Raw genomic sequence first — 56,409 nt, forward strand, 5'->3', positions numbered from 1 at the left:
TTCCTTATTGCCGAAATGATAAAGCAGCATCCGATCGCTTGTTTCCGCCGCCTTTGCCAAAGGGCGAAGGCTCGCCCCGCCAAGCCCATGTTGCAGCACATGAGCGGCCAGCTTGGGGAGGAGCGTTTCCTTGGACATTTGTGTTTTGGTGGAAGGCATAATATTGGTCTTGTAGCGAATGCTACATTAGAATAGAAGGGATTGTAGCAACTGCTACATTATTGGAGTGTGACCGATGGACTATCTGCAAATTCTTTTCTTCCTCGTGTATGCCGCGACCACCTGTGCCGGGGTTTACCTGCTCATCGCCAAACCCACGAAAGGCAGCGCGCTTGCGGCGGCAAGCTTGTCAGGCCTGTTTCTGGGCTACACCCTCATTCAGATCTGGCAAGAAGGCGTGATGATGTTCTTTATCAATCATTCCGCCAATCTTACTGGAATTCAAGTTTGGTGGGATTTGGTCATGGCAACGCTAATAGCGCTATTCTTCATTCTACCGCGCGCACGCAAAGTGGGTATGAATGTCATCCCTTGGGCTTTGCTGGTCGGGAGCACGGCCAGCATTGGTCTTCTCGCGATGTGCGCCCGCCTGTTCTGGCTTGAGAATGCGGCCAGTGCTTCGAATGCAGCCAGCCACGCACAGCCTGCCGCATAATTCGAAAGACCCACTTGCCCAGTGGCGGGAGCTTGGCCTAAGCCTCCCGCCGCGATGGCTGAGCAAATTCCTCACGAAAATCCGGACCTTGAGGGGGCTTGGCCCAGCGAGGCGGCCACACGCCCCCCATTTCATCCTCGCGACCCTTGGGTTTGGCATCTGGCGATTTGCGCCCTTTTTGCGGGGCTCGCCAGCATCCGGCTGACCATGCCGACCATTCCGTTCTTTGATGAAGTCCACTATCTGCCAGCCGCGCGCGATTTGCTGGCGGTTTGGGACGGGGGCGAAGCGATTTATCGCAATAAAGAGCATCCGCTTCTGGGCAAGACGCTGATCGCATTGGGAATGGCATTGTTTGGCGACAACCCGCTTGGCTGGCGGTTTATGTCGCTGGTTGCCGGGGTGGTCGCGGTTGGTGCATCCATGCGGGCCCTGTGGCACGCGAGCGAAGACCGTTTTGCCAGCCTTGCTTTTGGCGCGTTGTTGATCACAGGGTTCCACCTCTTCATCCACGCCCGCATCGCCATGCTCGACATCTTTATGGTGAGCGCGCTCGCAATCGCTGCCTGGCAATTTGCCGCCGCTATTCGCAAACCGGAACAAGGACGCTGGCGACTGGCGCTTACCGGCATTGCGATCGGGCTTGCGATGGGAGCCAAATGGAACGCTCTGCCGCTTGCCCCGGTGTTTGGCCTTGCGTTTTTCGTTTGCCGCCTGTCGGCTGGTCGTCGCCGCCTGTTGTTGAGCCGCAGGGGCGCGCCTGTACCCGGGATCAGCCTTCTCGAAGCGTTCGTGTGGCTCGCCACCCTTCCTTTGGCGATCTATGCACTCACCTTTGCCCCTGGCTATTGGCTGGGGACTGAGGTTGAACCATCGCTTCTTGCACAAGAAGGCATCGTCGCCTTCCACGGCGAAATCCTCTCACTGCAGCGCCAAGTGCTCGAAGCGCACCCTTACCAAAGCACATGGGATCAATGGGCGCTTAATACGCGCGCGATCTGGTATTTGTATGAAGACGTCGACGGGGCGCTGCGCGGCGTTTTGTTGATCGGCAACCCGCTCACCATGCTGCTGGGATTGTCTGCGGTTTTGTGGTGCCTTGGCATGGGGCTTTACCACAAGGACGCAGCCAAGCTAGCGGTGGTGATTGGATATGCGGTGAGCCTGGGCTTCTGGATCATCGCGCCAAAGCCTGTGCAGTTTTACTATCACTACACCATCCCAAGCGTATTCCTTTTGGGGGCCTTGGCCCTCAGCTTGAGCGATGTGAGGAAGGCTGGATGGCCATGGGTGAGCTATGGCGTATTGGCGGCAAGCCTTGCCGTCTTCGCGTGGTTCTTTCCCATTCTCTCGGCTGCACCATTGGAGCCGCCAACGACGTTCGAAGACTGGATGTGGCTCGATAGCTGGGTGTGAGCCAGCCCCTAAGAACGGCCCAAAAGATCGGCCCCTAAAACCTACCCCAGACAAAGCGGCTGGAGAGCGCGTAGTTCCAGACCGAACCCACAAGAATGCCCGCCAAAGCCGAGGCGAGCCAGAACAATCCTTGTGCTTCCAGCAGGCTCGCAACAGCCACATTGGCAAGCGCGCCGACCGAGCAGGTGATGCAAAAGCTCACCCACCCTCGGAGAAAATCGCCCCAGCGCTTTAACCGCCGGTCGCGGTAGGTTAGCCAATTGTTGAGCCAGAAATTGAAGCTCATCGCAGCAAGAACGGCGATTGTCTGGCTGAACGCAAAACCCTCACCCGCAACAATCAAAAGCGCATAAAGCACCGCCAAATGGACCACGACGCCCAATGCGCCAACCGTTCCAAACAGGGCAAAGCGGGTCGGGATCACGCGGCCAAGTGTCTTGTCGTAAAGCCCTGCGAGAAAATCGAACAGCACCGCCCGGTCAAGCTTGCTCTCCCCTTCGCGGCGCCGTGCGAATTGGAGCGGGAATTCCTTCACTGTCATCGGCGCATCAGCGGTCGCCAACAGGTCGAGGAGGATCTTGAACCCGATCCCCGACAATCGCGGTGCAAGCGCGCGTGCGGTTGGCGCCGCAAGCATGAAATAGCCGCTCATCGGATCGCTTAACTGTACCCCGGTGATCCAGCGCGCGGCTTTATTGGCGAGGCTAGAAAGACGTTCGCGCTCTGGCTGGTCCCAATCTGCTGTGCTTGCCCCTTCGATAAAGCGGCTGGCGACACAAATCTGCGCGTCGCCTGCTTTCAACGCCGCGAGCATATCGGCCAGAAGCGCAGGGTCGTGTTGGTGATCGGCATCCATCACCGCGACAAAAGGCGCAGCGGTCGCGCAAAACCCCTCAATCGCAGCGCTCGCAAGGCCGCGTCTGCCGATGCGTTGGATCACTCTGATGCGCGGGTTATTCAACGCAAGCGCGCGCGCCTCATCTGCGGTGCCATCTTCGCTGTCATCGTCAACAATGAGCACTTCCCAACCTGCCGCGCCCAATGCCGCTTCAATCCGCTCCACCAATGGGGTCAGATTGCCGCGCTCGTTCAGCGTCGGAAGGATGATCGCAAGCTCTAGGGACATAGCGTCAGTTGCGCGTCAAAGCCGCTCGCGCACTGCCTCGCCAATGGCCTGTGTGCCATGGGTGCCGCCAAGGTCTCCGCCGTGAATACCGTCCGCCAATGCGCCCGCTACTGCCGCCTCAATCCGCGCAGCCTCCGCCTCAAGGCCAAAGGAATGGCGCAGCATCATGGCAGCGGAAAGAATTGTCGCCATCGGGTTGGCTTTGCCCTGTCCGGCGATATCAGGCGCACTGCCGTGGATGGGTTCGTAAAGGCCAAAGGTGCCATGCGCGCTTTGGCGTTCCCCCATTGAGGCGCTTGCAAGCAGGCCGATAGAGCCGACCGCTGCGCTCGCCAGATCGGACAGGATATCGCCAAACAGATTGCCAGTCAGGATCACACCAAAAGCTCCCGGATTGGTGATGATCTGCATCGCGGCATTATCGACATACATATGGTCAAGCGCGATATCAGGATGCGGGGCTGCCGCCTTGATAACCGTATCGCGCCACACCTGACTGGTTTCCAGAACATTGGCCTTGTCGACGCTGGTCACGCGGTTCTTGTCATCGCCTGCACGCGCAGTGCGAAAGGCGACATGGGCAATGCGCGTCACCTCTTTTTCGGAGTAGGACATCATGTCCCACCCTTCTTGGCTGCCATCCGCGCCAATGCGCGTGCCCTTGTCGCCGAAATAGACATCACCGTTAAGCTCGCGCACAAACATCATGTCGATTTGCGCTGCTTTTTCAGGGCTCAAGGGCGAGAGATGTTCAAGGCCGGGGAACACCTTTGCCGGGCGGAGATTGGCGAAGAGTTCGAGCTCTTTTCTCAGGCCCAGGATCGCCTGTTCGGGGCGCAAATGCCGCGCAAGTCCATCGCAGTCGGGATCGCCCACCGCTCCAAACAACACAGCATCGGATTCGCGCGCCATCGTCAGCGTTTCTTGCGGCAATGGATGGCCGTGACGTTTGTAAGCCATGCCGCCCACATCGGCGTCAAACAGCGTAAGACCCGGCAATGACAGCGCTTCGAGCACCTGAACCGCCTCGCGTGTTACCTCAGGACCAATTCCGTCACCTGGCATAACTGCAATTTTCATCGGGGCACCCTCATTCGATCATCCGTTTAAGCCGCTCTCCCAAAGCGGTTCGAGCGGCCATAACATCGCGGGGGCTGCCTGCAAGCAAGTAGTCCCGGATTGGCCGGTGGAGCTCGCGAAACGCCTCGAATTGTTGATCAAAACCCGCTGACAGGTCCGGTTTCGTCCCGCCATAACCAAGTTCGCGCAGCAACATCGCCTCATAACCAACCATCGCGGCAAGCCATCCGCGCGCGCTTGGCGCTGAACAAATCGCATCTAACAACCCATCCAATGCGCTGTAGAGCGAGGGGTAGGGATTGCGCTCTGGCAGGGTGCTGGCCGATAATGCGCAGGCCCAATTGATTGCGGCGGCTGGCAATGGCTCTGTCATCCAGGGCGCGCGGCTTTTGACAAGCTCAAGCCTTGCAAATGGCAATTGCGCCTCGGACTTGGAGCGAAGGTCCACCTCCACTGCATTGCCCGGGATCATCACTGGCCCCATGCGCTTTCCCCGCCCGCCCGCGACATAGCCTGCGACCATGCCGTGATCTTCCGTCAGCATCCGCGCGATGCTCGCATTTTCGCCATGCGGGCGGCTAGCGATGAGGATAGCGGGAGTGTTGAGGTTCATTGTCTAAAGAGAAGAATACTGCAGATATTTGCGATAGAGCGCATCGTGCCCGCCTCGCTGATATTCAACGTAGGCCGTTCTCTTTGCCAGACCAAAGACAAGTGGAATTCCCACCCAAAAAGATGCGCTTAAGAGAACATCGAGCCAAACTGAGGGTTTCTGAACCAAAACTAAGAGCCAAATAGCTCCCCAGAATATGCACCATCCCAAAGCAATCAAGTGAGTTAAGCGATTGGGCGACCGAGTTTGATACCTTCGCATCATCCACCCCCAGAACCAAGCCTTCAACCGGTTCATATCACTGGCCGCTCAGCCCCAGCTTCTCTTCCAAAAACTCGGCCTGCTTGCGGAAATAGAACAATTGGTTTGAAAGCTTGCGCCAGCCGTGGCCCTCATCCGGAATGCGAATGAAGGGTGCTTCCACACCGTTGGCGCGCAGGGTCTTCACCATCACTTCTGTTTCGTAAATGTCGATGCGCGGGTCCTGGACACCGTGGGAATAAAGCACCGGCACCGTGATCTGGTCCGCTTTGCGAATGGGCGAATTGACCTTGTAAAATTCGCGCCAGCGTTCCTCGGTAATATCGCCATATTCGATTCTATCCGCCGCTTTCAAAGCAGGCGATGCAATCTCGAGCGCGGTGACCCAATCGGCCACCCCGAACAGCGAAACGCCTGCGATAAACTCGCCCGGATATTCGGCCAGCACGGCATTCACCGCATAGCCTCCGTAAGAGCCGCCCATGACAGCCGCCCGGTCGCCATCGATCAGGCCATCGGTGGCAAGCACCTGTTTCAGATCAACCAGATCGCGCACGGAATCGAGCCGCTTTTCGCGGTCATCCAATGTCGAATAGGTCCGGCCAAGCCCGGTTGAGCCGCGCACATTGGGTTCAAACACGGCCACCCCGCGCGCCACATGATATTGCGCAACCGGGTCAAAACTTGCCTGTGATTGGGCAGAAGGGCCGCCATGAACCGAAAACACAACCGCCGGCGCGTTTTCGCCCTTCTGCGCGCCTTTGGGCAGGTACAGCAATCCCTGCAACTCCACCCCGTCGCGCGCGGTGTAGCGCACGACTTGCGGGCGGATCAGGCGGTCTGCATCAAGCCCGGCAAGGTTGGCAGAGAATATCTTCTTCCCCGTACCGGCGATGGGATCGATCATCCAAAGCTCACCCGGCGTTTGCCATCCGTTGACGCGCACCAAAAGCCTGGGATCACTGGTCCCTTCGCAATCGAGGGAATACTTGCCCTCTGGCAAATCAGGCACCAGACGGTCATTGCCATTGACCGCGTTGCGAATGCGAAGGGTATCAAAACCGTCGCGGTTCTCGGTGTAGATGACGAGCTCGCTTTGTCCCTCGCCGCAAACTTCGAGATTTTCAATGTCGGCATCCGGCTCAGCGATCATCTGAAGCCTTTTGGAGTTCAACGAATAGGTAGTCAGCGCGCCAAATTCGCGATCAGCATTGGTGGAAAAACCAACGCTTTGCGAATCCGCCCGCCATTCAAATCCGGCAAGCGTGTGGCTTGCTCGGTCGTCTACTGGCGGCTTGGAAATGGTGGTCATTTCGCGGGTGGTGAGGTCGAGCAGATAAAGGTTGTCGCCATCCTCGCCCACGGTTTCGGTCACAATCGCATATTTTCCATCTGGAGAAATCGATCGCGCCGCAAGGCCAAGCTCGGACTGGATGATCATTTCACTCTCGCCCGACATGGTGCCGCGGTAAATGTCGAACACGCCAGCCCCGCGCGCAGTTGACGCGTAGAGAAAGCTGCCGTCAGCTGCAAAACCGCCAAAGATGCGGAAATCGCCGCGTTTGGCGGGCAGAATTTCGGTCTCGGTCTTTCCATCAGGCGACAGCATGAAATAGCCCGGCTGTTCGTTCCCATCGCGGTCGGCGGAATAAAACAGCCCCTTGCCATCAGGTGTCCACACAGGCGTAGATACACCTGTCTGAAACGTCAGCTGCTGCGGCACTCCGCCGCTTGCAGGCATCACCCAAAGCTCGGATTGGCCGGTCACATCCCATGAAAAAGCAATCGTCTTCCCGTCAGGCGAAAGGTTGGCAGCCCCCGGCCCGCTGGCAAGCAGATAGCGCGCAATGTCGGCTGGATATTCACCCGCCCGGCCAAGCGTCACAGCAGAACCATCAGGCTCCATCGCCTCGATGGAAAGGTCAGCGCCCTTGGCCCCGCCAAAGCTCTCTTCCTTGTCTTGGGCGTGAACAGGGACAGCCACCGCCGCCAAAACAGCAGCATTCGTCAGCAGGAATGTACGGGTCATATCGGGGGCTTTCCTAGATTGCGTGTGTGCGCAACCTAATGAAACCGCTCCTTGGCGCAATGCCGATTCTCCACACCAAAAGGCGTGAAAGACTATTTCTTGGCGAGCTTCGCTTCGAGTTCCGCGACCTTTGCCTCGAGCGCGTCGGCCTGTTCACGCGCTTTTTGCGCCATGGCTTTGACCGTGTCGAATTCTTCGCGGCTCACAAAATCCATCCCGCCAAGCGTCTCACGCATACGTTCACGCGCATTATCACGCGCTTCACGCGACATACCGGCAACCGTGCCAGCAGCGCTGTTAGCGATTTTCACAAGATCGGCGAGCAGTGGGTTTTGACTTTGCATAAGACGCTATTTGGCGATGAGAAAGCAAAAGGGCAAGAGTTTCGCTAGAACTCGACCCGCTCCACCGCGCCTGCTTCGCCTGCATTGGCCCCGCCATCGGGGTTTTCGACCATGAATTGCCAGTTGAGCACGCTCGCGAAACCGACCCATGCAAGGTAGGGGATCAGCAACAAGGCGGCGGACCTGCGCACCCGCGCGAACAAAACGATGACCACCAAAAGTGTAAGCGTCGTGTAAACCAGAACGCCCAGGCCGGCGGTCATGTTCTGCATGCCGAAAAAGACAAAGGTCCATGACAGATTGCCGACGAAATGGATCGCAAAACCGATGATCGCAAGCCCGCGCCCGTGTGCGCCCCAAGCGCTTGCCACAAGAGCGACGGAAAACCCGATCATCACATAAAGAATGGTCCACACGATGCCGAAAGCGGCCGGAGGCGGAAAGATCGACGGCTTTGTCAGGCTTTGAAACCAGAGGGTGTCAGGACCACCCAATTGCCCGGCAAGAAAACCGAGCAAGACGATAAGAGGAACCGTAAAAAGCGACCACCGAGCGAAACTTGCCCGCAATTGCGCTTTGGAAGCCAGAAAGTTCATCGCGTCTCCTGAGGGGCATTATTCCCCGTGTGGCTTTGGATGAGCCGATTCGCCCAGCCCTTCTCCCAGCCCTTCTCTTAGCTGCCTGCGATACACGAGCCAGTTTTTCGTGCAAATCTTCGCGCCGTGATGCGACCCAATGTCGCGACCGACCAATTTACGAAGGCGGGAGAGGGTCGCACCGAGGGCACGCTTGACCGGATTTGGACAAGTTTTTGCCACATTTCGCAAGAAGAGCGTTCGCGCTTTTGCAACATTGTGTTAGCGTCGCCACATTCTTGCCGCGATTCGGGGCGCTGCGGCATGGAATTATCCTCGCGCTCCACGTACCAACTGGGATGGCTCTATCGGGTTTTCGTTCCATTTGAGGGGAATATTTTGATGAAAAAGACCAACTTTGCTTCGCTTCTCGCTGTTTCTGGCGGTCTGGCACTTGCAACTGCTGCATGTTCAGCTCCTGCTGACGACGCTGCAACCTCAGCCGACGAAACTTCGGTTGAAGAAGTTGCATGTGAAGGCGCTGCTTGCGGTGCTGCTTGTGAAGGCGCTGCATGTGAAGCTGCTTGTGAAGGCGCTGCATGTGAAGCTGCTTGTGAAGGCGCTGCATGTGAAGCTGCTTGTGAAGGCGCTGCTTGCGAAGCTGCTTAAGCTAACGCACGCCCAAGTCATTGGGCACAAAGCATTTCAATTCGGCCGGGGGCAACATAAGTTGCCGCCGGTCGTTTTGTATCTGGGCCCATTTAGAGCCCGGAATGATCGCGTCTGAGTTTGAGTCCGCGCAAATTGGCAGGCCGCGCGATAAACTGGCTGTAACTTTCAAGTTGGATCGCTAGAAAGACATTCTATGACGACCGACACCAAGATCAAAAAGCCGATGACCCCCGAACAAGCTGCCCATACGGTGATTGAGACGATCACTCAGATGGCGCAGGAGCAAAAGCCGCTTATGCTGCGCGTGGTGCCAGAGGATGGGGCGACATTCTGGACGCATTATCCAAAGAACGATGCGCGCGACAAATATTGTAAAAGCCGCTGGTATTACCACGTTCACGCAGCAGGCAGCCGCGATGAGGGCGAACACGGTCACTTCCATCTGTTTTTGCACCGCACGCAATTGCCCGAAGGGTTGGAACCAAAAGTCTGGCCTCCGCAAGGCGAAGATGCACGCGCCCACGTCACCCATCTGATTGGGCTATCGATCGACACCAACGGCATCCCGCGTGCCTGGTTCACCGTTAATCGGTTTGTGACCAATGAATTCCTTTATCCCGCCGATGTGATGATTGAGCATTTGCCCGATTTTGACGTTGATCACACCAATCAAGACGATCTCGTCAACCGCTTCGTCACCGCAATGGTCGCCCTTTACCGCGAAGAAATCGCAAAGCTGCTGCGCGAACGTGACACACGCCACGAACAGCTTGTCGCCGAGTTTGGAGATGATGCCTACAACAAGGAGAGCGGCGTTGAGGTTTTGAGCCAGATCCCGATTGATCTTGACGCAAAGCTGAGTTCGCTCGACCTCGAATAATGCGTCAGCTGCGGGTTGCCGAGATCAGAAATTCCACATTGCCTTGAGGGCCGGTGATCGGGCTTTGGACAATGCCTTCAATATGCCAGTCAATCCCTTCCAACCAATCGCGAACTTCTCCGCACACCCGCTCGTGTAGCGCGCTGTCTCGTACCACGCCGCCTTTGCCGACCTCGTGCTTTTCCACCTCAAATTGAGGTTTAATCAGCGCGACCAATCGGCACTCTTGCGCGGCCAGCTCGAGCGGGCGTTCAAGCACTTTGGCAAGCCCGATAAAGCTTGCATCGCACACGACCAGATCGCAGTCGCGGGTGATGTGATCGCGGGTCAAAACGCGCGCGCTGGTCTGTTCAAGCACGGTGACGCGTTCATCCTGGCGCAGTTTCCAGGCAAGCTGATTGGTGCCCGAATCCACCGCAAAGACATGGGCCGCCCCGCCCTGAAGCATCACATCGGTAAAGCCGCCGGTAGAGCTGCCAATGTCCATCGCCACCGCGCCGTTCACATCAATCTCAAAATGCTCGATTGCGTGCGCGAGTTTGATCCCGCCCCGGCTCACCCAAGGGTGATCACGCCCGCGCACCTCTAATTCGGCGTCACTGGCGATTTGTTGGCCAGGCTTTGCAATCTTGGCCTCGCCTGCAAACACAAGGCCCGCCATCACGAGCGCCTGAGCACGCGTGCGACTTGTCGCAAGGCCGCGCTCAACCAATAGGTGATCCACGCGTGCCTTCTTGGGGGAATTGGGTGATTTTGTCGCTTTAGTCATAGACGCGAAAGGCGTTAGCGCGCATTTATGCGGTATGAAAGCTGTCTACTTCCAAACCGCTGGCGCACTCGCGCTAACGCTAGTCATTGCCGCCTGTGTTGGAGGCCCTGACCTGCCTCCGCCGATCATTGCGCCTTCTTCCGCACCTGTGGCCCGGCCCGCACCGCCGCCTGCTCCGATCGTTCGTGAGCCCGTTTTCGAAAACTATCTCGACGCACCGCAGACGCCGGGCACGTGGAGATATGCCAATGACGCAGGTGAAACTCTTGCCCTTTACGGTGTGGGTGATGCGTACCGTTTTATCATCCGCTGCGATAAATCCTCTCGTCAGATCGGCCTTGGCCGCGTCGGCGAAGAGGCATTGTCGCCGCCGCGTGTGATGGAGATCAGCACGGAAACAACAAAGCGCAGCCTTACGCTGGAACAGGTTACTGACACCGGGCGACTGGTTGCTGCATATCTGTCACCCAGCGACCCGCTGCTTGATGCGATGGCGATTACAAAGGGCCGCTTTGCTGTCGGGGTTGAGGGTGAGCGCACGCTCTACCTGCCCGCTTGAGCCGAGGTCAGCCGGGTGGTCGAGGATTGCCGCTGACCGGTTTTCCCGATTCTATACATTAATATCCACAGGCTTGTGCACGCATCGTCCACAGCCACCAGGCCTCACGCCCCAAAGACACAACAAACCACTGAATCAAAAAGCGCCCTTGGTTTCCCTTGGGCGCTTTGAGCTCTGTTCATTGAGTGACGGCGGATGAGTATGACGTGGGAAAAGATATTTTCAAGTCTTGCGAACACGGCCATCGTGATTCACATATAGTGACGAGGCCAGCGGCACACGCGGCTCTCGGCTCCCCCCGGTGATCGGCTGGAGTCTTGGCTTACTAGCGCGAAAGGAGGTGATCCGATGTCTCATGGTTCAGTAGAGAGGTCGGCAAGTTTCCGCACGAGGCATATTCGGTAATTTATTACCTGAGTAAGGCATCGTGAGCGGCGCTTACCGCCGCTGACCATGAAAGGGCCAGACTTCCTACGGGCGAAGTCTGGCCCTTTTCATTTGGAGTTTTGTTTTGTGCACGCCCATCCGGGCCTATCCGCTTTTTTGGCATCCTCGCTAGACGGGCAGGCAAGCTGCCCCCGCTGCGGGCGGACAGTCGCCCTTGCGAGCCTGCGGCTCGTCTTATCATCCTCCCCGCTTCGGGGAGGGGGACCGCGGCGCGAAAGCGGCGCGGTCGAGGGGCACGAAGCTTGCTCTTAAGCGCGCTCACTATTATCGGCTTTTAGCATGGAATTCACGTCACTCCCCCACCCCTCGCCCACTCCCGATGCCGAGCGCAATGCGCGCATCGCTGACCCCGGTTTTGGCAAGGTGCACACCGATCACATGGTGGTGATCGACTATGACGCGGAAAAAGGCGGCTGGCACAAGGCGACCATAGGCCCGCGCGAACCCATCCCCCTCGATCCGGCGGCATCGGTGCTCCACTACGCGCAGGAGATCTTTGAAGGGATGAAGGCCTTCCGCCACGAAGACGGCGGGCTTGCCATGTTCCGGCCAGAGCAGAACGCGCGCCGCTTCAATGCGAGCGCACGGCGCATGGCGATGCCGGAAATTCCGGAAGAGCTGTTTCTCGATGCGGTCAAGCTGCTGGTCCAGAAAGACGCTGCATGGATGCCTCCAGTTGAGGGCGGCTCACTCTACATCCGCCCCTTTATGTTCGCCTCTGAGGCATTTTTGGGCGTGCGTCCTGCAACCCAGTACAAATTTGTCGTGATCCTTGTGTCATCGGGCAACTACTTCAAAGGCGGCGTGAACCCAGTGAAAATCTGGGTGAGCCAGGATTACGTGCGCGCGGCTCCGGGAGGCACGGGCGCTGCCAAGACCGGCGGCAATTATGCGGCTAGCCTCGTCCCTCAAGCCGAAGCGATCAAGCAAGGATGCGATCAGGTCGTTTTCCTTGATGCGGTAGAACACAAATGGGTCGAGGAGCTTGGCGGCATGAACCTGTTCTTCATCCGCCGCGATGGCTCTGTCATCACGCCTCCGCTCACCGGTACGATCCTTCCCGGCATCACCCGCGACAGCCTGATCGCGATGCTTCGCGAAGAGGGCCTTGAGGTGCGCGAAGAGCCCTACTCGATCACCCAGTGGCGCGAGGAAGCGGAGAGTGGAGAGCTCTTGGAGACGCTCGCTTGCGGGACAGCGGCTGTGGTCACCCCGGTTGGCACGGTAGCCTCCCCCTCTGGCGAGTTCACCATCGGAACCGGCGGCATCGGCCAAATGGCCCAGAAAATGCGCGAGCAGCTGGTAGGCGTGCAGAACGGCCGGATCGAGGACCAGCACGGCTGGGTGATGCGGGTGTAATGGTTCGGCCAAGCGGCTACCACACTCCCTTTTGGAGAACTCCGTTCTTTACCCTGTCAGCTGCTTTCTTGATAGCTGGAAGCCTGTACTTCGCCGCCGATGCGTTCTGGCAATCGTGGCTCTCCAAGACGCCCAATCGGATCGAGGCAACAATAATCGGCATTGAGCCTGTTAGCCACACTGCTGCATTGACGACAACAGACCGACAACGCATTTTTCAGGTGCAACTGCCCGACGGCACCAAGAAGCGAGTGCGATCACGCCTTTCAAATGTTTCGAATTGTAGGCTGGGAAGTAAAATTATTCTGTTAGCACGTCTGCCAGTTTACACCCTCCCTCCAGTTGCATGTCCAAACGAGGCCAGCGGTCAGGACCAAACTCAAGACAAAGTCAGATGACATTCGAACAACAATACACCGTCGCAGCCCTTTACTGCTTCACGCCGTTTGAAGACCCGGCGGCCACCATCGAAACTCTCCAATCAAACCATGCCTGATCCCACGTCCCCCAAACGCAATGCTGAAAGCGGCTATTGGGGACGAGGGCTTCAGCGCCGGACCGTGGGCCGCGCGACCTTCCAGCTGCATGAGGCTAGCGCGCCTCCCGAGGCGGTCACACCTCACGGCCACGACCACGCGCATATCGTCTTTGTAACAAGCGGCCCATACGTCACATCTGTGACCGGCGAGAACGGCTTTATCGATAGGCCAGTGGCCGTGCTCAATCCGCCAAGCACCTATCACAGAGACCATTTCCTGACCGGCCAAGGCTCTTTCATGACCGTCGATTTGAAAGTCGATGGGCTGTGCGAAGACTATGTCAGGCACTGCGAGAAGGCCGGGGTCATCCAATTCTGCAATCATTTGGCGAGAACTCTTGCTGACAAGACGGCGATTGAGCTCGAAGACGATTTGTCGACCCTTGCTAATCTGTATTTGTGGCAGCGGCCCCAGGATATTGCAGGCGTTCCACCAGGTATTGAACGCGCGTACGATGCTATTCAGGATTCGCGCGAACCCTGGGCACTTAGCATGGCCGATCTTGCTGCAATCGCAGGCGTCCATGAAAACCATCTGCCCCGCGCCTTTCGCAAGCGATTTGGAAAGACTGCCTCGCATTTTGCCTCGGCGCGACAAATTGAGCTGTGCACCGTGGCCATCGCCACAACCGAAGAGCCCCTTGCAGACATTGCGGCGCAGTTCGGGTTCTATGATCAAGCGCATATGAGCGGAAGACTGCGCCAACGCCTCGGCCTGTCACCGTCGCAATGGCGCGCGCAGGCTCTGCGTCAATAGGGCTGGTTGGCAATAAGCGCCGCCGCCAACAAAACGCACCGCAGGTTAGATTTCTCCAAGACGCATTACTGGCTTCTGGCCTAAGCGTATTGCATGGACAACACACCTCGACTAGCAGCTTTGGCCTGCGCCGCCGTGCTTTTTTCAAGCGCCCCTCAAACCCACGCCCAACAGGAAACTGACTTGCAAAACGAACCTTCTTGGGAAGCGGTCAATCAAGAGATCGCGAGCGGGCAATTCGGGCAGGTGACAAGCCTTGTGGTCAGCCGCGATGGTGAAATTGTCCACGAACACTATTTCGATGATAGCCCCGAGGCTGCTCGTAATACGCGGTCGGTTACAAAAACGATCACGGGAATGTTGGTGGGTAAAGCGATTGAGGAAGGCCATATCGCATCCGCGTCGGCCCCCGTCCTCAACCACATCAACCACACACCGTTGAACCCCGATCCGCGCAAGGATGCTATGTCGTTTGATGCGCTGCTTTCCATGAGCGGGCCACTTGAATGCAATGACTCGATGCCTTGGTCGCGAGGCCATGAAGAACGCATGTATTCGATTGAGGATTGGGTGGGTTTCTTCCTCGACCTGCCTATTCGTGGATTTCCCGCTTGGCAGACAAAACCCGAAGACAGCCCCCATGGCCGCGCGTTTTCCTATTGCACAGCGGGCACAGTTGCATTGGGCGCAGCGGTTGAGAATGCGACCGGAGAAAAGCTCGAAGACTATGCCCGCCGCACGGTGTTTGACCCTCTGCAAATCGAAACTGCCGAGTGGCAATACAGCCCGCTGGGTCTAGCTATGGGTGGCGGGGGACTTGGCCTTTCAAGCCGGAGCCTGGAGAAAATCGGCCGCGTGTACGCGTCGGGCGGTGTTTTTGAGGGTCGGCAAATCCTTTCATCAGAATGGGTTGAGACCTCGATCACGCCAAAAGCCGTGGTGCCTGACCAAGACGGCATGGAATATGGCTATTTGTGGTGGCTGCGTGACTATGCCGCTGGGGATACCGCATACAAAGCGGCACAGATGAGCGGGAATGGAGGGAACAAGGTGATAATCATCCCCAAGCTCAAGCTGGTCACGGTCATCACCAAAACCGACTTTGGCCAACGCAATGCCCATCAACAGGCCGAGGAACTGTTTGAAAGCCGGATCTTGCCATTGATTTTGGCAGATTCGAACTGAGGCAGGAATACACGCAACTCTGCCCGTTGCTCTTGCCACGGACAGCGACTAAATCGACGGCGCTATGGACGACGCTGTATCAAAATCAGGCAACAATCGACATGCGCCTTTCACGGTCGCAGCCTTGTATTGCTTCACTCCGTTTGAAGACCCGGCGGCAATCCGCGAGCCTCTGCTCGCGCTTTGCGAGGAAGCGGGGACCAAGGGTACGCTGTTGCTCGCGCAGGAAGGCATCAACGGCACCATCGCTGGCAGCGACAATGCGATTGGCGCGGTGCTTGACCATATCCGCTCGCTCCCCGGCTGCGCGGGCACCGATGTCAAATTCTCCTACGCTTCCGAGGCGCCCTTCGCCCGCATGAAAGTGCGCTTGAAGCGCGAGATTGTCACCATGGGTGAGCCCGGCGTTGACCCGCGCGAGAGTGTCGGCCGCTATGTTGCGCCAGAGGATTGGAACGACCTCATCTCCGATCCCGACACCATCGTGATCGATACGCGAAATGACTATGAGGTCGCGGTGGGCACGTTTGAAGGCGCGGTCGACCCGGAAACCACCTCTTTCCGCGAATTTCCCAAATGGTTCCGCGACAACCGCGAGGAATTGCTCGAAGGCAAGAAGAAGGTCGCGATGTTCTGCACTGGCGGCATCCGCTGTGAGAAATCGACGAGCTTCCTGCGCGGTGAAGGCGTCGAGGATGTCTACCACCTCAAAGGCGGCATTCTGAAGTATCTCGAAACCGTGCCCGAGGAAGAGAGCAAGTGGCACGGCGACTGCTTCGTCTTTGACGAGCGGGTAACGGTCAAACACGGCCTTGAGGAAGGCGATTATCACCTGTGCCGTGCATGCCGCCGCCCCATCACCGACGAGGACATGGCGCACGATCATTATGCTGAAGGGGTCTCTTGCCCCTATTGCTATGATGAGAAAAGCGAAACACAGCGCGCCCGCTATGCTGAGCGCCAGCGTCAACGCGAGCTTGACAAAGAGCGCGCTGCCAGAGCGAAATGAGCGCCGCGCCCATCCTTTACTCCTTCCGCCGCTGTCCCTATGCGATGCGCGGACGCATGGGACTTTGGATAGCGGGGATCACGGTGGAGCTTCGCGAGGTTAAGCTCGCCAACAAACCGCCTGAATTGGGCGAGGCGTCCCCCAAGGCGACCGTGCCCGTGTTGGTGCTGCAAAACGGTGAAGTGATCGACGAAAGCATCGCAATTGCCCGCTGGGCGCTGTCCCAGAACGACCCTGAAGGTTGGCTCGAAGGCGACGACACAGACCTCATCGCCGAGGCTGACGGCCCCTTCAAGCACCACCTCGACCGCTACAAATACCCCAATCGCTATGAGCACGAAGAGGGCTTTGGAACGGTCGATCATCAGGCAGAGGGTCTTACGATCCTCAAGAAATGGGACGCTCGAATCGCCGAGCAAGGCCAAATGTGCGGTCCGAACCGCACGCTAGCCGACATCGCGCTCTTCCCCTTCATCCGCCAGTTTGCCAACCACAATCGCGCCTGGTTCGACGCGCAGGACCTGCCGCATCTCCACCCCTGGCTAAAAGCGCACCTCGCCTCCGACCTGTTCAAAAGCATCATGCCTAAATTCACTCCATGGCGAAACGGCGATGCACCAATTGCGTTTGGCCCTTATGTTGAAGCGGGCGGCGGTTAACCAGATTTTTCCGCTCTTGCGCTAAGCCAAGGCGCATGACGACGCTTACCCCTACCCACTCGATTTCGGTCAAAGAACCGCATGCAGAATTGCACTTTGCAATCGCTGGGTTCTGGACGTGCGAGGCGATGGAAGCGTTTCTTTACGACCTTGGCGACGCAGCAAAGCTGTACATGCGCAAAGGCATCCGCTTTAGCGTTCTTGGTGATTTGCGGGGGTTTGTCCCACAGGACCGCGCTACTGCCGATGCAATCCGCACAAGCCTGCTGATGGCACAAAAGAATGGGATGCAGCGATTTGCGCTTGTCACGGATATGACCCTCGTAAAGCTGCAATACCGCCGGATCACCGCCGGGATGGAGGCCGATTTCTTCGATACGCCCTCTGCTGCCGAAGTGTGGCTTCGCTCATTTTGAAAGCTGGGCTGATTACCCAACCTTTCTCATCAGCCACACCGTGGCAGACCCCCAAGGGCCCGCCGTTTAAGCTAATTTTACCACATCGGGATAAGCTGCAGTTATGCAAACTCTCGCACCCACCTTTTCGGTTGTCCCCGATCTGAAACGAAACGAGGTGTTCTTCACAGCGTCGGGACTGTGGGACGCCCAAGTGCTCGCCGACTTTTCCCGCGAATTGCTGGCAAGGGCCAAGCCTTTCTACTCGGCAGGGATCAAGATGCGCGTGCTCGGCGATCTTACCGGTTTCGTAACCCAAACACGCGAAATCGCTGAAGGTATCCGCCTTGTCGTCAATGAATCGGCGAGGCTCGGCGTTGTTCGCACAGCCATCGTCTCTGACTCAAAACTTGCCGAAATGCAGTACAAGCGCATCAATGACGGTATCAATCTTGAGGTCTTTGCAAACAGGGCCGAGGCCCTTGCCTGGCTTAGAAGCGCTTAGGCGGAAAGTTTCTCTTTAAACGCGTCGATCAGCCAGCTGGTTGCCGGACCCAGCCGCATATCGCGCCGCCACAAGGCGTAGAGCGTGTATTTATCGCCCGGTTTCTCAGGCAAATCGAGCTCAACCAGACGCCCTTCTTCCAAATCACGTGCAACCATCTCGCGCGGCATATTGCCCCAGCCAAGGCCGTGCCTCAGCAGCGAGTGCTTCGCTGCCAAATCTCCGAGCCGCCATGTGAGCGGGCTTAGCACGGAAAATTCCTTACCCTGCGTCCGGGTCGAGCGATCCGACAAGACCAGCTGCAAGTGCTTTCGCGTTTCGCCCGGCGCGACATTGTCGCCTGCCAGCGGGTGGGTTGGCGCTGCGACCGGGATAAGCTCCACTTCGCCAATGGCCTGGCGTTCCAGTTGCAACTCTTCGCTCACCACCGGCCCACCAATGGCCAGCTGCGCGCCTTCATCGATCAGGCATTCGGCCACCGCTCCAAGGCCTTCCACCCGCAAGCGCAGGGCAACCGTGGGAAAACGCTCACGGAAAGTCGCTAGCACCTGCGCCGTCACTTCGCCCGGCATCATCACATCAATGACGAGCGCCAGATTGCTTTCCAAGCCTGCGTGAAGCGAGCGGGTTTTTGCAAGCAGGCCGTCAACGCCGTCTGCCACATGGCGCGCCTCGGCAAGCAGCCCTTCGCCTGCCTCGGTAAGCACCGGTTTGCGCGAACCCTCCCGCTCGAACAGCGTAACGCCAAGCTGCATCTCAAGCTGGGCAATACCATAGCTTACCGCCGACACCGCGCGGTTCATACGCCGCGCAGCCGCGCCAAAGCTGCCTTCTTCGACGATGGCCAGAAAGATGCGCAAATGATCGAGACTGGGATCGCCGAGTTTCATCAGAGAATGTTCAGATATTTTGAACATTTTGACAAGTTTTATCTCACTTATCCGAATTAGCGTGTTGGCCTATCTGTTGTTCCAACGCAGCAAGAGACTTCTCGCAAACGCGAAGCTTCTTGCCAGATTCAGGAGCAAGATCATGACCAACCACGAAACCAAGCCCATCATTGAACTGCGCCCTTTTGAAAGCCTTGGCAGTGCAAACCATGGCTGGCTTGATGCACACCACCACTTTTCCTTTGCCGGCTATCAAGATCCAGCACGCGTCAATTGGGGCTCTTTGCGGGTCTGGAACGATGACATTATCGCGCCCGGCAATGGATTTCCTACACATCCTCACTCGGACATGGAAATCATCACCTATGTCCGCAAAGGGGCGATTACGCATACGGACAGCATGGGCAACGAAGGCCGCACCGAAGCGGGCGATGTTCAAGTGATGAGCGCTGGCAACGGTGTTCGTCATTCGGAATACAATCGCGAAGATGAAGAGACTGAGCTTTTCCAAATCTGGATCATCCCGGACAGTCGCGGTGGCACTCCAAATTGGGGCGCAAGGACATTTCCCAAGGGTGAGCGGGCAGGCGCTTTTGTGACCCTCGCAAGTGGCCAAAAATCGGACGGCGCCAACGATAATGACGCCCTCCCGATCCGCACCAATGCGCGTGTTCTGGGCGCTACGATCAAGGCAGGCGACAGTGTCACATATGACATCGCCGATGCCTCGCGCCACCTCTACCTTGTGCCAGCCAAAGGCAAGGTTCGGATCGAAAACGTCGAGGCCAAGGCGCGTGACGGCGTGGCGATCACCGGCCTGACGTCGTTGAGCGTCACCGCGCTCGAAGACAGCGAAGTCGTTCTGGTCGACGCAGCTTAACCCTTCCCCTGGGGCCGGCCCTCCCCCTCTCTCCCCTAAGGCCGGCCCCACCCCAATCATTCCCCATTTATTCCTCATTTTTAAGGAGCCATTCCCATGTCCAACATCCTCCATATCACAGCCAGTATTCGCGGTAATGAGAGCATTTCCACCCAGCTTGGTAAGGCGCTTACAGACGGTCTTGTGGCCAAATCAGGTGCGAGCGTTACTCACCGCGACTTGGCCCAAAACGACCTTCCCTATCAAAGCGAAGAGCGTTTTAGCGCAGGGCTCACTGAGCCGGGGGAACGTAGCGGCGAACAAGCCGAACTCGCAGCGATTGCCGACACATTGATCGCCGAATTGATGACCGCCGACACCATCGTCATCAGTTCACCGATCTACAATTTCGGTGTGCCAGCCAGCGTCAAGGCATGGGCCGATCTGGTCGCGCGTGCTGGAACGACGTTCAAATACACCGAAAACGGCCCGCAAGGCCTGCTGGACGGCAAGAAAGCCTACATCACGATCGCGTCTGGCGGCACGCCGGTGGGTTCGGACATGGACTTTATGTCGAGCTGGCTCAAATTCTTCCTTGGGTTTCTCGGCATTCACGACGTCGCAGTGATCGCAGCCGACGGAATTATGGGCACTGATGCAGAATCCAAGATCGCGGCGGCGCATGAGAAAATCACATCCATCACGGCCTAGGCTCAGGACCTATTAATCCCTCCATCGAGGCGCCGGAATGACGAACATATCGGGCGAAAGCGCCCTTTACTCCTTGCACAAGGCCATTTTGCTTCAAACCTCGAAGGTGGGATTAATAGGTCCTGAGCCTAAGTCGCAGGCCTCCCTCTCAATCGAGAGGGAGGCTCGACTTCAATTCCTTAAGCCACACATCGGCCACACCATCACTTGGCGCGCGCCAGTCACCTCTGGGGCTCAGCGCGCCCGCAGATGACACTTTTGGCCCATTGGGAATGGCGCTGCGCTTGAATTGCGAAAAGCCGAAGAAGCGTTTCAGGAATTGCTCAAGCCATTTGGCGATTTCGGCAAGGTCGTAATCATTCTTGCGATGTTCGGGGAAACCTTCGGGCCATGCGCCAGCCGACGCATCGCGCCATGCGTGCCACGCGAGGAAGGCGATCTTGCTGGGGCGTTGACCAAAACGGATGCAGTGATGGATGAAAAAGTCCGTCAGCTCATATGGGCCAACGGTCGCCTCTGTATCCTGTAAGGCTCCATCTTCGCTCGCCGGTATCAGCTCAGGCGAGATCACGGTGTCGTAAACGCTCAGCAAAATTTCGCCGCACTCATCGGTGAATTGCTTGGTCTGGGCCGTCCAACGGATGAGGAAACGGATCAGCGTTTTTGGCACCCCTGAATTGACGCCGTAATGGCTCATATGGTCACCAACGCCGTATGTGCACCAGCCAAGCGCAAGCTCACTGAGATCGCCGGTGCCCACGACAAAACCTGAATGCTGGCCCGCAAGGCGGAAGAGGTAATCGGTCCGAAGCCCGGCTTGAACGTTTTCGAACGTCACGTCGTGAACGGGCTCACCGCTTGCAAAAGGATGGCCGATATCTTCGAGCATCTTTGTGGCCAAAGGTTTGATATCAATCTCTTCAGCCGTAATGCCGAATGCTTCCATCAGCTTCCATGCGTTGGATTTTGTCCCGTCCGACGTGCCAAAGCCGGGCATTGTGTATCCACGCACAGTGCTTCGCGCGAGCCCCAAGCGGTCGCACGCCTTGCACGCCACAATCAGCGCATGGGTGCTATCAAGTCCGCCTGAAATGCCAATCACAAGGCTCTTTGCCCGCGTCGCCTGTATCCGGCGCATAAGCGCATCCACTTGGATGTTGAACGCTTCGTAGCAATCCTCGTCCAGGGTCTTTGCGTTATTGGGCACAAATGGGAAACGGCGTGAGGGTCGCTCCAGACCAATATCGCCCGGCGCATACCCATGTTCGAATACCACGCGGCGGAAGGTATCTTCAGGGCGGCCATGCGCTTCTGCTGCATCAGAGAACGTCTGATTGCGCATCCGCTCGCCCGCGATGCGGTCAGTGTCCACGTCGACCACGCAAAGTTCGGGATCGAGGTCAAAGCGGGTGCTTTGCGCCAGCAAATCGCCCAATTCATAAACCACTCCCTGCCCGTCCCAGGCAAGATCAGTGGTGCTTTCGCCGTGACCGCTGGCCGAATAGACATAGGCACAAATGGAGCGCGCCGAGCTTGACCGGCAGTGCAAGTGACGATCATCCGCACGCCCGATGGTAATGGGTGATGCAGACAGATTGCACAGGATCAATGCGCCCGCCATCGCCGCCAGAGTGCCGGGCGGATTGGGCGCCCAAAAGTCTTCGCAAATTTCAACGCCAAAGGTGAAACCCGGAAGGTTTGAGGCAGAGAACACAAGGTCAGTGCCAAAGGGCACTTCTTCGCCGTTCACTCCGATCCACAAGTCCTGACAACCCCGGCCATGGGCAAAGTGGCGCTTTTCATAAAATTCGCGGTAATTGGGGAGATAGGATTTGGGGACCGCCCCCAAAACCTCGCCGCCTGCGATCACAATCGCACAATTGTAGAGCTTGGCATTACGCCGCAGCGGTGCGCCTACGATCAGGACCTGCGCCAAATCCGCGCTTGCCTCGGCGATGGCCCCAATCGCCGCCTCGCTTTGGTCAAGCAGCGCGTTTTGCAGCAGCAAATCATCGATTGCATACGAAGAGATGCACAGCTCAGGATAGACCACAAGGTCCACGTTTCGCGCTGCTGCTTTCTTGGCTTCTGCGAGAATTCCCTCGACATTATAGTCCACATCACCGGTGCGATGACGCGGGGTTGCGGTGGCCACACGGACAAATCCGTGGGCGTGCATATCGTAAAAGGGGTGCGTGTTTTCAGCCATATGCGCCTCCTAGCGCCTAACCGCCCAAGCTCCAAGCATCTGCACAAGGTGCGCTTTACCCGCTGACAGTGAAAGCTTGTACGGGGCCGCTTGCAACAAGCTCAAGAACACGCCACCTTTTGCATCATAACCGGCAGCAAAGAACGCACCTTGCCCCGAGAAAAAGGATACGAGAATATGGCCGATCCAACCTACACACCGCCTGCCGTCTGGAGCGCCGACACGACAAGCGGTGGTCGCTTTGCCAGCATCAATCGCCCCACCGCTGGCGCGCGCGAGGACAAGGCCTTGCCACGTGGTGACAATCCGTTTCAGCTGTATTCGCTCGCCACGCCCAACGGCGTGAAGGTGACTATCATGCTCGAGGAGCTGATCGAAAAGGGCCATGCGGGCGCAGAATATGACGCTTACACGATCAATATTGGCGAGGGCGTGCAGTTCACCAGCGGTTTTGTCGATGTGAACCCCAACTCCAAAATTCCTGCGATGGTCGATGCAAGCGGCGAGAAAGACGTTCGCGTTTTCGAAAGCGGCGCAATCCTTGTCCATCTGGCAGAAAAATTCGGCGAATTCCTCCCCACCGACCCAGCCGCGCGTGCTGAAACGCTTAGCTGGCTGTTCTGGCAAGTGGGCACCGGCCCCTTCATCGGCGGCGGCTTTGGGCATTTCTATGCGTATGCGCCGGAGAAGTACGAATATCCGATCAACCGCTATGCGATGGAAACCAAGCGTATCTTTGACGTGGCGAACCAACAGCTTGCCAAGACGCAATTTCTGGCCGGTGATGAATACACCATCGCCGACATGGCAAACTTCCCATGGCTTGCCCCCTTCTTTGCAGGCACGATCTACAACGATGCCAAAACCTTCCTATCTATCGACGAATATGAAAATGTCGCGCGCTGGGCGCGCGAGATTGCCAAGCGCCCCGGTGTCCAGCGCGGCCGATTGGTAAACAAGGTTTGGGGCGATGAGGACCAGCAGCTTTTGGAGCGCCATTCGCCAGCAGACTTTGACGGCAAGAACCTCGATTTCACCTTCTGAGGGACGCTGGCTGACCAAAGCACCCTGTGATCAGACGAATGGGCTGGAAGTTTAGCGGCTTCCAGCCCATTGTCGTTTGAGCGATGAGGGACACTTAACTTGGCCAATACGCTGCAACACCAAAAAGACGGGCGCGTAGGCCTTGGCGAAAAGCTGGGATATGGCGTCGGGGATTTGGCTTCCGGCCTCATGCTCAATTTCTTTGGCTTCTATCTCCTTTATTTCTTTGTCGATCTGGGCGGTCTTGCCCCTGCTGCAATCGGCCTCATGTTCCTCATTACAAAGCTGATCGATGCGGTGACCGACCCTATGATGGGCGTGCTCGCAGATCGCACGCGCACACGCTGGGGGCGCTACCGTCCTTATATTCTGTTTGCAGCAATCCCGCTTGGCCTCAGCATGATCCTTATCTTCAGCGCGCCTGAAGACATGGGCGGAACAGCTCTGTTGATCTGGGCCTATGCGACATATTCGTTGTGCATGCTGGCTTTTACAGCGGCAAACGTGCCCTATGGCGGGCTGCTTGGCGTAATCTCGCCTTCATCTGAGGAACGCAGCCGGGTCACAGCCTACCGAATGTTCTTTTCCGCCCTTGGAGGCATTCTTGTGGGGGCGCTTGGCACAACCTTGGTGAGAGAATTGGGCGCAGGGGATGAGCGGCTGGGCCTTCTCCTCACCATATCGTGTATCGCCGCCGTATCGGTCGCCTGCCTTCTCACCACGTTCGCCACCACCAAAGAGCGCATCCCGCCCGTTGAACAAAACGGCTCTGTCGCGGGCGACCTTGGCGTTCTTTTGCGGACCGGACCGTGGATCGCTGTCGCAATCGCGGCAATTCTTGGCGTCACCTCCATCGCTGCGCGCGCAGCAACCGCGCCGTTCTTCTTCAAATATGTTGCGGGCGATGATGGGAGCCCGGTGTTCCTGTTCTTCGATCGCCCGGCCTTGTTTCTGACTTCGCTCGCGCTTGGTCAGGTTTCGGGCGTTATCCTTGGCAGTATCGCGGCGAGGTGGTTTGAAAAATCGCACATGCTGATCGTAGCAGGCCTCGGCATGGCGGCATTCATTATGGTGTTTTATGCCCTGCCCTTGGATGCGGTGTGGCCGCAGACCGCTTTGCAGTATGTCATCGGCATAGGCTTTGGGATGCTGATGGTGCTGTCATATTCGATGTTCACAGACATCGCGGAATATATCGACTGGAAAACCACCCGCCAGATGACCGCTCTTGTGATCGCGGCATCGGTGTTCGGGGTGAAAGCAGGCGTCGGTGTGGGGTCATTCATCCCGGGCGCGGCATTGGACCTTACCGGGTTCGTGGCAGAAGGTCAGCAGAGCGAATTGGCGCTTATGGGCATTCAATTTGCGTTTGCCTTTATCCCGGCAGCGCTCCTGCTTCCCGCCGCATTCGCGCTCGCATTTTATGGGATAAATCGCGAAGTGTTGGCCGAGGCAGAGATTGATCTTTCGAGGCGACGCGCAAGATTGGCGTGATTTTGTCAAAATGAGGCCTTCACATCCGCGAAAGACCCGCTATATCGCGCCTTCCTGCTGGGGTGTAGCCAAGTGGTAAGGCACCGGTTTTTGGTACCGGCATTCGCAGGTTCGATCCCTGCCACCCCAGCCACTTACCATTCAATTTGAAGCGCTTACACCCCTCTTCAAGAGCGGGAGCGAAGCACGCGTGCCGCAAGCGCTTGTCCCGATACAAACGCACCTTCAACGCGCGGGCTGTGCAAGTAATCGCCCGCTATGCCGATTCTAAGATCAGCGTCATATCGCGCAGGTTCCCCCGCAACCGCCACGGGCATGGCGTATAGCCAGCGGTGGGCAACCAAGTGCTCAGGCTCGATCTCGTCGATGCGTGTTTGCGCAAAGAAATCTGCGAGCAGGACTTGCGCCGCTTCCTCTTTTGGAAGGTCGATGATTTCACGTGACCTTGCTGGGCTTGCGTGAAGCACCCAGCACTCTTCGCCGGCGCGCTGTGGCTTTGCCGAATTGCGCGCAGCCCATGAGATCGCTGCCTCAGAATCGCGAAGGCCGTCTTCTGCTATCGGTAGGCGCTCCCCAAACGCCGCCATGACGGCCCAGCACGGTTCTGATTGCACTGATGCGGGAACCCTGGCCAATTCGGGCGATATATCTTGCAGCAATTCCGCCGCTTGTTCAGCCGGGACAGCGACCAGCACAGTCTTCGCGGTAAAGCTCTCGTCCCCTGCATCCACAAACCAAGCGTCAGCGTCACGTTTGACCGCCAGAGCCCGCGTGCCCCAGCGCACATCCGTTTCAAGACCCATGGCGCGAATGGGACCGTTCATTCCGGGAGTGCCAACCCACGCCTCTTCGCCTGCCGCTGGCCAGCGTGAGACGACGCCTTGCCCCTCCCACGCTTTGACAAGCTTTTGAAATCCGAGAGTACGCGCGGTGAAGTATTGCGCACCGTGATCAAACGATACGGTTTCGCCTGCGACCTCAGCGCGCCTTGCCGCCATCCGGCCACCGGGTCCGCGCCCCTTGTCGAGCACGCACACGTCGATCCCCGCCTCGGCCAGAGCACGCGCACAAGAGAGCCCCGCCATTCCGGCGCCGATGATAAGAATTTCGCTTTTGTTTGTTTTCATGTCCGCTCAATGCGCAGATCACGCATTGGTTGCAACCATATCGAGAGGACTTTAGGGGGCGCTGCGATTGGGCCGTGCTTCGGCAAGGATGAGCGAGAACAGCCCCTTGCTGTCAAGCCAGCGCGCCTGCGGCTCCCATCCGCCCGCCAGCAGCATCATGGCGGACGTGCGGCGGTTGAACTTGTGGCTGTTCTCGGTGTGAATACTCTCACCCTTGGCGAGCGAGAATTGCGTGCCAGCCACGGTGAAATCGAGGTCACGCCGTGCCACCAGATGCATCTCGACCCGCGCATAATCATCGTTCCAGCGCGCTTCATGGACAAGTGCGCCAAGATCAACATTGCCCTCCAATTCGCGGTTGATGCGCCGGATGAGGTTGTAATTAAACTGCGCCGTCACCCCGGCCGCATCATCATAGGCGGCTTCCAGAACGTCGGTGTCCTTAATAAGGTCCATTCCGATAAGTAGCTTTGCGCCTTCGCCCAAAGTCTCTCGCATAGAACGCAGCAGATCAACCCCGGTGCGTGCAACCATATTGCCAATGGTGGAACCGGGGAAAAAGCCAAGCTTGGGAAGCTTTGCAACGTCGCTTGGCAATTGGACCTGCCCCATGAAATCGGCTTCGACCGGATGGATGGGAAGATCGGGAAATTTGCCCGCCAGCTCCTTTGCCGATGCGCGCAGGAAATCGCCCGAAATATCCAGCGGGACATAGGCGGCAGGATCAATCGCAGAGAGCAGGAGCGGCGTCTTAACAGACGATCCAGAGCCAAACTCCACCACCGCGCAGCCCGGCGCGATCATGTTAGCAAAGCTGTCTGATTGCCCCTTCAATATCTCGGTTTCCGCGCGTGTAGGATAATATTCGGGAAGCTGGGTAATATCCTCGAACAATTGCGAGCCCGCATCATCATAAAGCCAGCGCGCTGGGATTGCCTTTTGCTCTTGCGCAAGACCGCGCAGCACGTCCTCTCTAAAGGCCGTGACAACGCCGCCCTCATCGCGTTGGACCAATTTCAGACCTTCAAGAGTGCTCATGGAAGTTAAAGGTCCTTTGCAAGCCTCAGCCCGGTGAATTGCCAGCGCTGATGCGGATAGAAGAAGTTGCGATAAGACGCACGCGAGTGGCCGCGCACCGTGGCGCAGCTTGCGCCTTTGAGGACGCACTGGCCGCTCATAAACTTGCCGTTGTATTCGCCCACCGCGCCCTTCGCAGGGCGAAATCCGGGATAGGGCAAATATGCAGAGCGAGTGAATTGCCAGCAATCGCCAAACAGATGTGAACCACCAGAGGGCAAAGGCGGTGACGCTTTACCAAGCTGATTTCCAGCTTCCGCATTATGTGCCTGAGGCAAGCCCTCGCCATCCTGACCTCGCGCAATGGCTTCCCATTCGAATTCAGTGGGAAGCCGTGCGCCTGCCCAGGCGGCAAAGGCGTCAGCCTCGAAATAGGAGATGTGTGTTACCGGCGCGTTTGGATCGCGGGTTTGCCAACCGGTGTGGGTGAAATGTTCATCCTCCCGCCAATAGAGCGGCGCTGAAATCGCATTTTCGCGCACCCATGCAAGCCCATCGGACAGCCACAGCGAGGCGGTTCCATACCCGCCATCAGCGATGAATTCCTGCCACTCACCAACCGTCACAAGCCTATCGGCAAGCGCGAAGGGTTCGAGCAAAACACGGTGACGCGGACCTTCATTGTCGAAGGCGAACCCGTTTTCATCATCGCCGATCAAAGCAATGCCGCCGGGGTGTTCGTGCCAACCCGCCTCGCCTGTTTGCGGCGCAGATGCCGGTGCAAGATCGGCATCCCACATGGCCGGGCCAAGCGGGTTTTGAAACAGGGCGTGCTTGATGTCGGTTAACAGCAATTCGATATGCTGCTGCTCATGCGCAATGCCGAGCGCGATCAGATCACTCAGTGCGCGGTTGTCGAGAAGCGCCTCCATCGCGCGGGTAACATGGGCACGCCATTCCAGCACTTCACCCAAGGTCGGCCGTGACAACATCCCTCGCGAAAACCGAGAGATGCGCGCGCCTTCTGCCTCGTAATAGGAGTTGAAGAGGAAGGGCCATTCTTCATTGTAAAGCCGGTATCCGCCCGCACCGCCCGCATATTCGCGCCCATATTCGCGCAGCAGAAACGTCTCCCAAAACCATGTCGTGTGCGCCAGATGCCATTTTGCAGGGCTGGCATCCTCCATCGACTGGACCGTCGCATCCGCATCTGAAAGCGGTTCGACCAGGCTTTCCATCAGCGCGCGCGTGTGAGCAAAACGCTCAGCGAGCGAAAGCTCAGCTTGGTTCGCGGCCAGCGAGGAGACGGGATTGGGCAAGCTTCGATCCTGTGTCGGGTGTCTGAGCCCCAACCATAAGCGAGCTTTACTGCAAAGTCATTGTTCGATTACGCAACGAACTGTCTCATATCTATGACAATCATTCACGCCTGGGCCAAAACCGGGGCCTCGCTGATGATGGCAACAACGCGCTGCACCTCGCCGCTGTGCCCGCGAAAATTGCACGCTCTAAGGACCATGGCGCGCGCCTGGGTGTCCTCGGTTTTCAGAGCAAACGTCGCTTCATATGGCTGCGTTTCGTCGAAATGATCGCGCGCAAGCTTTGCCAGGTTGAGCCCCGCATCTGCCAACATCGCCTCGATCTGTTCGTCTGCTACAGGTCTTTGCGCAATCCCCGACAGAACCGCGCGCAGGTTCTCCGAGTATTGCTGCGTGCCGGTTGCAAAATCAAAGTGCCACATACCCTGTTTGGCGCTGGCCTGTCCTGCCCTTACCGCATCAAGGAAGCTATGCATCGCATCGAACTGCGCCCGCGCCATACGGCTCGCCTTGCCAGCTTGGCGGCGCCTTGATGCAACCTTTGCTACGGTCGCAAATGCGATAAGCGCCATCGCAAGACAGCCCCACAGGAGCGTATCATTGCCAAGAAATGCCCGCAGCATATCGGCGCTTGTCTCGGCGACCTCAGGCTCCAGGGCCACAGCATCATCGCTGCCCTTGGAAAGAGCCGCAACAGGGAAAAAAGAGGTGATGGCCGAAGCAGGCATAACCCTTGGGCCATAGCCAAATCAGCCGCAATAAGCCGCCCCGGTAAGACTACCTAGGGTCCAGACCCTGGCTTTGCACTCAATTACGCCGCGTCGGCTGCGCGTTGGTCCTTGACCTCCGCGTTCAACATCTCTGCCAAGGCAAAGGCCAGCTCCAAGGATTGTTCAGCGTTAAGGCGCGGGTCGCAATGCGTGTGATAGCGGTCGCCCAAACGTTCGTCCGTAATCGCAACCGCGCCGCCAACGCATTCGGTCACGTCCTGGCCGGTCATCTCGATATGGATGCCGCCCGGATGTGTGCCTTCGGCGCGGTGGACATCGAAAAAGCCCTTTACCTCTGACAAGATGCGATCAAAGGGCCGCGTTTTATAACCGCTTTCCGATTTGATCACATTGCCGTGCATCGGATCGCATGACCACACAACCGGGTGCCCTTCCGCCTTCACAGCGCGCACCAATTTGGGCAGGCCATCGATGACCTTGTCATGGCCATAGCGCGCGATCAAAGTGATGCGACCGGCTTGGCGTGATGGGTTAAGCTCATCCAGCAATTTCAGGAGCACATCAGGCTCAAGCGAGGGTCCGCATTTCATGCCCAGCGGGTTTTGAATGCCGCGCGCAAATTCGATGTGAGCGCTGCCCGGAAAGCGGGTGCGATCACCGATCCACAGCATATGTGCAGATGTCGCATACCATTCGCCTGTCAGCGAATCCTGCCGGGTCATCGCCTCCTCATAAGGGAGCAGCAGCCCCTCATGGCTGGTGTAGAAACTGGTTCCCTGCAATTGCGGCACTGTGTTGGGGTCAACTCCGCACGCTTCCATAAAATCGAGCGCTTCACCGATGCGATCGGCGGTCTCGGCAAATCTTTCCGTCCACGGCGTGCGGCCCATGAAATCAAGCGTCCATTGGTGCACCTGGCGAAGGTTTGCATACCCGCCGCCTGCAAATGCGCGCAGCAGGTTTAACGTCGAGGCGGCCTGCGAATAGGCGCGGACCATCCGGCCCGGATCATTGCGGCGCTCAGCCGGGTCAAAGTCGATCCCGTTGATGTTGTCACCGAAATAACTTGGCAGGGTCAGATCGCCGATTGTCTCGGTCGCAGACGAGCGCGGCTTGGCAAACTGGCCCGCCATGCGGCCCACCTTGACCACAGGGCGCTTGCTGCCAAAGGTCATCACCACCGCCATTTGCAACAACACGCGGAAAGTGTCGCGAATGTTGTTGGGGTGAAACTCCTTAAAGCTTTCGGCGCAATCGCCGCCTTGCAAAAGGAAGGCGCGGCCATCGGCAACCTTGGCCAGATCTGATTTCAAAGCGCGTGCTTCGCCCGCAAAGACAAGCGGGGGATAGGCCGCAAGTGTTGCCTCTGCATCGGCCAATTCGGCCGGGTCCTCGTAATGAGGCAAGTGCTTTGCTTCGAATTCTTTCCAGCTTTCTGGTTGCCAGTTTTGGGACACTTTTAAACTCGTTTCTTCTGAGACTATTTGGTCGTTATTTAATCAAGTGCGGGCGCGCGCCTTAGCGCGTGCGTACTATATGTAAAGGCATCTGGACGCCCGCAACACCTTTATTTCAAGGACTGTCTGATCGACGCTGTCGATTGTGGCTAGCGCCCTTGGATCGGGACCACCGCTGGCCTTGGCGCTGGCCTTGCTGCTGGCACAGGGCGTACAGCGGGTGCGGCTGCAACAGGAAGGCTTTGTCCTTCAGGCACTTCTGCCAATTCCTGCCCCTCTGGGATCACCGCCAGTTTAAGCGGATTGGACCTTGCAAAGTAACGATCCGCTAAAAACTTCATCACGTCGGGCGTGGTTTGCGAATAATCGACCAGCAACGACCGTAAAAGCTCAATGCGTTGAGGATCATTGCTCGCCCCTTCGAGATTATAGAGCCAGAATTGATTGCCGGTCGATGCGCGGCGCACACGCTGGCTAAGCGGTTCGGTGACACGCGCGATCTCATCAAGTGTAGGCGGTGTTGTCGCAAGGTCGCTTGCGATTTTTTCGGCCTCGGCAAAGAAGACTGGCACAAATTCCGGCTTTAGCTGAGCCAGAGCGACAATCTTGCCGCCCGCGTCAATCTCGGTTGGCCAGTCGGAGAAGGCCTGGGGTGCATAGCTTGCCCCGACCCGTTCACGCATGGATTCGAGCAGGCGGTTGCTGAAAATCTGGATGAGAATCTCAAGCTGGCGCGATTCGCGAATGCGGGTCATGCCTGCACCGCTTGGCCAGATGATTGCAGCCGCACCCTGATCGGCATCGCCGCGGTGATTGAGCACCATGGGCGCGGGATCAACGTCAGCGAAAGAGGGAACGCGGGCCGCCACTTCTGGTGAAATCGGCGCGCGCTCTGGCAAAGCGCCAAAGGTTGTGCGCAATTTTTCGACGATGGCGGCTTGGTCGAATTCGCCAAACACCAGCACCTCGATCGGCCCTTGCGAGAGCAGCGGCTCCCACACCTCGCGGAAACCTTCCGGTGTCACGGTTTTCAACATCGCAGGCGTCGGCGTTGCAAAGCGCGGATCGCCGCCTGTGGCCAGAAACTCCAGATCGCGGTTCAAGACAGGACCAGGCCCCGTTGAATAGGTGTTATAGGCAAGCTCTGACGCAGCCTTTGCCCGGATAACGGGGTCAGCATCCCAACGCGGCATACCCAGCTTTGCCGCAAACAGATAAAGCTGATCTTCGACATCGCTCGACCGGGTTTGCGCGGTGAAAGTGAAAACCGCATCATCCACGCCAAAATCGAACCCAAGCTTTCGCCCGGTGGCAATTCGGTCAAGTTCATTTTGGCCAAGCTCGCCAATACCAGAGCCAACCAGAGCCGATTGTCCAAGCGCTGCGTAAACGGCGCTGTCTGCGTCAAAAGCGCGGTAGCCTGCGCCAAAGCGCACTTTTACTGTCACGCGCCCCGGCTCTGCATCATTGGCCCAAAGGATCGCGTTTACACCATTGGCGAATTTGACCTTTTGTATTTCAAGCAGTCCCAAGGGGCCTTCTTCGACGATCGTACCGGGTTTGCCGATGGGAGGAAGTTCATCAAAGGAAATGCTTTCCGCAGCCAGCCGCGCTGTCGCATCAACTGTCACTTCGCTTGCCAGCGCCAATTGCAGTTTCGCCTGATCCGCTTCGCCAATCGACGGCGTCACATAGACAGAGCGGACAACATCGCCCTCGAACAAGGCTTTGGTGCGGGCGTGAACCTCTTCCGGGGTTCGCCGCGCTTCCATCCCGCGAAACACGTCAAGCACGACCTGCGGGCTTGCCACGGTCTCGCGAATATCGACGGCGTTGACGATATTATCTGCAAGGTTGCGCCCTGCTTGCACGCTTTCCTGCTCAACCGAATTGACAAAAGCGACTTCGAATTCAGCCGCCTCGCGGTCGATCTCTTCCTGGGTTGGCCGGGTGGCAATCGCATCGGCGATCACGCCGCGCACATCGGCCAATGCCGCTTCCCAGTCATCGCTTAAGGGGGCGAAGGTCACAAAGGTCGCATCGGTTGAACGCGACACATCATCCTGACTAACTTGCGCGTAAAGATACGACCCACCACCGCGCGCGCGCGCTTCCAACCGGCGGTTGATGATCGATTGGGCCAACGCATCCAGCAGCAGGCCTTCATTGTATACAATCGTGTCCTGCACTTTGCGCCATGGACGCATGATCGCATAAGTGAGGTTGCGCGGAAGATCGGGCTCTACCGCCACGCCAAGTTCACCAATGGGCAGATCGGTGCCGCTGATTTTCGCTGCGCCTTCTGGCGCAACCGGATCGCCAAAATCGGGGTCAACACCCGGCTCGCCCGTTCCATCCCAATCGCCGAACCATTGTTCGACCAGCCCGGCAAGCACCATGGGATCCGCATCGCCAGAGACGACAATCACCGTCTTTTCAGGGCGATACCAACGGTCATAAAAGGCCCGAACCTTCGAGCCGTTCGCCGCGATCAGCGTTTCATCAGTGCCAATCGGATTGCGAACAGACAGGCGCTGCCCTGCAAAAAAGGTCCGTCTGGTCAGATCGCTAACCCGCAAAGCCGCCCCGCCGCGCTCGCGCTTTTCCGCAAGCACAATCGGCAATTCAGCCGCAACATTCTCATCACTCAAAACCGGTTCACGAACCATGCCGGAAAGCAGTTTGAAACTCTCGGTCAGTTTTTCCGGTCCAATATCGGGAATATCAAGCTTGTACGCGGTGTGTGTCGGACTTGTCTCAGCGTTTGCGTCTGCGCCAAAGGTCGCGCCCAGTCGCTGCCATGCGGCAATCGCCTCGGCCTTGCCCAGATATTTGCTCTCCCGGAAAAGGAGGTGTTCGAGAAGGTGGGCATAGCCTTGCTCATCATCGGTTTCGTGCAGGGACCCTGCATCAACCCGCACCCGGATCGACACCTGATTGGGCGGCACACCATTGCGGCGCACCGCATAGCGCAGGCCATTGTCCATCTCGCCAAAGACCCATTCCCGGTCGACCGGGACATTGCTGTCTTCATAAAGCCAAGGGGTCTCCCCCTCACCCTGAACCGCTTTGGGTTCGGGCACATCATAAACCGGCCCAAGCGGTGAGATCAGGTCCTGCGCCTGTGCATGAACAGGAAGACACACAGCAAAGGTGGTGACGGCAATGGAAAGGGCAGCACTAGCCCGGATCAGAACATTCATGGGAATGAGTATAGGGAGCCAAGGCATGAAGGACCAGTGAATGATATGTGTAATTTCCCGCGTCCACACACCATCTTGCCGCACGCGCCCATTGCGCCTATTTAGAGCGCATGTTCATAGAAACCGAAACCACCCCGAACCCCTCGAGCCTCAAATTCCTGCCGGGCCGCACTGTCATGCCCGCAGGGACGCGCGAATTTGCCTCGCCCGAGGCAGCAGAAGCCAGCCCGCTTGCAGAGGCTATTTTCAACACTGGCGAAGTGGTGAATGTCTTTTTCGGCTATGACTTTGTGACCGTGACGGCCGCGCCCGGCTCTGAATGGAGCGCGCTGAAACCGGAAGTGGTGACGATCCTGCTCGACCATTTCGTTTCGGAAGCGCCGCTGTTTGTGGGTGGAAGCGCCGATGGCATTTACGTCCCCGGCGAAGAATTGGGCCTGATGGTCGAAGACCGCGAAGAAGATGCCGAGATTATCTCTTCAATCCACGAACTGCTCGAAACCCGCGTCCGTCCCGCTGTTGCAAGCGACGGCGGCGATATTGCCTATCGCGGGTTTTCCGAAGGCGTCGTCTACCTCACCTTGCAAGGGGCCTGCGCTGGCTGTCCGTCCAGCACTATGACGCTCAAGCAAGGCATCGAGAGCCTGCTGAAGCACTACGTCCCCGAAGTAACCGAAGTGCGCGCTGCGTAAATTGCGTCCCAAACCTCTGGACGACTTGCGAATAATGCTTGCCTGAGGCAGGGCGCTGTCATGCAATTTGCGGGGCGCACACTTGTCATTGAAACGGCCAGCGAGGCCTGCTCTGTCGCTTTGTTCGACGAAGGGCAGTGCATTGCCAGTGACCACCGCGAACTTGGCAGAGGCCATGCCGAACGCCTTATCCCGATGATCGAGGCGCTTCCGGGCAATGGGCGCGCAGACCGCATTCTGACATCGCTTGGCCCCGGCAGCTTTACCGGCGTTCGCATCGGCATCGCGGCGGCCCGCGCGCTGGGCGTTGCATGGGGCGCGCCGGTGCTGGGTTACCCTACACTTTCGCTTGTGGCTGTTCGCAGCTGGCAACCTACGCCGCGCCAAGTCACCGTGTGTATGAATGGCGGGCACGGCGAATGGTTCGTTCAGGATTTTACCAATGACCGCGCCGAGGGGCCGGTCCGATCGCTCAAACCTGAGGAAGCTCTAGCCCGCGGCGCGCAAGACGTCATTGTGGGCAACCGCGCAAAAGAGTTCGCCAGCCTGTTCGAGGATGAACGAATGGCATTGGAGCTTTTGCCCGATGCAAGCGCTGCGCATCTCCTCGATGAAACTCGCCTTTTGCACGATCTTTCCCCGATTTATGGCCGCGAACCCGATGCAACCCCGCAAGGCTCCAAGGGATCAAAGGCGTGACGACGTCCAGGCATCATATTGCGCGCATTATGGCGGTGATGGAAAAGGCCTTTGACCCGGCTTTTGGCGAAGCATGGAATGTTCGCCAGATTACCGACGCATTGTCGATGCCCAGCACGAGAGGCCTTGTCATTGATGCCAATGGCACAATCATTGATGGCGACTCGCCAGAAGACGCCGCCCTGCCTCCTGCCGGATTCGTTCTGACACGCCAAGCAGCCGATGAAGAAGAACTGCTCTTGATTGCAGTGACGCCAGATTTTCGTCGTCGCGGGCTTGGGGAGAGTCTTATCCAGAAACTTTTTGAAAGCGCACGATCCAGAGGCACAACCCGCATTTTTCTAGAAATGAGGCGAGGCAATCCCGCTATCCATCTCTATGAGAAAGTTGGATTTAAACCAATCGGAGCGCGCCCCAATTACTATCGTCTCACCAATGGCGAACGGGTTGATGCGATTACTTTTGGCTGCAGCATCTAAACAATAATTGTATCCAATTATTGGACAGAACCAAGGTTTTTTGCCACGGGTGCTGGAGGCATACTTGCAATTAACACTCTTGTAAGTCATGGCCCAAAAATCGGAAAAATCCGAACTAAACAATCGAGGAACTCATGCAAAACTTAGAGATAGAGATGAAAGAGACGCTGATAACGCTAACCAGCGACATCGTCGCAGCCCATCTCAGCAATAACAGTGTCGATGTCGACACCGTGCCTGGGCTGATTACCAAAGTTTATGGAGCGCTTGCGGCCCTGGGCGAAGAGCCTGAGGCGGTTGAAGTACGCCCTGAACCTGCCGTGTCGATCCGTGCATCGGTGAAGCCCGACTACATTGTCTGCTTGGAAGACGGCAAAAAGCTCAAAATGCTCAAGCGTTACTTGCGCACCAATTACGATATGACCCCAGAGGAATATCGTCAGCGTTGGGACCTGCCATCTGATTACCCAATGGTAGCTCCAAACTATGCGGAAAAGCGCCGCGATCTTGCCAAGAAGATCGGTCTGGGACGTAAGCCCGGCGCATCACGAGGCCGCCGCAAAGCCGCCTAATCACAACTGGAACGCAAATGGGGCGTTGCCTGCCATCGAGTGCCGGCAACGCCCTTTTTTTGAAACTGGCCAGCCCCTTGGAGCCCCGGGCACATCTATCGACAGGCACCATGCGCGACCAAACTTGAGCATTTGCGCAACCCTCGGTAAGGAACAGTGTGATTTCGGCTGGAGTGATCCGGCAGCTCGTTACCAAGGATGAAATGGCGTGAGCCAGAAAATCGATCTTGAACAATTGTGCGCCGAAAAAGGCCTGCGCATTACCGATCAACGCCGTGTCATCGCAAAAGTCCTTTCGGAAAGCGAAGACCACCCGGACGTTGAATTGCTTCACGAACGCGCATCGGCAATCGACAACCGCATTTCAATCGCGACCGTTTACCGCACCGTGCGCTTGTTTGAAGAAGCGGGCATCCTTGACCGCCACGATTTTGGAGACGGTCGTTCGCGCTATGAACCTGTGCCAGAGGCTCACCACGATCACCTGATCGATGTTGAAACCGGCAATGTGGTCGAATTTGTCGACCCCGAGATCGAAGCGTTGCAAAAACAGATCGCTGAAAAGCTTGGCTATCGCTTGGTTGATCACCGCATGGAACTTTACGGCGTGCGCCTCTCGCGCGGCGACTAAAGCACTGTCTCATGAACGAGGAACCAACCGTTAGCCCGTGTCCAGGTGCGCTTACCCAAACGCATGGGAGCGAAGTTGCTTGGAGCCTTCGGGTGGCAGCTGCTCGCGGAGAAACCACGCCCATTTCGCTAAGGGGCTGGCTGAGGATCATCACCCGCTCGCTTCTTATGGCGACGTTGATTATCGTGTTTGTTCCGCTGCACTATCTATACAGGGTCTTTGCCTACGGTTCTCCCTTCCCCATGTGGTTCCTGCGCTTCACGGCGCGAATTGCGGGCGCCAAGGTCCATATTCACGGCACTCACCTCAAACGCGATGTCTTCTACATGGCAAACCATGTGTCGTGGCTCGACATCTTGAGCCTGGCGGGAGCTTGCGGGACAGCTTTTGTTGCGAAGGCCGAGCTTGAACAGGCCCCGCTTGTTGGTTGGCTTGCAAAGATGAACCGCACCGTATTCGTAAAGCGTGAGGCGCGCATGAGCGTTGCCGATCAAATCAACGCTCTCAAAGAAGCACTTGCGGACAATTGGTCGGTAACGGTGTTTCCGGAAGGGACCACAACCGACGGGCAATCCTTATTGCCGTTCAAGACCAGCATGCTTTCTGTGCTTGAGCCGCCACCTCCCGGCGTTATGGTTCAGCCGGTTCTGATTGACTATGGCACGGTTGCAGAATGGATTGGTTGGATCGGCGAGGAGGATGGCCTTAACAACGCCAAGCGGGTCCTTTCGCGCAAAGGCACATTCCCACTCCACATCCATTTCCTCGAACCCTTTAGCCCGGCCGAATATCAGGGCCGCAAAGCGATCAGTGTTGAGGGCCGCCGGCGTATTGAAGAGGCGCTGTGCGAAGCGCTGGGAAAGCCGCTGCGTAGCTTTGCACATGACGTGCCCCCCATTCGCTACTCAGCGAGCGGGGGCAAAACCGTGCATGAGATAGAAGGGCCGTAGCGGCCTCTTGCCTACAAGCTCCTTTCTGCAAGCCCCTCTCTACAAGCCAGCTCGCACCAGCCAATCGTGGAAAAGCCTCACAGGCCGTGTTTCAAGCGCGGTCGGCTTGCATACGAACCAATAGCTGTAGGGGCTATGCACCTCGGGTCCGGGCAAATTCGTCAGGCGGTTGTCTGCTGCACGGCGAAGGTGGTCATCGTGCATAATCGCAATGCCAAGCCCTTGCGCTGCCGCTTCGAGCATGAGCGCGCCTAAATCGTAATGATCAATCGCCGCCGGTTCCAGATCTTCAAGATCGTTGGCTTTCTTCCAAGCGACAAAGCTTTCAGGCAATTCGTTGTGGATCAGGAACGTCTGCTTGGCGAGCACCTCTGCGTTCATTTCCTCGCCAATTACGCCAGCTGCTGCGCGTGAACAGATCGCATGGACGAGGTTGTGGTCAAGCCGCACTGCGTGAAGACCGCTAGCCGGGCCGCGAGACAGGATGATCGCGGCATCGAGCGTATCACCAACACGGTCCTCAAGATGGGGCGCGGTGTCGATGTCGATGTGCAGCAGCGGATGCCTTTTGCGAAGCTCCCCAAGACGCGGGAACAGGCGCTGGCTGCCAAACATCGGAAGCACGCCCAGACGCAGCCGCAGCAGCGCGATATTGTCCGACTGGCTTTCAACAGCACGGGCGAGCGCTTCCATATGCGGGTTCACCGCCTCATAGAACGCCTGCCCCTCATCGGTGAGTTGCATCGATTGGCGCGCCCTTGTGAAGAGCTTTTTGCCGACAAACTCTTCCAGATTTGTGATCCGGCGTGAAAGCGCGGACGGGCTTAGGCCGATCTCCTCTGCAGCTGCTCGTGCAGAGCCCAGGCGAACCGTGCGCATAAAGGCTTCGAGCGCGCGAAGAGGGGGAAGACGACGTGATGGCATGAAACTAACGCTCCTTTAGCAGGAGCTACGCAAAGTGCACCGGGTTGGATGCAAAAATGCGAAGGGAAATCGAAAAAAAGTGAAAGTCTGTGCGATTATTGCAAGTCATTCTCGACTAGAGATGTCTCGGGTGCGTGCAGGCGCAGTCGCTTGACGTGGGTTTCGTCCCCTGCTGTGACTTCAATGCGCCAACCGCTTTGATGTTCCAACATCGCGCCCACTGCCGGAACCGCTTCTGCCAGAACGAACGCGAGACCGCCCAGCGTATCGACCGCTTCCTCGACCTCAGCCAGGCGCGGATCAACAATACTGGCGACATCGTCAAGCTCAGCGCGCGCATCGCAATCCCACATGCCTTCGCCAATTGGCACGATCAGTTCTTCGGGCGTTTCGTCATGCTCATCCTCGATCTCGCCCACGATCTCCTCGACAAGGTCTTCGATCGTGATGAGGCCATCGGTCCCGGAAAACTCGTCCACCACAACCGCCAGGTGCACCCGGCGAAGGCGCATATCGGCAAGCACATCCAATGCGCCGCGTGTTTGCGGAACATAGAGCGGCTGACGCATCAGAACGGTCCAGTCGCGCGGTGGCGCTTTGCCTTTCGCAAGATAACCAAAGACGTCCTTGATGTGCACCATCCCGATCACTTCGTCCAAAGTGTGGCGGTACACCGGCATGCGCGAGTGCCCGTGTTCGGTAAAGGCGGCGACCAGTTCGTCCCAGCTCAGGCTTGCATCCACCGCGATGATCTCCCCGCGCGGGACGGCGACATCATCGGCGTCATGCTCTGAAAAGTGCAAGAGATTGCGCAGCATCTGACGTTCGACGGGCGAGAGATCGCCATTGTCGCCACCGCTGTTGCCGGTGTCGTCGGAGTTGTCGCTGTTCTCGCCTTCGTGCTCGTCGATTTTCTCTTCGAGAGTTTTGCGCAAAGAACGGTTTGCCTCACCGGCTCCAACCACCCTTTTAAGGGCGGTCCATATGCCGCTGCTACTCTCCGCGTCTCCCGCGGGGGCGCTGCTACTGCTATCGGGCATTTTGCTCCTTGGGCCCTTCCGATGTGCCCTCGTCTTGAGGTCTATCCCCATATGGGTCCGCGATCCCCATTTTGGCAAGAGCCGTTATCTCCAATTGCTCCATCGCCTCGGCCTCTTCATCGCTGTGAACGTGATCAAAGCCGGCAAGATGGAGCAAACCGTGGATGATGAGGTGCGCGGCATGATGGTCCAGAGCAATGCCTTTCTCCCCCGCCTCGCGCGCACACGTTTCATGGGCAAGCGCAATATCCCCCAGCATCACCGGCGGTCCGTCTGCTTCAATCTCTAACAGCTCGTCCCGGCTCAGCATCGGAAAGCTCAGCACATTGGTCGGCTTGTCGCGCTCGCGCCATTCGCGGTTGAGCGTGTGGACTTCTTCGTCAGAGGTGAACAGCACGCTGGTGTGCAGGCGCTCGTTCGCAAGCTCGGGCGTGACCGTCGCAATAGTGCCCGCGCAAAGCTGCGCCAAAGCCTCCCATTTTTCAGGGGGCCAGCCCCCTTCTGGCCAGTCTTCAAGATCGATATCTAGCTGCAACGGCATTCCATTGAATTAAAGCGATTTTCGCCAAGTTTTGACACACTTGACACACTGTCCAGAGGCCAAAAAGCTTTCGGTGCAATTTGCAGGCGAATTGGCAGCATCAAATAAGGTGCAATGGCAGGGTTCATAACGCGCTACATAGTCCAACAGGGGTGCAGTAGGAAAGCGCGCGTTTCAGCTGCGCCAAACGCAACTGACTACTCCGGCCCGTTCCAGCCCCACGCCTCCGCCTGTTGGAAGGCGGCGGCGTTCTGGCTGGCGAGCATCTGAAAGCGCGGGCGCAAAGCTGGCGGTATCAACTGCGGGTTCGGAAACCGCTCGATGAACTCTGTGCGTAGCAATTCGCCATGTGCAGAGCCACGTGTCAGCATGGCGTGAACATCGGTCGGGTAGTATTCGAGAAGCACGTCTGCGACCGCTATGGCTTCATCATAGCGGCCTTCGCTCATCAACCATTCGGTGACGGTGCTGGCTATGACGGCAATGCTCTCACGCTTGGTGAGCACGCCGAGGTAGATACCGCTGTCCACCTGCGCCTGTGTGACGCCCATCTGCTCGAAATATTCGCTCTCTCGGGCGGGATGGCCTCCGCTCGTCGACTCTATCGCAATGCGGCGCCCGTTGGTCGGGTTGGTGTAGCGCATGAACACATGGAGCGGTGCGGTCGATAGCGAGACGTTCAGCCCCAGCCTCTCGGCCACAATAAGCTGCAAAATCGGCATCGAGACGCAATTGCCTCGGCGCGTGTCGAAGTATGTTGCGAGGAGCTTGTTGCGTAAGGTTTGCCCATAGGGGTCGTCATGGTCGTAGACGAACGGCCTGTTCCCGTTCCATGCGCCCGCTTCGTAAATGACCTGCCGTACCGCCTGAAGCTCGGCGATATCGTTGCCGCCCGCCCCGATGCGTGTCGCGGCAATAGCGAGTTGGTCAATTTCGGCCCTCACCGCCGCCTCGTCCTGCTCTGGTGCGATTAGCGCATCGAAGGTCAGTTTTGCCCGCTCGTAGCTCAATTCACTATCCGGTGCGGAGAGAACAGCACGGACAATTTCGAAGGTGGATACTGACGCCCGAGCATCAGCGGGCAAGGAAGATAATAGGAAAAAGCCTATGACATAGAAAAGATGGACAATGTCCCTCATAGTAAGGTTCTACTTCAATCGAGATTGGTAGATTAATGAGCGGTGTTTCCCATCAGGTTCAGGCTTGCAGTAGATTAGATCGAACGATAGATCGTCGCCACTTTGAATTGGATATTGGCCAGTGATCTTGATTGAGATTTCATGTCGTCCGTGACCGACTTCCTTTAGAATAAAGTCGTATCTGTTTGTCGAGGAGAGCTTGATCATTTCAAGAGTCTGATTGCCAATTGCTGGGCGAGAAATATTAGTCTCACCAGAGCTACCAACTATGGAATTGGGGCCATAAGATAGGCCATCCTCAAAATAGCAAAGTTCCTGCCCTGTTTCGTTCAGAATATCGACCTTCAATTGATTATCGACCACTCTCGGGTCAGAAACCGATATATCTCCGAATTCTCTCAACGAGTCAGATGCTGACTGAGAGCAGGCCGAGCTCAATATCAAACCTGCTATTGTAAGAAGCAGCGCCCTCATCATCTGCGATTACGCCTAAAGCCGAGTGCGTAAGGGATCGAGTCAGGATGGCGAATGGTCCTTGCCGGCACGGCCTGAGCACGCCTGATCGCGTTGCGCATACCATACTCTCCAATTGTGGTTCCATCTCGAAGATTAACTTGGAAATCTATCGGGGCACGTCCTGAAGTATGAGCGGCGTCGTGGGCAAGGCCTTGCAAGCGGTCATGCCGTCCCGTTGAGGCAGCAAAAAAGCCACGGCCAAGGGACAGAGCTCGACCACCCAATTCTGACCGATACATGTCCCCATGATTACCGAGAACAGCGGGCTTATCGCCTTTGAATTCACCCAGAATAGCGCGCCCTAAGCCCAAGGCTGTGTCGACACCTTCGATGCCTTCACCCTCAGTTCCAAAGAAAGTATTCAAATCCGATAGTGCCTGACCTTGAGCATCAGTCAGGCTGTCACCATTGGCTAATGCGTCTCTTGCGCCTTCCAAAGTATCCAGTCTTGTTTCGAGCATCTCAATGGCTTCATCTTGAACTTGCTCGAATTGTTCGCATTGACCCTCCGACAAGCTACTGCCGCATTTATAAAGCCCTAAGGGGTCAACTCCGTTAATCGGGTCATTCTCGACATATGCATAGAGATTGACATCATCTTCATATCCGATGGGGTCGGTCTGTAAATAGCGCGCTTGAGCTGGTGAGGCGGTGACGACCGCTAGAGCGATTGCCGCTGCTGCTGTGGTGAAAATCGGCTTTCGCAAGACCCGTCTCCCTTCGTGTGGACCAGAGACTTAACACATCGGCAAGTGAAATCCATATCTGTAATTTTTGCGAATCCCTAATTTTCCACAATACAACACAACAACTATGCCAAGGTCTTTGTGCTTCTCTCAATTTCCCCCGGAATTATTGTCACTTCGCCAATCTTATGCTTGGTAAAACGGAACCCTCGACAAATCACTCGCCCTCATACGCCTCGACAATCCGCCCCACAATCGGGTGACGGACCACGTCGGCAGCAGTAAAGCGGATGGTGCCGAAGCCTTTGGTGTGCTCCAGCTTGTCGACTGCATCGGCAAGGCCGCTCATGCGGTCACCGCCGGGGATGTCCACTTGGCGCGGGTCGCCGCAGATCACCATCCGGCTGTTCTGGCCAATTTCCTAGTCCAAAGTCGAGGGTGCACAGACCAGCGCTGAGCCAGCGCAATAGCCCTGCTGCTCTTCCAATTGTCGACTGACTGTCGGCAAGGTTTCGAATTGGCATTAAGGTTTTGGGGATGACTTCTAGGGGGTCATCCCCATTCTCGTCTTAGGGTGACCTCACACGCCTTGTGCGATTGTATCTGTCTGACTTTCATCGGGCTTTTGTCTGGCACGAAGCCTTCTTACCAGACCGTCCGATGTTTCATCTGCAGTGCAAGCCATGGACCACGAGAACACCCACCACCCCTCCCTTTTTCGCCGGATTGCGAGCGATGCGACTGCGAATACGCTTGCCTTTTCGGCGGCGTCCATGGTGCCGGTCATGGCAATGGTTGGCGGCGGGATCGACACAAGCCGGTTTTACATGGCGCAAACCCGGCTACAGGCGGCGTGCGATGCAGGCGCCCTGGCTGCGCGCTATGCCATGCTCACCGACACTTTGACCGATGAGGCACGCCAGAAGGGGGAGGAATTCTTCGATCAGAACTTCCCCGAAGACATATTCGGAACACAAGACCTGACGCGCAATTACACGGCCGAAGATGGAGAGGTAAGCGGCACTGCGACCGGCACTTTGCCTGCGTCCATCATGGCTGCTTTTGGATTTGAGAATTACAGGCTTTCGGTCAGCTGCAAGGCCGATATCAACATTTCCAATACCGATATCATGTTTGTGATCGACACCACCGGTTCGATGGCGTGGACGCCGGCTGGCAACGATTGTGGCCAGGTAAATGGGCGTTGGATCGAGTGCGTGGGTTCGCGCATCCAAGGTGTGCGCGATGCAACGCTCACTTTTTACGACACAGTCGAAGACGCCACGTCCCCGCGCGCTCAGGTGCGCTTTGGCGTGATGCCCTATTCCTCAGGCGTGAATGTGGGCGCTGCGATCCTGGACGAAAACCCCGGTTGGATGGCAGGCAGCCACACATATCAATCGCGCGAAGGCGAGATGGTCCTTGGCAACTGGCAAAGGACAGCGATCAACTATTCACGCACTGGCGAAGGGTACAATTTCACTGAGCAAGGCCGGCAGAATAATGTGACAGTGCAAAGCTCGTTCAACAATTGTGTGATTAACTACAACAACCTGCAATCAAACGATAATTTCGTCTCGAGCAATGAGGCGGGCTGGACGCAGGTCTCTATGACAGGCTCCAACCCTCGCACCCTTACCTATACCGGCACCGTAAGGTACGCGCAGTTCACAGGCGGCGGTGGAACTTACAACATCGGCACGGGCGCGTGCGTTTTGACAATCGTTGAAAACCACTATGACGCTGCATCTACCATAACGGTTACCGAACAAGCCGAAGAGGTGTTTGAATGGGTTTACCGGCCAGTGACCTACAACCTCGCCTCGCTCTATGACGACAACCGGATGGAAGTGCCCACCGGCTGGAATTTCGCGAACGCGACGGTCGCATGGGATGGATGTATCGAGGAAGCGGCTACGGTGGACGCCTCCTCGTTTGATCCCATTCCCGCAGGTGCAAGGGACCTCGATATCAATCTGGTCCCGTCCAATGAGGGGGAACGCTGGAAACCTGCGCTTCGCGATCTGACATGGAGGCGAATAAGCAATCCATCTCAATGGTGGACCTATACCCGCGACGATGTGCGCGTGGATGATCCCAATGTGCAGTTTGCCCGGCCGATCTATTCTTGTCCGGTCGCAGCTCAGCGGCTTGATGATATGACCCGCGGCAATCTTCAAAGCTATGTCAACAGCCTGAGGGCCGATGGAGCGACCTATCACGATATCGGGATGATCTGGGGTGCGCGGTTTATTGCCCCGAACGGCATTTTCTCAGCCGATAATGCGAGCGCGCCAAATGGCGATGAGCTTGCGCGCCATATCGTCTATTTAACCGATGGTGAGCTGTCGCCCAATGAGATGGTTTACACGCCCTATGGCATCCATTGGTGGGATCGGCGCGTGCACGATGGGATCGACCCTCAGCAGGTGTTTGACAAGCATTCTGCCCGCTTTCAGGCGGCGTGCAGGGCAGCGCGCAATCAGAATATCTCGGTGTGGGTTGTCGCTTTTGGGACGGCCCTGACCCAGAACCTGATTGATTGCGCGACCCCGGGACGAGCGTATTCGGCGGATGATTCCGAAGCATTGGAAGACGCCTTTCGCGCCATCGCTCAGAAGATTGCAAAGCTCCGTGTGACGGAGTGATTGAGCCGCTTACCGCTATTTGCCCTCATACGCCTCGACAATCCGCCCCACAATCGGGTGGCGCACAACATCGGCAGCGGTAAAGCGGATGGTGCCAAACCCTTCGGTGTGCTCCAGCTTCTCGACCGCATCGGTAAGCCCGCTCATACGGTCGCCGCCCGGGATATCGACCTGACGCGGATCGCCGCAAACCACCATCCGGCTGTTCTGGCCAAAGCGGGTGAGGAACATCTTCATCTGTTCGCGCGTGGTGTTTTGCGCTTCATCAAGGATGACGAACGCATCGGCGAGCGTGCGCCCGCGCATGAACGCAATGGGAGCGATTTCAATCTCGCCGCTTTCGATCCGGCGCTCGACCTGTTCTGGCGGCATACAATCGTACAGCGCATCGTATAGCGGGCGCAGGTAAGGATCGACCTTGTCTTTCATATCGCCGGGAAGAAAGCCCAGCTTCTCTCCCGCTTCTACCGCAGGGCGCGACAGTATCAGGCGCTGCACACTGCCGGTCATCAATTGCGAGACGGCCTGTGCCACGGCGAGATAGGTTTTACCCGTCCCCGCAGGGCCAAGCGCAAAGATGATGTCATCGCGCGAAAGGCTGCGCATGTAGGTGATCTGCGTCGCAGAGCGCGGGACAATGGTCTTGCGCCTTGTGCGGATCATGATCGGCGGCTCTTCCTTTTCGCCGCTGATGATGCCTTCCAATGTGGGCTCGTTTGACATCGCAATCAGGCTTTCAATCGCGCCGCTGTCCAAGTCCTGTCCCATCGCAAGGCGGTCATACATAGTGATCAGCGTCTCTCGCGCCCGGGCCACGGCGTCTTGCGTGCCTTCGATCAGCAATTGATCGCCGCGTGCGTGAATATACACGTTCAACCGGTTTTCGACCTGCACAAGATTGGCGTCAAACTGCCCAAACAGCGCGCCCAAAAGCGATTGGTTTTCGAAAGAGAGCTCAGCCCTGGCCCGTTCGCCTCCCCTCGTACTCGAGGCTTGGTTGGAATTGATCGCTTCCGGCAATACGGATGGATCGATCGCACCGGGTGCATGGCCGTCGTGCTTTGTTGTGGGTCTGCGTCCCATAGGGTCCTTTGCGGTTTCGCTTTTCGCCAGAGAAAAGCCTGTGTCGAGTCGGAAAGGTAGGCGGCTTTTCGAGCTTGGCAAGCGTGGGGGCGTAGCGTTGTTGGGGAAAGTCACAAACAGTTCATAGTTCTGTGATCACTGTGATGCCCATTGAAACAGTAAAAGCACAAAGGCCCGGCGACCGGTAACAGGGCATACCAATCCTGAAAGCGGGGCCTTAAATGCTCTGAACTGGCGGTTGGAGCGGGGCGAAGGAGAGCAAATGAAAACTCTTAGGCCGTTCGTGCCCCCGGCATTGTTTGGCGCCTTATTGAGCTTGTTGAGCGCGTCTCCCGCATTTGCCCAAGAAGATGACACCCAGCCACAAAGCGAAGCCGAAATCGTGGTTGAAGGGGACACAAACCTTCGCGAACGCCGCAATGAACTGCGCCAATTGGCTCAAGACGTGCTGAACAAACCGCGCATCTCTCAAACCATCGCCAAATTTGCCGAACCGATGTGCCCCAGAGTTTTCGGCCTTACCGAAGAGGCGGCAAAGGTGATCGAGGCAAGAATGCGCGAAAACGCAGTGAGCCTGGGATTGAACCGCGTGGACGTGCCAGAGGATTGCAAACACAACACATCGGTCATTTTCGTGCCTCAAGAGCAGGGAACAGCCGATACATGGTTCAACAGCAGGTCCGATGTGCTGCGCCATTTGAAAAGCTATGAACGCATAAGGGTGCTTGAGGAAAAAGACCCGGTGCGGGCATGGACCTATCGTCCCGCGCGCCTGCCCGGTCCGGTCGCCGTTCCCACTTCTCAAGGCAGCGCAGGAGATCGCCTCGCCTTTGCCGACGGCCCAAACCAGTCCTACTATGCCTCTCGCCTCAGGAGGAAACCCAATCCGCTTGCAGGTGCAACCGTCCTGATCGAGCTTGGCAGAGCGGATGGCAAATCCCTCACACAGCTGGCCGACTATGCCTCAATGCGCACCTTTGGAAACGCGCGCGCACTATCGCCCGAAGAAGTGCCCGCCGCCGATACGATCCTGACGCTGTTTCAGGATGAAGATGCGCCAGAGGAGCTGACCGACTTCGACCGCTCGCTTGTGTCGATGCTCTATGAAACCTCGCCAACCGCAAGCCGGTCGCTGTTCTACGGCAATATCGCCCGGCGCGCAGTGCGGCTTGAGGGTGAAGAGTCTGAAGGAGAAGACCCCAACAGCGCGTACGGGGCCAAGGAGTGACGATCCGCACCGTGCCCGCAGCCAATGAAACTCGTCGGGCTCCATTTGCCGCTGGTCGATTGCGCACTCCGATCGTCGAAGCTTGCGCCGGGCTGATCGATAGTGGGGATACATTGGCCCGCCCGTTTGTAGTGTGCGCATAAGACGTCGTTCATCCGCACGCCTGCAAAAGCGGCGTCAAAGCAATGGGAAATCCAAGACCGATGACGAAATGGCCCCTACCCGCACACGTCCCCGCAATATGTGCAGCAGTTCTTGCCGCAGCAGCCACCCCCGCCGCTGCGCAAGATACCACCCCACAAGAGCAAGGTTCTGACCAGATCATCGTTGAAGGCGATCTTGAGAATGACAGCGGAGAAAGCACGCGCGAGCGGGTTTTGCGCATCGGCCGCCAGATCAATCTGCCCGCCCGCTCAGGTCTTCCAGCAGCCCGTTTCCGTGCGCCGCTTTGTGTGATGGTATCGGGCCTTCCCGACAACATCGCCGAAGTCGTGAAAGCGCGCATTGAAGAAAATGCGCAGGCTTTGCGCGGCGTTCGAATTGCAGGGGCTGATTGTAAGGCAAACGCCTTTGTCGGCTTCCTTAATAACGTGAACGACGCGGTCAAAACCCTTGAAGAAGAACAGAAATGGCTGTTCGAAGGGCTCAAGAGCTATCAACGCGACCGGATTTATCGCGGGTCGGATGCCGTGCGTTCGTGGCACGCATTCAGCACGCTCAATGAAGACGGCACCGAAGCCGTGGTCGAAGGATCAGGCGACCGCGCCCGCGGGCTTGGCAGCCTTGTGAACCAGACCGAACGCGCATCACGCATCAATCGCCAGCAATCGGCCATGGTGGGCGCGGTTGTGCTGATTGAAACGGCGGCGCTGGAGGAGAAAACCCTTCGTCAGATCGCCGACTATGCCTCTGTCCGCATTCTTGCCTCGGTCAGCGATGAAGTGACAAGCGACGCCAATACCCCGCCAACGATCCTAACCCTGTTCAACGAAGAGTTCGCGCCCCCTGCGATCACCGATTTCGACATGGCGTATCTGACATCGCTTTACGAACTGCCCAGCACCAGCCGCGATCCGCAGATCATCGCAACGGCGGTGGACCGCTATCTTGCGATCCTGAAAGAGCAGGAAGCAAACGAAGCAGGCGGCTAGATTTCACAGCCCCTTAAAACAGCCCCTTAGATCAGTCGCCCTTCGATCGAATTGGGTCCAGCATCGACAAGCTTAAGCGAGACAATATCGCCAATTTCCACCGTGTCCCCACCCTCTTGGGCAAACCACACGCTGGTCAGCCAGGGCGCTTTGCCAAGCCATTGGCCGGGAAGCTTACCTTTGCGTTCAACCAGAATGTCGCAAGTCTTGCCAACAAGCGCATCGTTAAAGGCGCGCTGATCGCGGTTGAGCCGTTCTTGCAGGCGCTGAAGCCGGTCATCCATCACCTCGCGCGGCAACTGATTGTCCATTGTCGCCGCCGGAGTGCCGGGGCGCGGTGAGTATTTGAAGCTGAAGGCTTGGCTGTAACGCACCTCGTCCACAAGGGAGAGCGTGTCCTCAAATTCGGCCTCGGTCTCACCCGGAAAACCAACGATAAAATCGCCCGACAGCGCAATATCAGGCCGCGCCTCGCGGAAGCGTTCGAGGAGGCGAAGATAGCTTTCCGCAGTATGCGCGCGGTTCATCGCTTTCAGAACCCGATCATTGCCCGATTGGACGGGCAGATGCAGATACGGCATCAGTTGATCGACCTCGCCATGCGCTGCGATAAGGTCATCTTCCATATCGTTAGGGTGGCTGGTGGTGTAACGGATACGCTCCACCCCATCGAGCTTTGCAATCGCGCGGATCAGACCGGCAAGTCCCACAGGACGCCCCACATCATCTTCGCCCGCCCATGCGTTGACGTTTTGGCCCAGCAGGGTAATCTCGCGTGCGCCCGCTTCGATCAACTTGCGAGCCTCACCAATCAAATCGTTGAAAGGTCGCGAAATTTCTGCGCCGCGTGTGTATGGGACGACGCAATAGGTGCAGAATTTGTCGCACCCTTCCTGAACCGTCAAAAACGCGGTTGGAGAACGGCGCTTGCGCGCTGGCAAAGCGCCGAATTTCGCAATCGCGGGCATATCGGTATCGGTCGCCCGCTCACCCCTCACCGCTTTATCCAGCATATCGGGCAGCCGGTGATAGGCCTGCGGGCCAACCACCATGGAAACAGCAGGCGCGCGCGCCATGATCTCTTCGCCCTCTGCCTGTGCCACGCATCCGGCAACCGCAATCATCGGCGCTTTCTTCTGCGTCTTGCCTTTGGTCAGGCGGCCAATGTCGGAATAAATCTTCTCCGCCGCCTTCTCGCGAATGTGACAGGTGTTGAGCACGACCAGATCCGCATCCTCGCCCTCTGGCGCAGGCGTCAGGCCCTTTTCGTCGAGAAGCTCGCCCATACGTTCGCCATCATAGACGTTCATCTGGCAGCCGAAGCTTTTGACACGGTAGGTCTTTGGGCTCTCGTTAGGAGCGAGGCGGGGATCTGTGGTCGGTTTCATGGTGACGGCGCGTCTAGCCGCAGAAGCGCCCCAGTTCAATCACGGCTTCAATCACGGCTTCAATCACTACGTCAATCGTCAGCTTCGTCGGGTTCGCTATCCTTGTCTGGCCGCGACTGGTGCACACAAGGCGTGATCTCGCGGTGGGCGACCCCCGGGTGCCCCGGCTGCTCGCGCCTGCACTCCACCATGGGGCGTTCAATCCTTTGCGTTTCAACCATTTGGAACGCGTGCCTGTCGGAATAGGCCGCAATCCACGTCAGGCAATCGACGAGCCGCCGCATCGAATGCTTCTTGATCGGATCTGTGCCGGGCTGGCAATTGATCGTGTAAACTTCGGCCGCAGGCGCGGATTTGAACTTGGCAAAACGGCGCAGCAGCTCTCCACGCTCGTTAAAGACGGTGCGCCTCACGTCATTGGACATGGCATCACCCCCGTAAAAGGGCGAGGTGTTGAACATAAAGGCGCGCACTTGCGGGTTCGCAACAGAGACTTCCGTGGCGAGCGCCCCGCCCAATGAATGGCCTGTCACCACCCACGGCACGCTGTCATCAAAACGCGCCGCCTCGGCGGCAAAGGCTTCGACCGCCAGATTGATCTGATCATTGCGCAAGCTGCCGTAGAATATGTCGGTAAACCCGTCGAAGTCCGTCCCACGAAACGCGAATATGCGCGCAATGGGCTGGCGGCCTGCATCACCGTAAGTGCCGGGCGCAAATTGCTTGAACAAGACATAGCCAAAGCCCTTGTCCTTCGCATCCGGATCAATCGGCAGCGCCTCGAGCGCCTCCAGCATGGGAATAGGCCCGGTATAAAGGTCACGGTCCCCCTCATAGGCTTGCAGAGAGGCAATGGCGTAAGGATAAGCCTCTACCGCCCCCTCACGCACGAAAGAACACCACCCACCCGGCTCCATCCGGCACGGAGATCGCGATTGCGAGATATCGGGGATCGTGGCGCAGGCGCTTAGCGTCAGAAAAAGCAATGCGATTGCAGTGCGAAACGGCATCATCAAAACTTACCCAGACTCAAAGAAAAGCGCCCGCCCTGACCAATATCAGGACGAGCGCTTGTTTGAAATCGATTGGCTGAACGCAGGCTTATGCCACGGTCGCTTTCACAATTTTACCCGGAGCCTTGGGTGGCTCACCCTTTGGCAGGGCGTGGACGTGTTCCATGCCGCTCTCGACATTGCCCCAAACGGTGTACTGGCCATCAAGAAAGCCAGCGTCTTCAAAGCAGATGAAGAACTGCGAGTTTGCGCTGTCAGGCATTTGCGAACGGGCCATTGAGCAGGTGCCCTCGACGTGCGGCTCTGAATTGAATTCAGCTTTCAGGTCAGGCTTTTCGCTGCCGCCCATGCCGGTGCCGGTCGGGTCGCCGCCTTGCGCCATAAAGCCCGGAATCACGCGGTGGAACACCACGCCATCATAAAAGCCCTCGCCTGCAAGCTCGGTAATGCGCGCAACGTGGCCGGGGGCCAGATCGGGGCGCAATTTGATCACAACGTCTTTACCTGCGCCGTCACCTGTATCGAGGGTGAAAGTGAGTTTTTCAGCCATTTCCAATAATCTCCTGAATGTTTGAACCGCTCTTTAGCAGGTGATGCGCGCCTGTCACCTATCTGCGTCACCTATCTGCGTCACCCGCTTGCTTTTCACTTCGCCCCATCTAAACACCCTAATCATGGTCGATCCCACCTCCCTTGATGAAATCCGCATGGCCACGGACGTGGAGGAAATGGCCAAGGACGCGGTTCGTCCCGATGACCGGATCGATGATGAGCGCCACGATGAGGAAAACCGGCTAAAACGCTCTTATGTCGCCAGGGTGCGAGACGCGCTGAGGGATGGGGATACGCAAGGGGTTTACGACCTTGTCGAACCGCTTCACCCGGCTGACACGGCTGACCTTCTCGAACTGATCGAAGAAGTCGACCGCGCCAATCTGGCGGCGGCGATTACCGATTTGATGACGCCAGAAGTGGTCGCAGAGCTTAACGATCACGTTCGCGAATTGATGATGGAGGAGCTTGCCCCGGCGGACGTTGCCACCATCACAGAGCAGATGGATACCGATGACGCGGTCCAACTGCTCGAAGACCTTGATGAGGCCGACAGACAAGCGATCATCGACGAGCTGGAGCCTGAGACACAGGCCGCCGTTGAAAGCGCGCTGTCCTATCCAGAGGAAACCGCCGGACGCCTGATGAACCGCCACGTTATGGCGGTGCCGGAGCATCTGACGGTCGGCGATTTGATCGATTACCTTCGCGACGAAGGCGATCTGGAGCATGATTTTTACGAGGTCTTCGTGGTCGATGCCTCGCACCATCCGGTCGGCACTTGCGCGCTGAACTGGATTTTGACGACGCCGCGCGCGATTAAATTGACCGATGTGATGAAGCGCGACCAGACCCTGATCCCGGTAACGACCGATCAGGAAGAGGTCGCGCTGATGTTCCAGAAATACGCGCTGATTTCTGCCGCCGTGGTGGATGAAAGCGGGCGTCTGGTAGGCCAGATGACGGTGGACGATGTCGTGCACATCATCTCCGAAGAGGCGGGCGAGGATGCGCTGCTGCTGTCTGGTGCGGGCGATGGCGACATTAACGAACCGATCCGTGAGGCTTACTCCAGCCGCGTGCGCTGGCTTGTCGCGAACCTTGGAACAGCCGTGGTGGCGTCGGCCATTATCGCGTTTTTTGGCGCTGCGATTGAGGAATTGGTGGCGCTTGCTGTTCTCATGCCGATTGTGGCGAGCATCGGCGGAAACGCAGGCACGCAGACCATGGCCGTCGCGGTGCGCGCGATTGCGACCAATCAGCTGACGCGGGCCAACACATGGCGCATTGTCTGGCGCGAATTGCGCGTTGCATTGCTCAACGGGGCAACGATTGCGGTGCTGATCGGTATTGCGGCAGGCGTGCTTTTCAGCCCCGAGATGGGCGCAGTCATCGCGCTTGCCATGGTGGTCAATATCGCGATCTCGGGCCTTGCGGGCGTGCTGGTGCCGGTGGCTTTCGAGCGTATGGGCCAAGACCCTGCGGTCGCATCAAGCGTGTTTGTCACCATGATTACCGACAGTATGGGCTTTTTCGCGTTTCTGGGCCTGGCGGTCGCGGCGGGGCTTGCTCCACTATAAACGGGCGCCATTATAAACGAGCGTCAATATAAGAGAGTAGGGGCGGAACTCTCGAATGTCTCGGGGATTGCTTAAGGTGTTGCCTCGCAATCAAGCGGAAACTTCTTAAGTTGCACCTATGCCCGTACATCTGACGAAAATCGCCTATGGCGCGCAAAGCTATGCCGAGCTGGAAAGCTGGTATGCCGGTGGGCGCGCGCCTTATCTCACCACCAAGAACCGTCCCATTAAATGGGAGCAGTGCATTGGCGGGTCGCTCTATTGGATCCACCAGCACGCCATCGTTGCGCGCTCCGAGATTATCGGCTTTTCGCAAACCGACAGCAGGCGCTGGTTGATCGAGATGAAGCCCGAACTCGTGCGGGTAGAGCCCCGCCCCAAGCGCGCGCATCAGGGCTGGCGCTATCTCAAAGGCGATCCCCCCCGCGATCTGGACGCGGGCGAGGATATTGGCGATGCACTGCCGGGGAAGCTTGCAGCGAAACTTGAGAGGCTGGGATTGGTCTAGCGTGCCGACCGCGCTCGGATATCGGCCATATGAGCCGCTTCTTACCCTCAAACCGTGGGGAGAAAACATCTGGATCGTCGACGGCCCAGAGGTGCGGTACGGATTTGGTCCGCTGCAAGTGCCCTGCCCCACGCGCATGACGGTCATTCGGCTATCCGACGGTTCGCTCTTTGTGCATTCGCCCGTGGAACTCACACAAGGATTGGGTAAGGAGCTAGCGCAGGTTGGACCGGTTGCTCATCTGGTTGCCCCCAACCAAAACCATTTCATTTTCCTAAAGCTCTGGGCTGACGCCTATCCCGACGCGCATGTCTTCGCCGCCACTGGACTAGCCGATAGGACCGAGGTGCCTGCGAACACGCCACTGACAAGCGAAGTTGATGGCCCATGGAGCACAGACATTGACCATTTGCGGCTTGAACTTGGGGATTTCACCGAAAGCGTGTTCTTCCACCGCGCCTCGCGTACGATGATCGTCACCGATCTGATGATGAATTACGAAGCGAAGCGCATCCAGAACCCATTCATGCGTTTGTTCCTGAAGCTAGGGGGCGCAGCGGGCCCGCACGGGCAACCATCGATTGATATGCGTTTTGCCCTTCGCCCGTACAGCGAGGCGCTCAAGTCTGGGTTGGAAGCGATGTTACTGCTGGAGCCTGAGGCCCTGATCCTTGCCCACGGCGCATGTTACCCGGAGAACGCAGCGCAGGAAATCCGGCTCGCCTTTCCCGATTTCGTGTAAGTCAAGTGAGCAGCGGCGCCCCCAGATACACCCAGAACGCGATTCCCCCCGATACAGCCAGCGCGCCTAGCGCCCTGCCCCATGGTGCAGGGGGATTGTCTTCGACGCTCAGCGCCTTCTCGCCCTTCCCGGCAATCATCGGGCCGATCAGGTTCTGCGCCTGGAATGCTCCGTAAAGCCCCACGGTGGTGATGTGCAGGCCCACCATGCCGAAGACGACCCAGAAAAACCACTCGTGCGTTTCGGTCAGGAAATCGGCTGTTCCCACCCCGACAAGCGGGTTCAAAGGCCCGGTCGCGCCATCATAGGGATCGCCTGCGAAAAGGCCCATGCTGACTTGCGCAAGCATCAATCCCAGCAGCGCCAGAACCGCAAACGCGCCCAATGGATTGTGGCCCTTGTGCTCTTTATGAGGATAGCCGCCGCGAAGGTATGTGAGGAGAGCAACGGGGCCTTTCACAAAGCTGGAAAAGCGTGCCGTGTCGGTCCCGATGAGCCCCCAAATGACGCGGAATATGATGAGCGTGAGCAGCACATGGCCCAGCCGCATATGCCAGCCCCATTCGGAATTTTCGGCAGTGATATACATCGCAGGCAGAAGCAGAGCGAAAGACCAGTGCGTCAAGCGCACCGGCCAGTCCCAAATCCTTACCGCATGAGTGGTCATCGAAGGCTAACCGTCAGCGCGATCAATCATCGTCGACGCGGTATTTGTCGTGGCACGCCTTGCAACCGTTTTTGCCAAGGTTGCCGACCTGTCCGCGAACCGCCTCGGGATCGCCAGTGGCCGCTGCTGCCATCATGTCTTCGCTTGCCGCGATGCCATTTTCGATGGCTTTGGCAAACCCTTCAGGGTCTTCCCAAATCACCGCGAGTGCTTCTGTGTCATAACCTGCTTCCATGCTCGATCCTGCGGGGAAGAGGTCGGGCAGACGCTTCAACCGCTCATTGATGTCAGCGGCCGCTGGCGTAATCACCGCAAAATCTGGGGCGTCAGTTTCAAGCTGTTCGCGGATCGCTTTAAAGCTGTCGCCGATGGCCTCGAAATTGTCCTGACGCTGTTTGATCTCTGCGGGCGCATCTCCCGCAGGTGCTGCGGTTTCTTCGGCGGTTTCTTCGGCGCCATTTCCTGCACCGCCGCTACACGCAGCAAGCAGTGCAAAGGCGGAAACAGCGGCAAAAACGGAAAGGGAAGGTGTGCGGGCCATAAGGCTCTCCTTAGTCAATGACGATCCCCGCAGAAGGTGTATCGCAAGGCTTCACAATCTCAAAGGGCGATTTCACGCCGAAGGCGGTTTGGGGAACAACGCCGGCGTGTTCTTGCGATAGGCCTGATAGGCCGGATCATCGCCCCAACGCTCTTTCGCCTGCTCGTCCTGCAAATTGATCCCGCTGATCCGGGTCAGCAGCAGGTAAACAAAGATCGGGGAGATCACGACCAGCCATGAAAGGCCCGAAAGGATAGGGATCGCAATCACAAACATGCCGAACCACAAAGTAATCTCGCCAAAGTAATTGGGGTGACGCGACCATCGCCAAAGGCCCACATTGATGAATTTGCCCTTGTTTGCGGGGTCTTTCTTGAACGCGCTTTTCTGCGCATCAGCGACCGTTTCGAACACAAAGCCGACGAGCCAGATGGCCGCACCTGCATAGAAGAAAACATCGATGGGCGCGCGCGCCTCTGAGGTAATGATCGCAACGGCTGCCGACGCTGTCAGGATCACCCAGAGCGCTTGCAATGTCCACGCCG

General features: G+C 57.5%; 57 protein-coding genes, 1 tRNA gene and 1 pseudogene (2 of these 59 cut by a window edge). 29 read left to right on the forward strand and 30 right to left on the reverse strand.

Annotated features, from left to right (window positions below; translation table 11 throughout):
- On the reverse strand, positions 1-138 hold the beginning of the coding sequence (locus EH31_RS03905; RefSeq protein WP_034958197.1) for a TetR/AcrR family transcriptional regulator. 420 nt of this gene lie to the left of the window's left edge; 138 of the gene's 558 nt are visible here — the first part of the coding sequence; the start codon lies at positions 136-138; the stop codon falls past the left edge of the window.
- A gap of 97 nt (positions 139-235) precedes the next feature.
- Here EH31_RS03905 and EH31_RS03910 point away from each other — a divergent pair, with 97 nt between their 5' ends.
- Both EH31_RS03910 and EH31_RS03915 read left to right on the forward strand, forming a co-directional pair.
- Positions 236-655, forward strand: a complete 420-nt coding sequence (locus EH31_RS03910) for a hypothetical protein (protein WP_034958198.1) — start codon at positions 236-238, stop codon at positions 653-655.
- 54 nt (positions 656-709) lie between these two features.
- Positions 710-2,071: a phospholipid carrier-dependent glycosyltransferase gene (locus EH31_RS03915; protein ID WP_051698918.1), complete on the forward strand. Its 1,362-nt coding sequence runs from the start codon at positions 710-712 to the stop codon at positions 2,069-2,071.
- 34 nt (positions 2,072-2,105) lie between these two features.
- Here EH31_RS03915 and EH31_RS03920 read toward each other — a convergent pair whose 3' ends face one another.
- The 6 genes from EH31_RS03920 to EH31_RS03945 all read right to left on the reverse strand — a co-directional run bounded on the left by EH31_RS03920 (position 2,106) and on the right by EH31_RS03945 (position 8,120).
- Positions 2,106-3,197, reverse strand: a complete 1,092-nt coding sequence (locus tag EH31_RS03920; RefSeq protein ID WP_034958199.1) for a glycosyltransferase — start codon at positions 3,195-3,197, stop codon at positions 2,106-2,108.
- Between the two features lie 15 nt (positions 3,198-3,212).
- On the reverse strand, positions 3,213-4,277 hold the full coding sequence (gene leuB, locus EH31_RS03925) for a 3-isopropylmalate dehydrogenase (RefSeq protein ID WP_034958200.1): 1,065 nt from the start codon (positions 4,275-4,277) through the stop codon (positions 3,213-3,215).
- A gap of 10 nt (positions 4,278-4,287) precedes the next feature.
- On the reverse strand, positions 4,288-4,890 hold the full coding sequence (gene recO, locus EH31_RS03930) for a DNA repair protein RecO (protein ID WP_034958202.1): 603 nt from the start codon (positions 4,888-4,890) through the stop codon (positions 4,288-4,290).
- Positions 4,891-5,188: 298 nt separating this feature from the next.
- Entirely contained in the window at positions 5,189-7,180 is a 1,992-nt protein-coding gene (locus tag EH31_RS03935) for a S9 family peptidase (RefSeq protein WP_034958204.1), read from the reverse strand.
- A 92-nt stretch (positions 7,181-7,272) separates the two neighbouring features.
- On the reverse strand, positions 7,273-7,524 hold the full coding sequence (locus tag EH31_RS17155; RefSeq protein WP_081853202.1) for an accessory factor UbiK family protein: 252 nt from the start codon (positions 7,522-7,524) through the stop codon (positions 7,273-7,275).
- A 44-nt stretch (positions 7,525-7,568) separates the two neighbouring features.
- Positions 7,569-8,120 (reverse strand): TspO/MBR family protein, encoded by a 552-nt coding sequence (locus tag EH31_RS03945; protein ID WP_034958207.1) that lies wholly within the window; start codon positions 8,118-8,120, stop codon positions 7,569-7,571.
- 397 nt (positions 8,121-8,517) lie between these two features.
- Here EH31_RS03945 and EH31_RS03955 point away from each other — a divergent pair, with 397 nt between their 5' ends.
- Together EH31_RS03955 and EH31_RS03960 are read left to right on the forward strand one after the other, a co-directional pair.
- Positions 8,518-8,886: a hypothetical protein gene (locus EH31_RS03955; protein WP_034958209.1), complete on the forward strand. Its 369-nt coding sequence runs from the start codon at positions 8,518-8,520 to the stop codon at positions 8,884-8,886.
- 78 nt (positions 8,887-8,964) lie between these two features.
- Positions 8,965-9,651: a DUF6969 family protein gene (locus tag EH31_RS03960; RefSeq protein WP_034958210.1), complete on the forward strand. Its 687-nt coding sequence runs from the start codon at positions 8,965-8,967 to the stop codon at positions 9,649-9,651.
- A 4-nt stretch (positions 9,652-9,655) separates the two neighbouring features.
- On the opposite strand, the gene EH31_RS03965 is transcribed toward EH31_RS03960, so the two are convergent.
- A complete protein-coding gene (locus tag EH31_RS03965; protein WP_034958211.1) occupies positions 9,656-10,420 on the reverse strand; it encodes a TlyA family RNA methyltransferase in 765 nt (254 codons plus the stop codon).
- Between the two features lie 34 nt (positions 10,421-10,454).
- On the opposite strand from EH31_RS03965, the gene EH31_RS03970 reads away from it, so the two are divergent.
- The 8 genes from EH31_RS03970 (at position 10,455) to EH31_RS04005 (ending at position 17,833) form a co-directional block, all read left to right on the forward strand.
- On the forward strand, positions 10,455-10,979 hold the full coding sequence (locus tag EH31_RS03970) for a hypothetical protein (RefSeq protein ID WP_051698919.1): 525 nt from the start codon (positions 10,455-10,457) through the stop codon (positions 10,977-10,979).
- 726 nt (positions 10,980-11,705) lie between these two features.
- On the forward strand, positions 11,706-12,785 hold the full coding sequence (locus EH31_RS03975) for a branched-chain amino acid aminotransferase (protein ID WP_034958212.1): 1,080 nt from the start codon (positions 11,706-11,708) through the stop codon (positions 12,783-12,785).
- Between the two features lie 488 nt (positions 12,786-13,273).
- Positions 13,274-14,080 (forward strand): helix-turn-helix domain-containing protein, encoded by an 807-nt coding sequence (locus EH31_RS03980; protein WP_034958213.1) that lies wholly within the window; start codon positions 13,274-13,276, stop codon positions 14,078-14,080.
- A 93-nt stretch (positions 14,081-14,173) separates the two neighbouring features.
- Positions 14,174-15,265 carry a serine hydrolase domain-containing protein gene (locus tag EH31_RS03985; RefSeq protein ID WP_081853203.1) on the forward strand — a complete coding sequence of 364 codons (1,092 nt, stop codon included), beginning with the start codon at positions 14,174-14,176 and terminating at the stop codon, positions 15,263-15,265.
- Between the two features lie 64 nt (positions 15,266-15,329).
- On the forward strand, positions 15,330-16,274 hold the full coding sequence (gene trhO / locus EH31_RS03990) for an oxygen-dependent tRNA uridine(34) hydroxylase TrhO (protein ID WP_034958214.1): 945 nt from the start codon (positions 15,330-15,332) through the stop codon (positions 16,272-16,274).
- Positions 16,271-16,933, forward strand: a complete 663-nt coding sequence (locus tag EH31_RS03995; protein WP_034958215.1) for a glutathione S-transferase — start codon at positions 16,271-16,273, stop codon at positions 16,931-16,933. The genes trhO and EH31_RS03995 overlap by 4 nt, the downstream gene beginning before the upstream one ends.
- Positions 16,934-16,968: 35 nt before the next feature.
- Entirely contained in the window at positions 16,969-17,349 is a 381-nt protein-coding gene (locus EH31_RS04000; protein ID WP_034958217.1) for a hypothetical protein, read from the forward strand.
- A gap of 103 nt (positions 17,350-17,452) precedes the next feature.
- Positions 17,453-17,833, forward strand: coding sequence for an STAS/SEC14 domain-containing protein (locus tag EH31_RS04005; RefSeq protein WP_034958219.1), 381 nt, complete (start codon positions 17,453-17,455; stop codon positions 17,831-17,833).
- Here EH31_RS04005 and EH31_RS04010 read toward each other — a convergent pair.
- On the reverse strand, positions 17,830-18,723 hold the full coding sequence (locus tag EH31_RS04010) for a LysR family transcriptional regulator (protein WP_034958951.1): 894 nt from the start codon (positions 18,721-18,723) through the stop codon (positions 17,830-17,832). The two genes, EH31_RS04005 and EH31_RS04010, sit on opposite strands and share 4 nt — an antisense overlap.
- A 166-nt stretch (positions 18,724-18,889) precedes the next feature.
- Between EH31_RS04010 and EH31_RS04015 the strand changes: the two genes are divergently transcribed.
- Both EH31_RS04015 and EH31_RS04020 read left to right on the forward strand, forming a co-directional pair.
- Positions 18,890-19,603, forward strand: a complete 714-nt coding sequence (locus EH31_RS04015) for a pirin family protein (protein ID WP_034958953.1) — start codon at positions 18,890-18,892, stop codon at positions 19,601-19,603.
- A 96-nt stretch (positions 19,604-19,699) separates the two neighbouring features.
- Complete coding sequence (locus tag EH31_RS04020; RefSeq protein ID WP_034958221.1) at positions 19,700-20,293, forward strand: FMN-dependent NADH-azoreductase; 594 nt, start codon at positions 19,700-19,702, stop codon at positions 20,291-20,293.
- 148 nt (positions 20,294-20,441) lie between these two features.
- Here the strand turns inward: EH31_RS04020 and EH31_RS04025 are convergent, their stop codons facing one another.
- Positions 20,442-22,502 carry an NAD(+) synthase gene (locus tag EH31_RS04025; protein ID WP_034958222.1) on the reverse strand — a complete coding sequence of 687 codons (2,061 nt, stop codon included), beginning with the start codon at positions 22,500-22,502 and terminating at the stop codon, positions 20,442-20,444.
- A gap of 177 nt (positions 22,503-22,679) precedes the next feature.
- Here EH31_RS04025 and yghU point away from each other — a divergent pair, with 177 nt between their 5' ends.
- The 3 genes from yghU (at position 22,680) to EH31_RS04040 (ending at position 25,173) form a co-directional block, all read left to right on the forward strand.
- Positions 22,680-23,546: a glutathione-dependent disulfide-bond oxidoreductase gene (gene yghU, locus EH31_RS04030; RefSeq protein WP_034958224.1), complete on the forward strand. Its 867-nt coding sequence runs from the start codon at positions 22,680-22,682 to the stop codon at positions 23,544-23,546.
- 99 nt (positions 23,547-23,645) lie between these two features.
- Complete coding sequence (locus EH31_RS04035; RefSeq protein ID WP_051698920.1) at positions 23,646-25,040, forward strand: MFS transporter; 1,395 nt, start codon at positions 23,646-23,648, stop codon at positions 25,038-25,040.
- 58 nt (positions 25,041-25,098) lie between these two features.
- Positions 25,099-25,173 (forward strand) — tRNA-Gln (locus EH31_RS04040).
- Between the two features lie 34 nt (positions 25,174-25,207).
- Here the strand turns inward: EH31_RS04040 and EH31_RS04045 are convergent.
- From EH31_RS04045 to EH31_RS04070, 6 genes are all read right to left on the reverse strand, one after another.
- Positions 25,208-26,167, reverse strand: a complete 960-nt coding sequence (locus EH31_RS04045; protein ID WP_034958225.1) for an NAD(P)/FAD-dependent oxidoreductase — start codon at positions 26,165-26,167, stop codon at positions 25,208-25,210.
- Between the two features lie 51 nt (positions 26,168-26,218).
- A complete protein-coding gene (egtD, locus tag EH31_RS04050; protein WP_034958227.1) occupies positions 26,219-27,205 on the reverse strand; it encodes an L-histidine N(alpha)-methyltransferase in 987 nt (328 codons plus the stop codon).
- 5 nt (positions 27,206-27,210) lie between these two features.
- On the reverse strand, positions 27,211-28,503 hold the full coding sequence (gene egtB, locus EH31_RS04055) for an ergothioneine biosynthesis protein EgtB (protein WP_034958229.1): 1,293 nt from the start codon (positions 28,501-28,503) through the stop codon (positions 27,211-27,213).
- A gap of 104 nt (positions 28,504-28,607) precedes the next feature.
- Positions 28,608-29,231, reverse strand: a complete 624-nt coding sequence (locus tag EH31_RS04060) for a hypothetical protein (protein WP_034958230.1) — start codon at positions 29,229-29,231, stop codon at positions 28,608-28,610.
- Positions 29,232-29,314: 83 nt separating this feature from the next.
- Positions 29,315-30,691 carry a class II 3-deoxy-7-phosphoheptulonate synthase gene (locus EH31_RS04065; RefSeq protein WP_034958231.1) on the reverse strand — a complete coding sequence of 459 codons (1,377 nt, stop codon included), beginning with the start codon at positions 30,689-30,691 and terminating at the stop codon, positions 29,315-29,317.
- Between the two features lie 149 nt (positions 30,692-30,840).
- The gene (locus EH31_RS04070) at positions 30,841-33,894 is read right to left on the reverse strand and encodes a M16 family metallopeptidase (protein WP_051698921.1); all 3,054 of its coding nucleotides are present in this window, start codon (positions 33,892-33,894) and stop codon (positions 30,841-30,843) included.
- A 110-nt stretch (positions 33,895-34,004) separates the two neighbouring features.
- Here EH31_RS04070 and EH31_RS04075 point away from each other — a divergent pair, with 110 nt between their 5' ends.
- The 6 genes from EH31_RS04075 to EH31_RS04100 all read left to right on the forward strand — a co-directional run bounded on the left by EH31_RS04075 (position 34,005) and on the right by EH31_RS04100 (position 37,917).
- On the forward strand, positions 34,005-34,586 hold the full coding sequence (locus tag EH31_RS04075; RefSeq protein WP_034958232.1) for a NifU family protein: 582 nt from the start codon (positions 34,005-34,007) through the stop codon (positions 34,584-34,586).
- A 60-nt stretch (positions 34,587-34,646) separates the two neighbouring features.
- Positions 34,647-35,285: a tRNA (adenosine(37)-N6)-threonylcarbamoyltransferase complex dimerization subunit type 1 TsaB gene (gene tsaB / locus EH31_RS04080; protein WP_034958233.1), complete on the forward strand. Its 639-nt coding sequence runs from the start codon at positions 34,647-34,649 to the stop codon at positions 35,283-35,285.
- A complete protein-coding gene (locus EH31_RS04085; RefSeq protein WP_422110912.1) occupies positions 35,282-35,764 on the forward strand; it encodes a GNAT family N-acetyltransferase in 483 nt (160 codons plus the stop codon). The genes tsaB and EH31_RS04085 overlap by 4 nt, the downstream gene beginning before the upstream one ends.
- Before the next feature lie 155 nt (positions 35,765-35,919).
- Positions 35,920-36,336 (forward strand): Ros/MucR family transcriptional regulator, encoded by a 417-nt coding sequence (locus tag EH31_RS04090; protein WP_422110913.1) that lies wholly within the window; start codon positions 35,920-35,922, stop codon positions 36,334-36,336.
- Between the two features lie 208 nt (positions 36,337-36,544).
- Positions 36,545-36,967, forward strand: coding sequence for a Fur family transcriptional regulator (locus EH31_RS04095; RefSeq protein WP_034958236.1), 423 nt, complete (start codon positions 36,545-36,547; stop codon positions 36,965-36,967).
- 11 nt (positions 36,968-36,978) lie between these two features.
- On the forward strand, positions 36,979-37,917 hold the full coding sequence (locus EH31_RS04100) for a lysophospholipid acyltransferase family protein (protein WP_081853204.1): 939 nt from the start codon (positions 36,979-36,981) through the stop codon (positions 37,915-37,917).
- Positions 37,918-37,956: 39 nt separating this feature from the next.
- On the opposite strand, the gene EH31_RS04105 is transcribed toward EH31_RS04100, so the two are convergent.
- The 7 genes and pseudogenes from EH31_RS04105 to EH31_RS04135 form a co-directional block, all read right to left on the reverse strand.
- Positions 37,957-38,841 (reverse strand): LysR substrate-binding domain-containing protein, encoded by an 885-nt coding sequence (locus EH31_RS04105; RefSeq protein WP_081853205.1) that lies wholly within the window; start codon positions 38,839-38,841, stop codon positions 37,957-37,959.
- Positions 38,842-38,936: 95 nt separating this feature from the next.
- The gene (locus EH31_RS04110; RefSeq protein ID WP_034958237.1) at positions 38,937-39,881 is read right to left on the reverse strand and encodes a hemolysin family protein; all 945 of its coding nucleotides are present in this window, start codon (positions 39,879-39,881) and stop codon (positions 38,937-38,939) included.
- Entirely contained in the window at positions 39,871-40,416 is a 546-nt protein-coding gene (gene ybeY, locus EH31_RS04115) for an rRNA maturation RNase YbeY (RefSeq protein WP_422110917.1), read from the reverse strand. Before ybeY ends, EH31_RS04110 begins: the two co-directional genes overlap by 11 nt.
- Positions 40,417-40,619: 203 nt before the next feature.
- On the reverse strand, positions 40,620-41,432 hold the full coding sequence (locus EH31_RS04120; protein ID WP_161782120.1) for a transglutaminase family protein: 813 nt from the start codon (positions 41,430-41,432) through the stop codon (positions 40,620-40,622).
- Between the two features lie 138 nt (positions 41,433-41,570).
- Entirely contained in the window at positions 41,571-41,924 is a 354-nt protein-coding gene (locus EH31_RS17845; RefSeq protein WP_206742007.1) for a hypothetical protein, read from the reverse strand.
- Between the two features lie 110 nt (positions 41,925-42,034).
- Positions 42,035-42,784 carry an RHS repeat-associated core domain-containing protein gene (locus EH31_RS04130; RefSeq protein ID WP_034958240.1) on the reverse strand — a complete coding sequence of 250 codons (750 nt, stop codon included), beginning with the start codon at positions 42,782-42,784 and terminating at the stop codon, positions 42,035-42,037.
- Positions 42,785-42,980: 196 nt separating this feature from the next.
- Positions 42,981-43,178 (reverse strand): annotated as a pseudogene (locus EH31_RS04135) (PhoH family protein); the annotation flags it as partial.
- 268 nt (positions 43,179-43,446) lie between these two features.
- On the opposite strand from EH31_RS04135, the gene EH31_RS04140 reads away from it, so the two are divergent.
- A complete protein-coding gene (locus EH31_RS04140; RefSeq protein ID WP_034958243.1) occupies positions 43,447-45,411 on the forward strand; it encodes a vWA domain-containing protein in 1,965 nt (654 codons plus the stop codon).
- 15 nt (positions 45,412-45,426) lie between these two features.
- Here EH31_RS04140 and EH31_RS04145 read toward each other — a convergent pair whose 3' ends face one another.
- Entirely contained in the window at positions 45,427-46,494 is a 1,068-nt protein-coding gene (locus EH31_RS04145; RefSeq protein WP_034958245.1) for a PhoH family protein, read from the reverse strand.
- Between the two features lie 262 nt (positions 46,495-46,756).
- Here EH31_RS04145 and EH31_RS04150 point away from each other — a divergent pair, with 262 nt between their 5' ends.
- Entirely contained in the window at positions 46,757-47,722 is a 966-nt protein-coding gene (locus tag EH31_RS04150; protein WP_152553449.1) for a hypothetical protein, read from the forward strand.
- Between the two features lie 203 nt (positions 47,723-47,925).
- Positions 47,926-48,873: a hypothetical protein gene (locus tag EH31_RS04155; protein WP_034958249.1), complete on the forward strand. Its 948-nt coding sequence runs from the start codon at positions 47,926-47,928 to the stop codon at positions 48,871-48,873.
- 26 nt (positions 48,874-48,899) lie between these two features.
- On the opposite strand, the gene miaB is transcribed toward EH31_RS04155, so the two are convergent.
- The 3 genes from miaB to EH31_RS04170 all read right to left on the reverse strand — a co-directional run bounded on the left by miaB (position 48,900) and on the right by EH31_RS04170 (position 51,824).
- The gene (miaB, locus tag EH31_RS04160; RefSeq protein WP_034958251.1) at positions 48,900-50,261 is read right to left on the reverse strand and encodes a tRNA (N6-isopentenyl adenosine(37)-C2)-methylthiotransferase MiaB; all 1,362 of its coding nucleotides are present in this window, start codon (positions 50,259-50,261) and stop codon (positions 48,900-48,902) included.
- Between the two features lie 71 nt (positions 50,262-50,332).
- Complete coding sequence (locus EH31_RS04165) at positions 50,333-51,274, reverse strand: alpha/beta hydrolase family protein (RefSeq protein ID WP_034958253.1); 942 nt, start codon at positions 51,272-51,274, stop codon at positions 50,333-50,335.
- An 88-nt stretch (positions 51,275-51,362) separates the two neighbouring features.
- On the reverse strand, positions 51,363-51,824 hold the full coding sequence (locus EH31_RS04170; protein WP_034958254.1) for a peptidylprolyl isomerase: 462 nt from the start codon (positions 51,822-51,824) through the stop codon (positions 51,363-51,365).
- Between the two features lie 124 nt (positions 51,825-51,948).
- On the opposite strand from EH31_RS04170, the gene mgtE reads away from it, so the two are divergent.
- The 3 genes from mgtE to EH31_RS04185 all read left to right on the forward strand — a co-directional run bounded on the left by mgtE (position 51,949) and on the right by EH31_RS04185 (position 54,656).
- Positions 51,949-53,406 (forward strand): magnesium transporter, encoded by a 1,458-nt coding sequence (gene mgtE / locus EH31_RS04175; RefSeq protein ID WP_034958255.1) that lies wholly within the window; start codon positions 51,949-51,951, stop codon positions 53,404-53,406.
- 118 nt (positions 53,407-53,524) lie between these two features.
- On the forward strand, positions 53,525-53,914 hold the full coding sequence (locus EH31_RS04180; RefSeq protein WP_034958256.1) for a DUF1489 family protein: 390 nt from the start codon (positions 53,525-53,527) through the stop codon (positions 53,912-53,914).
- 1 nt (position 53,915) lies between these two features.
- Positions 53,916-54,656: a DUF4336 domain-containing protein gene (locus EH31_RS04185; protein ID WP_034958257.1), complete on the forward strand. Its 741-nt coding sequence runs from the start codon at positions 53,916-53,918 to the stop codon at positions 54,654-54,656.
- Between the two features lies 1 nt (position 54,657).
- On the opposite strand, the gene EH31_RS04190 is transcribed toward EH31_RS04185, so the two are convergent.
- From EH31_RS04190 to EH31_RS04200, 3 genes are all read right to left on the reverse strand, one after another.
- Positions 54,658-55,323, reverse strand: a complete 666-nt coding sequence (locus EH31_RS04190) for a cytochrome b/b6 domain-containing protein (protein ID WP_034958258.1) — start codon at positions 55,321-55,323, stop codon at positions 54,658-54,660.
- Between the two features lie 22 nt (positions 55,324-55,345).
- A complete protein-coding gene (locus EH31_RS04195; protein WP_034958260.1) occupies positions 55,346-55,864 on the reverse strand; it encodes a c-type cytochrome in 519 nt (172 codons plus the stop codon).
- 72 nt (positions 55,865-55,936) lie between these two features.
- Positions 55,937-56,409, reverse strand: the 3' portion of a protein-coding gene (locus tag EH31_RS04200; RefSeq protein WP_034958261.1) for a DUF1295 domain-containing protein. The gene runs 415 nt beyond the window's last position; the window shows 473 of its 888 coding nt (coding positions 416-888); the start codon falls outside the window, past its right edge; it ends in the stop codon at positions 55,937-55,939.

Source organism: Erythrobacter longus (assembly GCF_000715015.1).
GTDB lineage: Bacteria > Pseudomonadota > Alphaproteobacteria > Sphingomonadales > Sphingomonadaceae > Erythrobacter > Erythrobacter longus.

What these genes read in the sequence shown, in the direction of transcription:
- EH31_RS03910 (WP_034958198.1), top strand. Translation starts at nt 236, where the DNA reads ATGGACTATCTGCAAATTCTTTTCTTCCTCGTGTATGCCGCGACCACC.
- EH31_RS03915 (WP_051698918.1), top strand. Translation starts at nt 710, where the DNA reads ATGGCTGAGCAAATTCCTCACGAAAATCCGGACCTTGAGGGGGCTTGG.
- EH31_RS03920 (WP_034958199.1), bottom strand. Translation starts at nt 3,197, where the DNA reads ATGTCCCTAGAGCTTGCGATCATCCTTCCGACGCTGAACGAGCGCGGC.
- leuB (WP_034958200.1), bottom strand. Translation starts at nt 4,277, where the DNA reads ATGAAAATTGCAGTTATGCCAGGTGACGGAATTGGTCCTGAGGTAACA.
- recO (WP_034958202.1), bottom strand. Translation starts at nt 4,890, where the DNA reads ATGAACCTCAACACTCCCGCTATCCTCATCGCTAGCCGCCCGCATGGC.
- EH31_RS03935 (WP_034958204.1), bottom strand. Translation starts at nt 7,180, where the DNA reads ATGACCCGTACATTCCTGCTGACGAATGCTGCTGTTTTGGCGGCGGTG.
- EH31_RS17155 (WP_081853202.1), bottom strand. Translation starts at nt 7,524, where the DNA reads ATGCAAAGTCAAAACCCACTGCTCGCCGATCTTGTGAAAATCGCTAAC.
- EH31_RS03945 (WP_034958207.1), bottom strand. Translation starts at nt 8,120, where the DNA reads ATGAACTTTCTGGCTTCCAAAGCGCAATTGCGGGCAAGTTTCGCTCGG.
- EH31_RS03960 (WP_034958210.1), top strand. Translation starts at nt 8,965, where the DNA reads ATGACGACCGACACCAAGATCAAAAAGCCGATGACCCCCGAACAAGCT.
- EH31_RS03965 (WP_034958211.1), bottom strand. Translation starts at nt 10,420, where the DNA reads ATGACTAAAGCGACAAAATCACCCAATTCCCCCAAGAAGGCACGCGTG.
- EH31_RS03970 (WP_051698919.1), top strand. Translation starts at nt 10,455, where the DNA reads ATGAAAGCTGTCTACTTCCAAACCGCTGGCGCACTCGCGCTAACGCTA.
- EH31_RS03975 (WP_034958212.1), top strand. Translation starts at nt 11,706, where the DNA reads ATGGAATTCACGTCACTCCCCCACCCCTCGCCCACTCCCGATGCCGAG.
- EH31_RS03980 (WP_034958213.1), top strand. Translation starts at nt 13,274, where the DNA reads ATGCCTGATCCCACGTCCCCCAAACGCAATGCTGAAAGCGGCTATTGG.
- EH31_RS03985 (WP_081853203.1), top strand. Translation starts at nt 14,174, where the DNA reads ATGGACAACACACCTCGACTAGCAGCTTTGGCCTGCGCCGCCGTGCTT.
- trhO (WP_034958214.1), top strand. Translation starts at nt 15,330, where the DNA reads ATGGACGACGCTGTATCAAAATCAGGCAACAATCGACATGCGCCTTTC.
- EH31_RS03995 (WP_034958215.1), top strand. Translation starts at nt 16,271, where the DNA reads ATGAGCGCCGCGCCCATCCTTTACTCCTTCCGCCGCTGTCCCTATGCG.
- EH31_RS04000 (WP_034958217.1), top strand. Translation starts at nt 16,969, where the DNA reads ATGACGACGCTTACCCCTACCCACTCGATTTCGGTCAAAGAACCGCAT.
- EH31_RS04005 (WP_034958219.1), top strand. Translation starts at nt 17,453, where the DNA reads ATGCAAACTCTCGCACCCACCTTTTCGGTTGTCCCCGATCTGAAACGA.
- EH31_RS04010 (WP_034958951.1), bottom strand. Translation starts at nt 18,723, where the DNA reads ATGAAACTCGGCGATCCCAGTCTCGATCATTTGCGCATCTTTCTGGCC.
- EH31_RS04020 (WP_034958221.1), top strand. Translation starts at nt 19,700, where the DNA reads ATGTCCAACATCCTCCATATCACAGCCAGTATTCGCGGTAATGAGAGC.
- EH31_RS04025 (WP_034958222.1), bottom strand. Translation starts at nt 22,502, where the DNA reads ATGGCTGAAAACACGCACCCCTTTTACGATATGCACGCCCACGGATTT.
- yghU (WP_034958224.1), top strand. Translation starts at nt 22,680, where the DNA reads ATGGCCGATCCAACCTACACACCGCCTGCCGTCTGGAGCGCCGACACG.
- EH31_RS04045 (WP_034958225.1), bottom strand. Translation starts at nt 26,167, where the DNA reads ATGAAAACAAACAAAAGCGAAATTCTTATCATCGGCGCCGGAATGGCG.
- egtD (WP_034958227.1), bottom strand. Translation starts at nt 27,205, where the DNA reads ATGAGCACTCTTGAAGGTCTGAAATTGGTCCAACGCGATGAGGGCGGC.
- EH31_RS04060 (WP_034958230.1), bottom strand. Translation starts at nt 29,231, where the DNA reads ATGCCTGCTTCGGCCATCACCTCTTTTTTCCCTGTTGCGGCTCTTTCC.
- EH31_RS04070 (WP_051698921.1), bottom strand. Translation starts at nt 33,894, where the DNA reads ATGAATGTTCTGATCCGGGCTAGTGCTGCCCTTTCCATTGCCGTCACC.
- EH31_RS04075 (WP_034958232.1), top strand. Translation starts at nt 34,005, where the DNA reads ATGTTCATAGAAACCGAAACCACCCCGAACCCCTCGAGCCTCAAATTC.
- tsaB (WP_034958233.1), top strand. Translation starts at nt 34,647, where the DNA reads ATGCAATTTGCGGGGCGCACACTTGTCATTGAAACGGCCAGCGAGGCC.
- EH31_RS04090 (WP_422110913.1), top strand. Translation starts at nt 35,920, where the DNA reads ATGAAAGAGACGCTGATAACGCTAACCAGCGACATCGTCGCAGCCCAT.
- EH31_RS04100 (WP_081853204.1), top strand. Translation starts at nt 36,979, where the DNA reads ATGAACGAGGAACCAACCGTTAGCCCGTGTCCAGGTGCGCTTACCCAA.
- EH31_RS04105 (WP_081853205.1), bottom strand. Translation starts at nt 38,841, where the DNA reads ATGCCATCACGTCGTCTTCCCCCTCTTCGCGCGCTCGAAGCCTTTATG.
- EH31_RS04110 (WP_034958237.1), bottom strand. Translation starts at nt 39,881, where the DNA reads ATGCCCGATAGCAGTAGCAGCGCCCCCGCGGGAGACGCGGAGAGTAGC.
- EH31_RS04140 (WP_034958243.1), top strand. Translation starts at nt 43,447, where the DNA reads ATGGACCACGAGAACACCCACCACCCCTCCCTTTTTCGCCGGATTGCG.
- EH31_RS04145 (WP_034958245.1), bottom strand. Translation starts at nt 46,494, where the DNA reads ATGGGACGCAGACCCACAACAAAGCACGACGGCCATGCACCCGGTGCG.
- EH31_RS04150 (WP_152553449.1), top strand. Translation starts at nt 46,757, where the DNA reads ATGAAAACTCTTAGGCCGTTCGTGCCCCCGGCATTGTTTGGCGCCTTA.
- EH31_RS04155 (WP_034958249.1), top strand. Translation starts at nt 47,926, where the DNA reads ATGACGAAATGGCCCCTACCCGCACACGTCCCCGCAATATGTGCAGCA.
- miaB (WP_034958251.1), bottom strand. Translation starts at nt 50,261, where the DNA reads ATGAAACCGACCACAGATCCCCGCCTCGCTCCTAACGAGAGCCCAAAG.
- EH31_RS04165 (WP_034958253.1), bottom strand. Translation starts at nt 51,274, where the DNA reads ATGATGCCGTTTCGCACTGCAATCGCATTGCTTTTTCTGACGCTAAGC.
- EH31_RS04170 (WP_034958254.1), bottom strand. Translation starts at nt 51,824, where the DNA reads ATGGCTGAAAAACTCACTTTCACCCTCGATACAGGTGACGGCGCAGGT.
- mgtE (WP_034958255.1), top strand. Translation starts at nt 51,949, where the DNA reads ATGGTCGATCCCACCTCCCTTGATGAAATCCGCATGGCCACGGACGTG.
- EH31_RS04180 (WP_034958256.1), top strand. Translation starts at nt 53,525, where the DNA reads ATGCCCGTACATCTGACGAAAATCGCCTATGGCGCGCAAAGCTATGCC.
- EH31_RS04190 (WP_034958258.1), bottom strand. Translation starts at nt 55,323, where the DNA reads ATGACCACTCATGCGGTAAGGATTTGGGACTGGCCGGTGCGCTTGACG.
- EH31_RS04195 (WP_034958260.1), bottom strand. Translation starts at nt 55,864, where the DNA reads ATGGCCCGCACACCTTCCCTTTCCGTTTTTGCCGCTGTTTCCGCCTTT.